Raw genomic sequence first — 41207 nt, forward strand, 5'->3', positions numbered from 1 at the left:
AACGGGCCCGGCGCCACCCCGCCCCCAGCGCGGGAGGCCACGTTCGTGGGCAGGGAAACCGAGCTCGCGGCACTGTGCGCGGCCGCCGGGGACGCCGCCACCGAGGGGATCCGCGTCGCACTCGTCACCGGCGAGGCGGGGCTCGGCAAGTCCTCCCTCCTTGGCCAACTCGGCGCGCGACTCGAGCGGGACGGATGGCTCGTGGCCACCGGGCGCTGCCCCGACGTGGACAGCGCACCGCCCGCATGGGCGTGGGTCGAGGCGCTGCGGAAGGTGGCCGCGAGCGTCCCTCCAGGGGAGTTCGCGGACGCCCTGGCGCCGCTGCTCGCAGACGCCGCGCCGGTGAACGGCGACGCGACGGCCGGGCGGTTCAGACTGCGGCAGGCCGTGTGGAACTGGCTCGCGGCGGCCGCCGCCGGCCGGCCGGTCGCCGTCGTCCTCGACGACCTGCACTGGGCGGACGCGGCCACGCTGGAACTGCTCGGCGGCAGTGTCGGTGTTCAGGCCCCGATCCTGGTCGTCGCGGCATACCGCGCGGACGAGAGCGAACGCCTCACGGAAACGCTCGGCGCCCTGGCCCGCACCGCGCCGCTCCGGCTCGAGCTGCCCGGCCTGAACGGCGAAGACGTGGCGGAACTCGTACGCGCCGAGTGCGAGGCCGACGACGCGACCGTGGCCGGGATCGCCGAGCGGACCGGCGGCAACCCCTTCTATGTACGCGAGAGCGCGCGGCTGCTGACCGGCGAGGGCGCGCTGGTCGCGCTCTCCGAGGTCCCCGAGGGCGTACGGGACGTGCTGCGGCGCCGCCTTGCGAGACTCCCGGAGAGCGGGGTGGCCGTCCTGCGCCTCGCGGCGGTGGCCGGCCGGGAGAGCTCGGTTGATGTGCTCGTGCAGGCGGCCGACACCGACGAGGACGGCGTGCTCGACGCGTTGGATGCGGGCGTCATCGCCGGCTTGCTCGACGAGCCCGGGCCGGGGCTCGTCCGGTTCGTCCACGCACTGGTCAGGGAAACGCTGGTCGCCGACGTCAGCCGGCTGCGGGCCGCCCGGATGCATGCCCGGATCGCGGCTGCCCTGGAGGGCACGGGTGATATCGCGGCGCTCGCCCACCACTATGCGCGCGCCGGGTCACCGAAGGCCGTCGGCTACTGCGTACGGGCCGCGGAACTGGCCGAAGCGCGCTACGCCCACGACGTGGCCGCCGCGCTGCTCGCCGACGCGGTCGCGGCCGCGGGCTCCTGTGCACCGGACGAGCGTGTCGACCTGTTCGGCCGGCTGCTGCGCGCGCAGATCAGGGCCGGGGCCGTCGCCGCTGCCAGGCGCACGCGTGAACAGGCCGTGGAGTACGCCGAGTCGATCGGGCGCGACGACCTGATGATCGCCGCGTTCACCGCCTGGACCGAGCCCACTCCCTGGCAGGCCCGCACATACGGCACGGTCGACCGCCCCGTCGTCGACCGCCTCGGCCGCCTGCTCAAGCGGTCCGGTCTCGACCCCGAGGCGCGCTGCCGCCTCCTCGTCGCGTACGCCAATGAGCTGGTGGGCGAGGACGATCCGACGGTCGTGGCCGCGGCGCGCGAAGCACTCGGCCTCGCCACCGATCCCCGCCTGCGGGCCGCGGCGCTGCTTGTCCTGTCGGACGACACGCGGAGCGAGGAGTATGCCCGGGAGCTGGCGGAGATCGGTGTCGAGCACGATCTGCCCGTCTACCGCGTGACCGGGCTTTTCGGCCTCGCCGCGAACGCCGCCGCGGCCAACGACCCGGCGACCGTGCGCCGTTTGATCGGCGAGACCCTCGACCTCGCCCGCGCCTACCGGATGCCGGAGGCGATCAGCGCCGCCGAGATCGCGCTCGCGGCCCAGGCACTCGTCGAGGGCAGGTTCGCCGACGCCGAGCGCCGCTACGTAGAGGCCGTCGCGCGCATGGAACGCGCGGGATCGGTGCACACCGGCTTCATCGGCCTCGCGCGGGCGACACTCTGGCTGAATGCCGGCACGCTCGGCGACCATCTCGATGAGGTACGGGCGCTCCACGAGGCGCTCGGCCCGATGCTCGCCGACCTGCTCACGCTCTCCCTGCACGCCGCCGGCCGCGTCGACGAGGCACGCCGGACCCGCACGGCCCCGGGGCCGATACGCCACGACTTCTTCTTCACTTTCCTGACGAGCCTGCGCGCCATGGCGATCGTCGCGCTCCATGACCGCGATGCCGCCGAGGAGGTCTACGCGGACCTGCGCCCCCACCGTGAGGGTCCCCCGGCCGGCGCGGAGAGCCTGTCGCTCGGGCTGCGTCCGGTCGCTCACACGCTCGGCGAACTCGCCCTGCTGCTCGGCCGCGACGATGACGCCGCCGCCCACTTCGCCCGGGCCGCCGAGATCGCCGACCGGTGGCACGCCCCTCACTGGTCGGCCGCAGCCCGAACACACCTCGGCCAAGCGGACGACTCCCGCCCTTGACGGGTGGGTCGCCGTCATGGCCGGCTCCACTGCTGCGGCGGTCGGCCCCTACGGGACGCATTCCGGGGTTCGTTGGGGGCGCCCCCAATAGGCTCGAGGTCTGCAGCCTGTGAGTCTTCCGGCATGACCTCCAAACACATGGGCATGCCAAGGCTCTGGCTCATCGCCCCGCTTCTGCTCGTCCTGTACGGCCTGCTGCGACTCGTCGACGGGATGGACGGACAGCATGGGCCCGGGCTCGCCTGGAACCTCGGACATACGCTGTTCTTGCTCGGCTTCGTCCTCTTCGGCGTGGTGACGGTCAGGCTGCGGCAACTCGTCCCCGTCGCCACCGCGCGCAGGCAACTGCTCGCGAACGCGGCCGCGGCAGCCGGGATGTTCGGTGTCGCCTGTTTCCTCTGGGTGATCATCGGTGACCTGTTCGCAGCTGTGGACTCAGCAGCACCTTTGCCCGAACCCCTGGAGATGATCGGCCCACTGGCATTCCAGTTGGGCTGGCTCACCCTGCTGGCCATGCTCGTTGCCGCGACCCCGCGTCTGCTGCCCCTGTGGAGTCCCATGGCGGTCCTCGGGGGCTTCGTACTGTTCGCGGCCAACCTGGATCTTCTGCCGATCGGCGCATTGCTCCTGATGGCCGGGCTGGCACCGGTGGCCCGTATCCCCCTGGCCAAAGCCCGCCACAGCGCCTAGGACAGGCCGCCGAACCTGCGTATGACCATGCCTACGCCGCCCGGGTTACCGGAGCATCTGAGCTCAACCGGCTCGCCTGGCAGACGAGTTCGCTCGCGTCAGCGGTGCGACGTGCGTCCCCGGCGCAGACCGAAGACCCAGGCGGTCAGCAAGCCCGTGGTGGCGATGAATACGGCCGCACCGATCAACAGCGGCCTGTACCCGGAGGATTCACTCGAAGCCGCGGTCGCTTGGGGGGCCGCCTCGGCCGCGACCGGCTTGCTGTCGCCGTCCGCGCCCTTGCCTCCGGCCGCCGGGGCACCGGGTGCACCGGGGGCGGCCTGCGGTGGTGCGGAGTGCTTCTTCGCCGGACGGGAATCCGCCCCGCACCCGCTGAACCCGGCCGCTGTCTCCACCCGTACGCACACGGCGCTGCGTGAGCGCGGCGCGTCGGCGTCGTCGGACGGCGGGACGACTACCGTCGAGTGCAGCGTCACGCTCTGCTGCGCATCGAGCCCCAACTGCCAGACCAGCCACTCCTGGTCGACGAACCCTTCGGGCTCGGACGACACCACCTTCGCGCCGCCCGGAAGCATCTGCACGATCTCGGTTTCGGGGAAGTCCTGCGCGGTGCGGTTGCGGACGACGACTTCGTACGTGACGCGCTCCCCCGCGCGAGCGGCCGGTGACCGCGTCTCGGCGCCGATCGCACGGACCGTCACGGCGAACACGTCGGAGCCCGCTTTGCCGTGCGGGCGCACCTTCACCGTGGGGCCCGCCCCGTGCTGAGCGTGCGGATCCCCCACGGGTTCCTCGTGCTCGTGATCGGAACCGGTTGCGAGTGCCGGGACGGCCGTCACCGCACCGGCCGCCAACGACAACAGACCACACGCCAGCAGACGTCGTACGCGCCGGGAGCCCTTACCCATGTGCCTGACCTCACGGAAGTCGCCAGGCTCCGGCGCACTGTGCCGCGCACAGGCCGGCCCTGGAATCGAACAGATCGAGGTGAATCATCGCCACCGTCCGCCCGCCCACCGCACGCCATCGCCGCGCCTCGGCCACCACCACCGGTATGGCCACCCCCAACCCACACCAATGGCCGATCCCCCGCTGCCGACACCGCACGCCAAACGGATGGCGGTGGCCCTCCGGATCTCGTGATCGCCCGGGTTGTTAGGGTCCTGCCATGACGCGCCTCAAGATCGAAATATCCGTTCCCGACAGTCACGCGGAGGCGGTGATCGACGCGCTCCATGAGGCGGGCGCGGGGCGGGTCGGTGAGTACGCGCGGTGTTCCAGCGTCTGGAAGGTGACCGGCACCTGGCAGGCCCTGCCCGGCTCACAGCCGTACGACGGCGAGGTGGGCGCCGTGCAGCACAGCGAGGAATGCCGGATCGAGTCGGTCTGCGACGTCGAGCAGGCCGCTGCCATCCAGCAGGCCGTCCGTGCGGCCCATCCGTACGAGCAGGCAGTCATCCACTTCCTGCCTCTGTACGAGCCGTAGGCAACCGCCCTCGTACGCAAGGATCGAGGCCGTCCACGTCGCACTCGACCCTTGCGCGGACGACCCGGATCGCCGAAAGCGCCCTCAGCGGGGATGCCACTCGTCGGACCCTGGTGGGGTCGGACCGGTGATCGGTACGTTGAGTCGGATGAAGCGCTTCGAGGAGCACGGCGTACTGGTCACCGGGGCGGCTCGCGGGATCGGCGCGGCCACGGCACGGCGCATCGCCCAGGAGGGCGGGCGGGTGCTGCTGACGGATGTGGACGGGTCGGCGGTCGAGGAGACGGCTCGCGCTCTGCGCGAAAAGGGCGCCGATGCTTGGGCGTTGGCCTGTGATGTGGCATCCCGTACGTCGGTGGAGGCGGCGGTGGCGTACGCCGTGGAACGCCTGGGGGCTCTCGATGTCCTGGTCAACAACGCCGCCTCCTGCGGAACGGACGCGACGCTGTTCGAGGACGAGTCCGATGAGGTCTGGGAGCGCGATCTCGACGTCACGCTCAACGGCGCCTTCCGCTGCGCCCGTGCGGCGCTGCCGCACCTGGCCGCCTCCGGCCGTGGCGCCATCGTGAACATCGGCTCGGTCAACGGCGAGGCGTCCTTCGGGAACCACGGCTACAGCGCGGCCAAGGCGGGGCTCGCCTCCCTGACGCGCACCCTCGCCGATCACGCCGCCCCGCGCGGGGTGCGCGTCAACCTGGTCGCTCCGGGCACGGTGCGCACCGCGGCCTGGGCCGGCCGTGAGCAACAGCTCGACGCCGTACGGGCGTTGTATCCGCTCGGACGGGTCGGGGAGCCCGAGGACATCGCGGCCGCTGTCGCCTTCCTGGCTTCCCAGGACGCCTCCTGGATCACCGGGACGACACTGCGGGTCGACGGCGGAATCCTGGCCGCGCCCACGGCTTTCCGCGAACTGCCGGGCGACTGAGGCAGCCGGCCCGGAGCACCACACGGTGGCGAGTCACCCCTCGATGAGCGCAGCCGCCCGGTCGCCGCGCCGTCGGTTTCACTAGAGTAAGACTCCGGTTATTTGAGCAGGGTCCTGATCAGGTTTTCGGCGGCCCAGTCGGCCCACGCGGCGCCGTCCCATCCCTGATGGCGAGTGAGCAGGCGGTAGTTCTCCGGCGACAGGACCGCCAGGGCCATGTCGGCCGCGCGGACGGCGTTGAGGCCCGGGCGCAGGGCATTCTTGGCCGCCAGCGCGCCGGTGAAGACGGCCAGGACGGTATGGCGCTGGCCGATGTTCGTCTGCCAGAGCTCGGCGATCTGCGGGTCGTCGGCCGCGGCCGAGCGTACGACCTCGAGCAGTGGCTCCACCCGGGCATGGATGTCCGCGGTGGACTCGACGAGGGTGCGCAGCAGTTGTTCAGGTGGCGCGGCCAGGGCTTCGGCGACCCAGGGGCGGTCGAGGGTGGCGACGGGGGCGCCGTCGCCGGCGACCTCGCGGTCCAGGAGCTCTTTGAGGATCGCGCGCTTGGTCTCGAAGGTGAAGTACAGGGTCTGTGCGGCCACTTCGGCCCGGGCCGCGATCGCCTGCATGGTCGTGGCGGTGTAGCCGCGCTCGGTGAACAACTCGCAGGCGGCGGTGAGCATACGAGCCCGGGTCCGGGCGGCTTTGGCGGCACGTACGCCGGAAGCGGGCGGTGTCATCGACGTTCCCCCAAGGGATTGACTGTAGTGACACTCTAGTCCACCATTCGCTGTAGTGGCACTCTAGCGAAGGAGCCGGCTGATGAACCGTCACACGGCAGCATTGGTACTCATCACCGCGGTGGAGCTCATGGTCTTCCTGGACGGCACCATCGTGAACGTTGCCCTGCCGAGCATCGGCGCCCGACTGCAGCTGAGCGAGGCCTCGTTGGCCTGGGTCACCAACGCCTACCTGCTGGCTTTCGGCGGCTGCATGCTGGTCGGCGGCAGGGTCGCCGATGTACTCGGTGCCCGGCGGGTGTTCACGTTCGGGCTGGCCCTTTTCACCGGCGCGTCCGCGCTGGCCGGCCTGGCGGACGACCCGTGGCTGCTGCTGGCGGCACGTGCACTGCAGGGCATCGCGGCGGCGGTCACCGTGCCGGCCCAACTCGCCCTGCTGACCCGGACGTTCACCGATCCGGCCGCCCGCCGCCGGGCCTTCGGTGTCTGGGGTGCGATGGGTGCGGTCGGCGCCGCTCTCGGCACGGCGGCCGGCGGCCTGCTCACCGAGGCGTTCGGCTGGCGGTCGATCTTCCTGATCAACCTGCCCGTCGGGGCTGTCGCGCTGCTGTTCACCGGCAGGTTGCTGCCCGCCGACGAAACCGGCGGGCACCGCTCTGCGAGGCGTCTCGACCTGCCCGGCGCCGTCCTCGGCACCTCAGGTCTGCTGCTGCTCGGTTACGCGATCGGCGCGTTCGCCGACCCGGCCACCCGGATACCGGCCCTTGTCGCTCTGTTCGCCGCGCTGCTGCTGCTTGCCGCCTTCACCGCCGTCCAGGCACGCAGCACGGCCCCGCTGATGCCGCTGCGGCTGCTCGGTGTCCGCCAGGTCAGCGGCTCGGCCGTGGTCAGCGCCCTGGTCGGCGCGGTGCACGTACCGGCGTTCGTGCTGCTCACCCTCTACTTGCAGAACTCCCAGGGCTACAGCCCCGTACAGTCCGGTCTGGCCGTGCTGCCGGTCGCGCTCGCCGCTCTGGTCGCCTCCCGCACCGCCCTGCCCGTCCTGACCGAACGCTTCGGCACCCACAGCCTGCTGTGGGCCGGACTCGCCCTGCAGGCAGCCGCATTGGCCTGGTTCGCGACCGTGCCCGCCACCGTCCACTACGCCAGTGACATCCTGCCCGCCGCCCTGCTGCTCGGAGTGGGGCTGCCCGCCTCGTTCATCGGCGTCACCGCCCCCGCGGTGACCGCGGTGGAACAGGCCGACGCGGGAGTCACCGCCGGCATCGTGAACACGGCCCAGCGCATCGGATCAGGGCTCGGCGTGGCCGCCCTGCTGCTCCTGGCCAGCCACGTCACCGGCACCGCCGGCTACCTCGCCGGACTACGGACAGCGTTCGCCGCCGCGGCCGTTCTCGCCCTCCTCGGATGTCTGCTCGCCCTCGTCCTGCTCCGGCCCGCGCCGACCGCATCCGTACTGCTCGCGCCGCGCACGCCCGTAAGCCGATGACAGCCAGTCCGTAAGCCGATGACAGCCAGGAGGAACGCCATGTCCCCCACCGTCACCATCATCGGGGCCGGCCCCGCAGGCCTGGCCGCCGCCGACGCCCTGCGCCGGCGCGGCATCGACCCCCTTCTCCTCGAGCGTGGCGAGAGCGTCGGCACCTCCTGGCGCCACCGTCACGAGGATCTGCGCCTCAACACCATCCGCTGGACCTCGGGCCTGCCCGGACTGCGCATCCCCCGCCGCTCCGGCCGCTGGGTCGGCCGCGACGACTACATCGCCTACCTCGAACGCTTCGCCCGCCGGGCCCGGTTACGCATCCACCACGGTGTCGAGGTCCTCCGGATCGACGGGGCGCCCGACGGCTGGCGGATCGACACCGGCTCCCGGACCTACCGCAGTCAGCACGTCATCGTCGCCACCGGGCACGAACGTATCCCCAAGGTGCCCCACTGGCCCGGGCAGGAAGACTTCCGGCCGCCGATACGGCACGTCGCCACGGTGCGCCGCGCCGCCGACTTCGCCGGCCGGCGGGTCCTGCTGGTGGGGGCCGGCAATTCCGGCGTGGAGATCGCCGGCCATCTCGTCGACGCCGGTGTCGAACGGCTCTGGGTGTCCGTCCGCACCCCGCCGACGATCCTCCCGCGCCAACTCCACGGCATCCCGTTGCACCCGCTCACCCTCGCCCTGCGCCCACTGCCCGAACGACTCCGCGACCGCATCGCCCGCGCCGTCGCCCGCCACGCCTCAGGCGACCTCTCCCCCTACGGACTGCCCACCCCGGCCCAAGGCCCGTACGAGCGCATGCGCACCAGCGGCGTCACCGTCGCCGTCGACCAGGGTTTCGTCGCTCACCTCACTGCCGGCAGGCTCACCGTCGTCGAAGCCATCGACCGCCTCGACCGCAGCGATGCCGTCCTTCGCGACGGCACACGCCTGCAGCCCGACGTGATCCTCACCGCCACCGGGTATGACCCCGGCCTCACCGGCCTCGTCGGACATCTCGACGCGCTCGACGCCCACGGGCGGCCTCACCGGAGCATGCCCGGCCTGCACTTCATCGGTTACCGGCCCGCTCTCGAAGGCAATCTGCGGCAGCACCCCGCCGAGGCGCGGCGCATCGCCCGGGCCATCACACGCCGCCCCACCGGGCCTCGTATCGCCGTCAGTTGACGAACCGTGCTCAACAGCGCGAGGCGTGGACGGTGCCGTGTGCGCCGCACGTGCGCTGCTCCTCTTCGCGGCCGTGCGGCCGGGGGCAGTGTCCGCTCCGGATACTGCCCCCGGCCGTCCGGTCAGCCGAAGCGCAGGATCCGGGGCGCGAAGGTACTCTCCGGACCGGCGGCGCGGCCGACCGACCACACCGTGCTCGTGCCCGGTACGGGGGCGAGCCGCAGCACCGAGGAGTCGCCCTCCCCCGGCACAGCCGGTTCACTGTGGCCGGTGAACGACTGGCCGTCCCAGGCCAGGAAATCCGGTCCCGGCTCCAGCGGCGGGGAGCTGCCCGGCGGGGCCCACTTCATCGAGTTGGACATCGCGACCCAGCCCAGCCGGCCGGAGTCGGTGGGGGCGAAGGAACTGACCGAGCCGAAGTCCGCGGGCAGCGCCACCCGGCTCCACGTCTGCCCGTCGAAGCGCGTCAGCAAGGGCGGGATCGGGCGGCCGATGGGCCCGCCGATGAAACCTGCCGTACCGCCCGCCCACACCTCGGTCGGGGACACCGCCAGGATGCTGCCCACGCCCGCGCGCGGGCCGCCGTCCACGATCGTCTGCTGCCAGGCCTGTCCGTCCCAGTGCGACACCGCCGCACCGTTCGTGGCGGCGCCGGCGGCCCAGACATCATCGGGCGCCAGGATGTGCAGGCCGTACACGGCACCCGGCGGCACCGGCAGGTCCCGCCACGCACGTCCGTCCCAGCGCAGCAGAGCCTGTCCGGCGTCCCTGCCGCCGATCAGCCAGGTCTCGCCGCCACCGGAGACGACCTTGTCCAGTCGGACACCACGCGGCGCGCGGCTCTCGCGCCAGGTACTGCCGTCGTAGCGCAGCAGGTGCGCGGCGCCTGCGGAGTCACGTCCGACGGCCCATACGGCGTTCGGTGCGGTGCCGGCGACGGAGTGGAGTTCGCCCTGCCAGTCGATGCCGGTCAGGGCCTGGCGCTGCCATGCGGCGCCGTCCCAGCGCAGCACCAGCGGGAAGCCGGGCGCCTGGCGGCCCACCGCGTCGGCGCCCACCGCCCAGGCCCGGTCGGGGCCGAACGCCACGGCCTCGTTCAGCGCGGCCTGGGGGCGTACGTCGGCCGGGACCGGAACGTGCACCCAGGACGACGTATCGGCCGCGGCCGGTGTCATGACGGCCAGGACGGCCATCACGGCGGCGACAACCGCAACGAGTAATCGACGTGCCATGGTCAGCCTCCCAGCCGTTCGCTCATCAGGGTCGGTCTCGAGCCGTAGATCTCGACGGTCCCGAACGCGAGCAGCGAAGCCCCGGCTCGCGCCAGTACACGCGGCTGGACGTCGATCGCGTTCGTACGCTCCGGCCCGTACGAGAACGTGGTGCGGGCGCCGTCCACCCGCGCGTACTTCGACTGGAAGGCGCGCTCGCTGCGCATCGGCAGCCACAGCGCACCGTCCGGGCCGCGCACCATGCCGTAGGTGTAGGTCTCGCCCAGCGGCGGGTAAGTGGTCCGCCACGCGCGCCCGTTGAAGGTCATCAGGAAGGTGCGGGACGCGCCGTCGATGGAGCGCATGCCGCCGAACGTGGCCCGGCCGGACGGTTCGAGCAGAATGTTGTGCACGTTGCCGCCGGCCGGCACCGGTACGGCCACGTCGCGCCAGGCGGTGCCGTCCCAGCGCAGGATCTGGCTGCCCTCGTCGGTGCGGTCCACCATGGCCCAGGCGTCGTCGGCCGCACGCGCCTCGATACCGCTGTAGAACAGCACGCCGTCCGGCGGGGTCTGGGTCGTCCAGCGGGAGCCGTCGTAGTGCAGGACCTTGACGCCGGTCTCGTCCTCGCCGACCACCCAGGCGGCGCCCGGCACCGCGGCGAAGTCCTGGTAGTACCACAGGGTCTGCGGGAGCGGAACGGTGCTCCAACTGCCCGCCGACCAGCGCAGGATCTCGCCTCCCCCGGCACCGCTGTGGAAGATCCACACCTCCTCGCCGACGAACTGGATCCTGCCCAGGTGCCCCGACTCGCCGGCGCCCGGGAACGTGGTGTCACGGCTCCAGGTGCTGCCGTCCCACCGGTAGAGCAACGGCCACAGGTAGCCGTCGGCGGCATGCTCGACCCCGGTGGCCCAGGCGTCGTCCGGCCCGCGGGCGGCGAGATCGGACACGCTCGCCGACCCGGACGGCACCGGCGGTACCGGGAGCGCCTCCCAGCGCGGCGCGGCGGCCACGGGTGGCGCCGAAGGCGCCGTGGCCGCGGCAGTCGGCACCACCGATGAGGCACAAGCGATCACCAAGCACATCAATAACGCACGAAGACCGTTCACCAGCCCTCCCTCAAGTGCGAAAGCCGCTCAGCGTATGGGCCTCCACCACTCGTGAACAGATGCCACATTGACAATCCGGCGCTACGTGGCGCCCGGAAAACCGCGCCGGATTGAGCGAGGTGTGCCGGGGCACAGAGACCCGGACGAGCCCGCGCACGGCGTGCTCGGCCGAGGGGATCCGGGGGCGGTTCATGGGTACGGCGACGACGGTCCCCGAGACACGGGACATGAGAGGGCCCGAACTCTCCGGCGACGAGGCCTACGAGGCACTGCGCCATTACGGCGGCTGGCATCTGCTGCGGGACGCGTTCATACGATTCCGTTACGCGGACGGGTTCAGCCACGCGCGGGCGCTTGCCCTGCAGACGGTCCTGGCCCTGGTCCCGATGGCCATCGTCTTCGTCGGGCTCTCGGCCGTCCTGCACACCGAGAGCATCGGCCGGTTCGCGCAGGAGACCCTGCAGCGCATGCCGCTCGGGACAAGCAGCGAAGTGATCGACGAGGCGCTGGCGCGCAGCCGGCGGACCGCCGACGAGGGGACCCAGGCCGCGCTGTGGCTGGCGCTGGCGTTCTCCCTGCTCAACATCACGACGGCCATGTGTCAGATCGAACGGGGCGCCAACCGCATCTACGGCAACGAACGCGACCGGCCCTTCCACCGGAAGTACCTGCGCGGCCTCGCCATGGCCGCCACCGCCGCCCTGCCGCTCGGCCTGGGCTTCGTCCTCATGGTTGCCGGTGAGGCTCTGGGTGCGGCTGCCTCGGCGGTGTACGGCATCGACGCCTTGACCGGCACCGTATGGAGTGTGGTGCGCTGGCCGCTGGGTCTCGTCCTCGCGCTCATCGCGGCGAGTGTCATCTTCCGGCGCGCCCCGCGCCGGCGCCAACCCGGCTACACCTGGCTGGCGTTCGGCGCCGCCGTGTACCTCGTCCTGTGGACCGCGCTCACCTGGATACTGAGCCGCTATCTCTCCCTCAGCGGCTCGTTCGATGCCGTCTACGGTCCGCTGAGCGCCTTCATGTCCCTGCTGCTGTGGGCCTACCTCACCTCGATCGCCCTCTTTCTGGGCCTGGCCTTCGCCGCTCAACTGGAGGCGGTCCGCGCGCTGCGGCCGGGACCGGTCGAACCCGACCCCGGGGTATGACTCCGAACCGGTTATGCCTCCACCTCAACGGCTGAACGCGTCAAACAGGAAGGGAAAAATGTCCCGTACGCGCCGAAGTGCCCCTAAAACAAGGCCTCGACGCCCCTCCCGGCAGCCGCAGATCCGGCCCGACCGGACGGGAAGTTGGCGAAGGGGGTGCCTGTTCGGGGGTCTGTGCGTGTAGCGTCACCCTCAGCTGTCATGGTTCCGAAGTACCGGTCGCCCGTGAGCGCGAGTTCACGGGCGTTTTGCTGTTCAGAGTCTCGGAGGGCCAGGACGATCACCTCCGGTTCCCGCACCGTGCGGGAACCGATCACGAGTCTCTTGGAGGACTACATGGCTACTGGAACCGTGAAGTGGTTCAACGCGGAAAAGGGCTTCGGCTTCATCGAGCAGGACGGCGGCGGCCCCGACGTCTTCGCCCACTACTCGAACATCAACGCCCAGGGCTTCCGTGAGCTGCAGGAGGGCCAGAAGGTGAACTTCGACATCACCCAGGGCCAGAAGGGCCCGCAGGCGGAGAACATCACTCCCGCCTGAGCCCCACCCGCACAGCGCCCGCCCCAGGCATGCCGCCTGGGGCGGGCGCTGTGCGTCGGGGGCAGATCCGAACCGACCGCCGTCGCCATGTGTCGCGTGCCACAGCGGCATCGGCTTCACGCCGATGATCCGGCCAGGGCACTGGGACCCCTCAGGGTCTCGGCTCCCAACCAGCGCCTGGACCAGAGCGGTTGAAGCCTCGAGTGATCAGTCCGTACGCGCGGCCGCGCCGAGGAGGGCGAGTACGGCATGCAGACCTGCATAGGCCGTCGCGCCGGCCGGTACTTCAACGTGGTGCCGCGGTCCGGGGTCAGGGTCCACCTCGGCCAGGGGACGCCAGCCGTGTTCGCGTGCCGTCGCCGGCGAGGTGAGGGCGAGCAGGAACGCTCCTTCCGCTTGCCCGGCGGCTCCTTCCGCCTGCTCGGCGGCTCCTTCCGCTTGCCCGGCGGCTCCTTCCGCCTGCTCGGCGGCTCCGTCCGAGGGCAGCGACACGGGCTGTGCCGCGACCGCGGCCAGGAGGGCGACGTCCAGATCGCCGGTGGCCAGCAGGCGCTGTGCCACGCGGAGTGCGGCCGAGGCCGAGTCCGGGCCTGCGTCGATGGTCATGGTGGGGCCGTGCAGGTCCAGGTGCGCGGCAATCCGCGAGGCCATGACACCGGGCATCACCCCCGCCTGACTGTCCTCGCTCGGGGCCGGCACCGTGCGCCGCACCTCCCCGGTCCACTCCTCTGCCGCCTGGAGCACGCGAGACGGCATTCCGGCCCGGGCCAGGGCGGCGAGCGTGTCGTCCGCGGAGCAGCGCAGGGCCAGCCGGGCGAGGGCGAGGGGCATCCCGGTGTATGCCGCGATGACACCTGTGCGCTCCCGCAGCCCCTCCCCCAGGGAGCCCCATTCCGCGGTGAGTGCGTTGGCCGACTCGATGGCCATGAGATGGGACGGATCTATCCCGCGCATGGTCCTCGGCGGCATCCGTACGGACTTGAAATCCGGCAGCGGGTACGGACGAGCGAAGTGGGCCGGTGGCGCCTTGCCCGTTCCCCGCAGCCAGGCCTCGACCTCCGGCCGGCTCAGTGCACTCGGGAGCCGACTGCTCCATGCGACGAGCACGGTCGGATCAGCGCTCCGTGGCGGTGACGAGCGCGGGTGCGAGGTCCTGGGCCAGTCGCTCCGCGGTGGTTCCTGGATCAGCAGGTGACCGTTCGTGCCTCCGAAGCCGAAGGCCGAAACACCGACCGTACGCGCCCTGTTCGGGCCTGCGCGGAACGCCAGCGGTGCGACCGGGATGGTCAGTCGGGCGTCGGACACGGCGTCCGGCATAGCCGTGAACTCGTGCTGGGCCGGGATCTCCTCGTGCTGGAGCGCGAGGATCGCGTGGATGAGGGAGACGCCGCCCGCGGCCCAGCCGCTGTGCCCGAGGACCGATTTGTTGCTCGTGCAGACATAGCCGTCGGCGGGTGCGACATCGGAGAGCATCCGCAGTTCGGCCAGGTCCCCTGCGGGAGTGCCGGTGGCGTGCGCGATCACCCAGCCGATGTCCTGCGCGCCCAGGGAGTTGACGGCTCGGGCGCGTTCGACGGCGCGCCTCTGACCGGCCGGGTTCGGCGCGAAGATGGATTTGCCACGGCCGTCCGTGGCCCCGCCGAATCCTGCCAGGAGCGCGAGCACCTCGTCGCCCTCCGCCCGTGCGCGGGAGAGCCGTTTGAGGACCACCGTGGCTGCGCCGTCGCTGAACAGCGTTCCGTCCGCCGCGCGGTCCATGGCCAGTACCCGGCCTGTAGGCGACAGGCCGCGCAGTTTCCCGAAGAAGACGCCGTTGGCCGGTGCCAGGGCGAGCACTCCGCCGCAGTAGGCCACGTCGCAGGCTCCCGAGAGGAGCGCTCTGGTGCCCAGATCGATCGCATGCAGCGCGGAGGAACATGCGGTGTCCACGACCATGAGTTCGGCCGGCTCGGCGACGATCCCTTCCAGGGCGGTACGGACCACTGCCGTCGGAAGCGTCCGGGTGCGGTCGGTGTGCGCATGCCGGTAGTGGGCGGACAGCACTGTGCGGACCATGTCCGCGTCAGGTGAGCCCAGCGCTCGGTGCACGGCCTGGACCACGGATTCGAGCACATGGGACTCGGCCGGGCCGGGGTAGCCACCCGTCCAGGCCCCGATGTACACGCCGGTGCGTGGTGCGCGGTCCGAGCCGCCGGGTGCAGGGCGGGTGGATCGCATGGAATCACGCGCCTGCAGCAGCACATGGCGCAGCCACACGGCGGCCGGCTCGCGCTGGTCGCGGGCCCACTTCGCCAATCCGGCGGAAGGCACGAAGTCATGGAGATAACCCCCGAGCCGGGAGTAGCTGCGGTCGGCTGCGGCAGGGTCGTCCGACCAGTACTGGTCGAGATCGAAACGGGGGCCCGGTTCGACGAACACCGGTTTGGGTGAGTGGAGTTGACGCCACAGCGTCTCCGGGCTGTCTGCGCCCGGCACGACGACACCCATCCCTACCACTGCCACCGGATCCGCGTCCGGCTCCGGGGCCGGATGCTCACCGTGCGCCCGACCCTCGTCGGCGAAACTCATGACGCGAGCCCCACGGCTTCCGCGGCCGGCCAGCGAGCCGGCAGCGCCGCTCCTTGGAGGGACTCGGCGACCTCCGCGGGTGTCCGACGCCGGTCCATCGGGGCCACCGTCGTGACACCCGGCGGCAAGGCCGCTTTGGCCAGCCGGGTGAGCAGCGTGCGTGGTCCGGATTCGACGAAGGCCCGTACCCCGTCCTGGTGCAGGCGCCGAAGCCCGTCGTAGAACCGGACAGGGCGGACGAGGTGGAATGCGGCCAGCAGCCGGACGTCGGACTCGGTGGTGATGGAGCGGCCGAGGGCGGACGAGAACACCGGCGTACGAGGTTCGGTGACCGTCCACTCGGCGGTGCGGCGGGCGAGTTCGTCGGCCACATCGCGCAGCACAGGGTTGTGGAAGGGGTAAGCGGCAGGCACCTCGACGGAGTCGACGCCGAGGGCGCGCGCGAGGCGGGCCGCCCGGGCCAGCGCGTCGGCGGGACCGGACACCACGCAGTCGTCCGGGCCGTTCTCCACGGCCAGCGCCAACGCGGGATCGTCCAGCAGCCCGACCAGATGGGCGGTGCGGCGGCCGTCGAGGGGCATGGCCAGCATGCCGCCGGCCGGCGGTGCCGCCTTACGGAAGGCCGAATCCCGCGTCACGATGAACCGGGTCGCATCCTGGACGGTCAGCGCTCCGCAGGCCGTGAGAGCGGCAAGTTCGCCGAAGCTGTGTCCGGCCAGAACATCGGGCCGCACTCCCGTGGCGCGGATGACGTGGTACGTGGCCAGAGCACCGGCGAACAGCGCCAGGTCGAGCCGGAGCGGATCGTGCTCGACAAGGACGTCCAGCGCGGGCGCACCCGTGTCGGTGAGCAGAAAGGCGACGCCTGACTGCGGATCGGCCTCCGCAGCCTCGTCGATCTCCGCCAACAAGGCGGCCACCTCGGGTACTTCCGGGGCGATGCGGGTGAGGATGCCCGGCAGATAGGCACCTTGCCCGGGGAACAGGAAGGCGGTGCGAGGGGTCATCGGGCGCGTCTCCTTCTGCTCAGGCCGGCGGTCCGGCCGCGTCGGTGACCGGCAGCAGGCCGCGCTCGGCGAGCGGTTGCCGGACGGCGAGTACGGCGTTGACCGCGCGTGGAGTGCCCGCGTAGGCGCCGACGTGCACGAAGGCCTCGACGATCTGGTCCGCGGTGAGCCCGGCGTCGAGCGCGACACCTGTATGCAGGGCGAGTTCGCGCTCGCAACCGCCCAGTGTCGCGAGCACCACCAGCGTCATCAACTCGCGCTGCGCCGTGCTGAACTGCCCCCGCCGGTGCAGGTCGCCGTAGATGTACGTGACGATGTGGCGGCCGAGCGCGGGACTCAGGTCCGCGAGTGCCGCAAGGAAGGTGTCGGTGGGTTCCTTCCCGCCGATGCGGTGGGCCACGTCGAGGGCATCACGGAATTGCTGGTCGTCCATGACATGCTCCTTGCCGATGGGGCAGATGGATGGCCCACTTGCGCAGACGGGCGACGAACGACGCGGAGAGCTCCGGTGCATCGAGTGGACCACGGCGACCTGTTCGGATTCCACGGGCCGCCGCGTCGGGCACGTTGAACCGGTTGAAATCGGATGCACTCATTCCGGAAACTGACTCCAGTCGGCCCTTCCCGATAGCGAACTGCTGGATCCTGAAGGAGTCTTGTCCTGTCAGGCTCCCCGAGGCAGGCAGGACGGGCATCGATGAACGATCCGTTGGTGGCAGCCGAAATCCGGTCCATGGCGTTGAACGTGTTGAACGATCTCGAACCCGTTATCGACTCGGAGCTCTCGGTTGGGCGATCTTGCCCAGGGCATACTCGGCCCGTCCGGCCGACATGTCCGCAGACGGGAGACAGAAATGGTTCGGCGCCGTGCGTCCAATCATCGCTTACGTGAGTTGCTGAACGAAGCCGGGTGGACTCAGGAAGCCTGTGCGCGGGCCGTGAACGCCGCGGGTTCCGAGGTCGGTCTGCGCTACGGCTACGACCGGACCTCGGTCGCGCACTGGCTCGCCGGTTCCCAGCCGAAGGGACCTGTGCCGGAGCTGGTGGCCGAGGCTTTCACCCGACGCCTGGGCCGGACGGTGACGGCGGACGCGCTCGGCTTCGCACACCTGCCGGCACAGCCTGCGCGATACGCGGGGTCGTGGACCGTGGTGCTGTCGGAGTCGGATGCCGTGCCCTACCGGGACATGGAGCAACTGCCCAAATGGCGGGAGCTCGCAGCCCGTTCAGCGACGGCGGAACGGCGCGGGGCTCCCCGCCGGATCGGATCGGCGGAGGTCGCGCTCCTGAGCGACGCGGTGCGGCATTTCGTGCGCGCGATGCAGACCCACGGCGGCAGCTTTACGCGCAGCGCCCTCGCCGACTACCTCGCCCACACCCTCGCGGTGTGGCTGCGGGCGCCCGCGGCACCCGACGTACAACGTGCACTGCGCGAGGTGGGCAGCCATCTGCTGTTCGTCTTCTCGCTGATGCATGCCGACATGGGGGCGCACGGCCGTGCGCAGCACGGCTTCACCACATCGATGGAGCTGGCGAACGAGGCCGGTGACCACGTGTCCTGGGCGATCGGACTGCGCGCCCTCTCCGCCCAGGCCCTCACACTCGGGCATCACGGAACAGCGCTGCAAAGTGCCCTTTCCGCCGTGGACGCGGCGGCCGGCCGCGCCCCGGCGGCGGTGCGTGCGTACGCGTTGTCGCAACTCGCCGTGGCGCGGGCCGCGTTGCACGAGGAGCAAGCCGCGTTCCGAGCGCTCGACCAGGCGGAGTCGCTGCTGGCTGCCGACTGCGAGGACGACGGGCGCCCTTTTCGCTCCTATCCGATGAGTGCGGTCGTGTTCCAGCGTGCCGAGGCGCACCGCCACTTGGGCCGGCTCGCGCCTTCCATCCGAGCCCTGCGGCGCTCGGTGGACGTGCGAGCCCCGCACGACCGGCGCTCCCTGGCCCTGACCCAGGGGCGGCGCGCTCAGCTGCTGTTCCTTTCCGGACAGGTGGAAGAAGCCTGTGCCGCGGGCCGTGCCTTCGTCGACACACGGCAGGGACTGCGCTCCCACGCGGTCGGCGACACCACGCGCGCCCTGCTGCGCGCGCTCTCGCCGCACACGGGACACCGCGCCGTACGCGGGTTGCTGCAGTACGCGGCCGAAGCCTCGCCGTCGCCCGCGGGCACGTCATGGAAATGACCTTGCTGTGGGACAGCGGCGGGCCGCGGGAACGGCGGATCGTGGTGTTCGCCGGGGTCGGCACGGGATCGGTGGACGAGGGGCGGCCCGAGTCGCTCGACCCGCGGGAACGGGCACGGGCCGCCCGCTATGTCCGGCGCGAGCATCGCATCGCTTTCGTGGAACGCCGCACGGCGGTACGTCAGGTGCTCGGCGACCTGCTCGGCGTCTCTCCCCGCAGCGTGCCGCTGCACACCGGTGCGAACGGGCGCCCGCTCCTCGACGGTTGGAGCCTTTCGCTCAGCTCGTGCGGCGCCGTGGCCGCACTGGCGCTGGCCCGCGGGGTGCTGTGCGGAATCGATGTGGAGGCGGTGTTCGAGACCCGCCGAGTTCACGCGATCGCCTCGCTGCTCATGCCCGACGGGGAGATCGCCGAGTGGGACGCGCGGGCCCTGACACGATTGTGGACGGCCAAGGAGGCATACGCGAAAGCGGCGAATGTGACGCTCCTCGACGCCCTGCAACGGGCTCGGGCGGTGGACGGCGTCCGCGCCCTTGTCGCCGACGGAACGCGGTACGCCGTCCATGAACTTCCGTTGTCCGGCCGGTTCCCCGGTCAGCCCGCGCTCTGCGGATCGGTCGTCTGCACATCCACGGCACCGACGCTGTAGATGCGCATGCCCTCGAACGACAGGATGGGCTCTCCGTCCCGGCTCAGCGCGTGATAGCGGCCGGTGGCCCGATCTTCCACCAGACGCACGCCGTCGGGGTGTGCGCGGTGCATATCGAGATCGTTGCCGTGCTGGTAGACCTCCAGCCGGTCCAGACCGACCGGCGCGCTGATCGCCACGTCAGGGGTGCCTGCGGGGCGGAGCATATGGGTGCGGGCCAGGGCGTCGATGAGCAGGGCGGGCAGGACCATCCGGCCGTAGAACCGTGCGTCCGGCGCCGACCGCGGCAGCCACAGACTGCGTCCGCCACCGGGGCTCGAGCGGTGGTCGGTGGTGTTGATGAAGGAGCCACGCAGCGGGATCGGGCTACCGGGTTCGTAGTACGGATCGTGGGCGGGCTCGCCGCCGGCCGCCGCCGGGGGCTCGGCCGGCTCCGGGCCGCTGTCCAGATCCACGTACGCCCGGGTGTGCAGTGCGTCGCGGCGCAGCACGCGCCCGTCCGGTGCCGTGGTCGTCGATGTGATGGTCACCAAGACGGTGGCCGGGCCGGTGAGTTCGGCGCGCACCCGGTGCCGTACCGGGCCGTCGGGCCGCACGCGCACGAACCGGTGGTAGCGGACTTCGCGGAGGACGTCGGGCCTGGCGCCCGGGACGAGACGTCCCGCCGCCTCGGCGAGCAGGGCAAGGACGAGGGTGCCGGGCAGAGTGGGCAGGCCGGTGACCGGATGCTCGGCGACCAGGCGGGCCTGATGGTCGTCGAAGGCGAGCTCCCATTCGACCGCGCCCACTCCGCGCCAGGCCGGGATCCCCAGATAGGCGCCGGGCGGATCGTCGGGGAGCGGCGCCGAAGCGAGCTGCGGCATGAGCGTGGCCATGAACGAGCGCTCCGCGGCGCCGAGCTGGACGACGCCCGGCGGGCATGGTCCGGGTCGGCTCAGCACCTGCCGGAAGTGCTCCGCACCTTGGCCGTCGGTCACGGGCGACAGATGGCCGCGGCGTTTGACGGCATCGCCGACCAGCGCCCGGGTGGCCATCCCGCTCTCGGCCCACATCGTCCAGGCCACGGTGAACTCCTCGCGTTCCGCGTCATGCCGGCCTGCCCTGGCCGCCGATCCGAGCAGGTCGTTGGCCGCCGCGTAGTCGATCTCACCTGGCAGCCCGAGCACTCCGGTGATGGAACCGAAGTTGCACCAGCGCCGCACAGGGACGTCGTCGAAGGCCTCCCGCAGGGCGTGGTAGCCGAGCAGCTTCACATCGCGGATACGGCGGAACACGTCCAGCGGCTTGGTGGTGAAGTCACCCGCCTCGTGCAGTCCGGCCGCGTTGACCAGCAGATCGATCTCCTTGTCCGCCCGGGCGATACGCCGGGCCGCGGCCCGCACTTGCGCCGGATCGGTGATGTCGGTGCGTACGTAGTGCACGGCGTCAGCCCCGCACACGGCCTTGAGCCGGTCGACGGTGCGTGCCGCCTCCCGTGCGGAGGCGAGCCGGTCGAAGCGCCGCACGGCTTCGCGGGGCGTCACCTTTCGCACGGAGCGCAGCTGTTCGGCGATGAAGCCGCGCCGCCTGCTCGCGAACTCCTCGTCCGACTCGCTGCGCATCGCGGGAGTGAGGGCGTCGAGGTCACTGGAGCCGAGCAGCCAGATGTGGCAGCGGTGCCGCGATGCCAGGCGATCGAGGATGCTGGCCGTGATGCCGCGCGCACCGCCGACCGCGACGACGGTGCTGTTCTCGTCGAGCGGTTCGGAGCCGGGCACGGCCTTCGGTCCCGGGCGCAGGGTCTCCGTATGCCGAATGCCGTGGCGTACGAAACTGACCGGGATCTGGGGGCGGTGCCGCGCCGCCTCGCCGATCTGGTCGAGGGCGTCGACGGGTTCGGCATCGGTGGTCAGGACATGCAGCCAGGCTGTGGGCAGATCCCACAGGACGCTCTTGACCATGCCGGTGAACAGCGCGCCGTGGGGATGCGCGACTCCGTGGTGCTGTGCATCGAGCAGACAGACGACGGCGGAACCACCGTGTTCCACCTTCTTCGCGAGCTGCTGCAGGACGAGGAACGTGGCCTCCTGCGCTGCGATCAGAGCCGGCGCGGGCCGCCCGGGCCAGGCGGTACGTGCCGGTGTGGCGAAGACCCGTACATGAGAGGGGTGCCCGGCACGCTCCACCAGCGCGGCGACGGACTCCACGCCGACGTCCAGGCGCAGCTCGTCCGGGGCTCGTTCGTCGGTCACGGCGAGGGTCGCGCCCGCGTCACGCACCGACGGTCCGAGCGCCTCTGCCACGTCGGCGTCGTCCACGATGACCAGGCAGCCGGCCGGCAGCGCGGGCACTTCGGCGCCGTTCGGCTCGGTGGTGGTGTCGACGGGTTCGGCCGTCAGCTCGAACCGCAGGAGGTCCGGACCCGTGCGCGCATCGGAGGCGGCGGGTGAGGTGCCCACGGACTGCGCCTTCTCCTCCGCCGCATCGTCGGGCCGCAGCACCCCGCGCAGCAGCGCGGCCAGGTCGTCGGCTCCCCCGTAGCACAGGGTCTCGTTCCCGAGGCTCCGCCGCGGTGCGTCCGGGAGTGGGGCGAGTACCGGCCAGCCGTGCTCCCGGGCCCGGTCCGCCGTGGTGACGGCGAGCAGGAAGCCGCCTTCGGCCATGCGTTCGTCCGGCTGGTCGAACAGCGCACCGGAGCCGGGCAGCGTATTGCCGTGGGTGCCGAGCACCAGGGCCAACTCGCAGTCGCCGTCCCGCAGGTAGCGCCCGGCGACGTCGACCGCGCCGCGTCCGGAGGCCCGTCCCCGGTCGGTGGCGAAAGCCGGCCCGTGCAGGTCGTGCTGATTGGCGATGCGGCCTGCGATGACATTGGGCAGCAGCCCGGGCAGTGAGTCCTCGCTGACCTTCGCGACGCGTGACATGAGCCGGGTCCGGTGCTCGTGCCACCAGCGCGCGGCTCGGGGCGTGGCGTCCGTGAAGGCACTGTCCAGGGCACTCGCGAAACAGCGTACGGACAACTCCTGGGACAGCCGGGTGGGACCGGCGTGCGCGGCGATGACACAAGTCGACGAGGCGACCGGCTGCCACAGACGTCCGTGCTCGGAGGCGAGACGGTCCACCAGTTGCAGCGCCATCAGCTGGGTGCGGTCCACCGCACGCGCACTGCGCGGTGGCATCCGTACGGCGGAGAAGTCCGGCGCGGGGTAGACCTCCCCGAAGCTGCGGGGATGCCCGGCGACGACGGCGTCCAGCGCGGCCGCCGAGTCGGCCGCGCCCGGGACCAGCGCGCTCCAGCCGACCAGCACCAACGGATCGGCGACAAGGTGCGGGCGGAGGGGACGGCGGGACGGACGGGCTGTCGGGGCGGTGAGCACTTGATGGGCGTTGATCCCGCCGAAGCCGAACGCGGAGACTCCGACCCTTCGCGCCGGCGGCAACGGCCGCTCCTCCTGCGGCACATCGACTCCCGCCGGCAGCCCGTCGGCGCCCGGTGTGGCGTAACGGGCCTGGGCCGGCACCACCGCATGGTGCAGGCCGAGCACGGCGTGCACCACGGAGACCAGCCCGCTGGTCCAGCCGCCGTGTCCGAACACCGACTTGTTCCCCGTGCAGGCCACCACGTCGCCATCATCACCTCCCACCTCGGCGGAAAGGGCGTCGAGTTCGGCCCGGTCCCCGGCCGGCGTCCCGGTGGCGTGACCCACCACCCAGGACACCGCGTCGCCGCCGTCCCGGTAGGCGCGGGACAGGGCAAGACGCTGGCCGCGCGGGTTGGGCGCGTAGATCCCCTTGCCTTTGCCGTCGGACGAGGCACCGAAGCCGTCGAGCACGGCGAGCACGCGGTCGCCGTCCCGTTCGGCATCATCCAGGCGTTTGAGCGCGACGGTGGCGACGGCATCGGAAAACAGGGTCCCGTCGGCCTTCTCGTCGAAGGCCCGGACATCACCGCTGCGGCTCAGCCCGGTGACCTTGGAGAACAGGATCAGATACCGGACGGTGCACAGGGAGAGCCCGGTGGCCAGGGCGATGTCGCTCTCCCCCGCGCGCAGAGCACGGGCGGCCAGGTCGATCGCGTAGAGCCCGGACGAGCATGCCGCGTCGACGGTCACACAGTCGGCCTCTGCCGGTACGAGTCCGGTGAGTGCTCGGCGCAACAGCCGGTCGGGCAGAAACCGCTGCGGCTGCTCGGCGTTGGGCAGCATGCGGGCGAACGCGGTGCGCAGCTCGTGCGGGTCGATCCCCGCCGACTCGGCTTCCTTCTCCAGGAGCCGGCGCAGCGCTCCTTCCTCCAGCTCTCGGGTTCCGTCGGGCCAGCCGGCGAAGTACAGGCCCACTCGGCGCTCCTGGACGGACCGTCCGTGGAGCGCCTGCAGCACGGTATGCCGAAGCCACCGCTCGACCTCGGTGGCCCCCTCGATCTCGGCGGCCCGTGGATGCAGTCGCGGCCGGTCGATCATCCCGGCCAACGAGGTGTACGTGGCATCGTCGGCCGTGGGATCCGTGGAGTGGAAGTGCTCCATCGGATAGCGCCGCTCCTGGCCCGCGAAGACGGGCTCGCCACGCCGGAGCACCTCCCAGAAGGCGTCGGGCGAGTCGGCCTCGGGCAGGAGCAGGCCGGTTCCGACCACGGCGATGGCGGGTGCGGAGTCCTGTCGGGGCGCGGAGTCCTGTAGGGACGCGGAGACCTGTCCGGGCGCGGAGTCCGGTCCGGACGCGGAGTCCGGTCCGGACGCGGCGAGTTCCCGGGTGGTGCTAGCGGGCTCGGGCTCCGCTTTCTTCTCGCTCCGTACGGCAGGTACCTCGGCAGGATCGTCGATGGCCTGAGGTGCGCGTGCGGGCGGCGCATGGAGTGCCGCCCCGCAGGCGAGGCCACCGTCGGCGAGCAGTGTCTGGCCGGTGACGAAGCCCGCCTCGGGGCTCGCCAGGAGCACTACGGCGCGGGCGAGGTCCGTCTCGGTGGGCAGGCGGCCCCACGGGGTCGCGTCGAGGGTGGCCTGCTTCATCCGGTCGGAGTGCGGGAACATATCGCCCACGCGGTTGTCCATCACCTGGCACCCGGCGACGTTCACGCGCACCCCGCGGGGCGCGAACTCCACCGCGAGATACCTGCTCAGGCTCTCCATGGCCGCTTTGGTCGCGCCGACCAGGCCGTAGTGCGGGACGACGTGCCGCGAGCCGTGGCTCGAGACGTTGACCACGCTGCTGCCGGGACGGCGGGCAAGCAGCGGCAGCGCGGCGAGTGAACAGTGCCGTACGGCATGGAGGTTGAGGTCGATCGCGCGCTGCCAGTCCTCCTCCTCCAACTCGGCGAGCGGGACGAACGCACCGCGCGCCGCGTTGTTCACCAGGACGTCGAGCCCGCCGTGCGCACGTTCCACCTGGGCCATCATGCGCGCCACATGGTCCGCCTTGGCGGCGGACGCCTTGATCACTTCGGCGGACAGGCCGCGACCGGCCAGGTCAGCGACCAGATCATGCGCGGCACGTTCACTGTGGAAGCAGTTGACGATGACATGCGCGCCACGCCGCGCGAACTCCTCCGTGATGTACCGGCCGACGCCGCGCGCCCCTCCTGTGACCAGGACGGTACGGCCGGCGAACGGCCCGGGCACCGCGGTCACCGCAGCCCGCCCTCGATGTCGCCGAGCAGCCCGGCCACCCGTTCCAGCGTCGTATACGTGGTCACGCGGAGCGCGGCCTCGGGCTGCGGGAGCCCGTAGCGGTCGAGGGCGCGCGCGAACAGCTCGATCTGCTTGACGGAGTCGACCGCGAGGTCGGCCTCAAGGTCCGCGTCAGGTTCCATGACGTCCAGGGGGTACTCCAACTCCTCCGCGTACAGGGCGCGTAGTTCCTCGATGAGGGTGGCCCGATCCGGCAGGCCGCCCGTCTTCGGCTTCGGCTTCGCGGTCTCCTCCGCCGCCTTGGTCGCAGGCGACTCCGGCTCGTCTTCCACCGCTACGTCGCCGACGGCGTCGGCCACGGCCGAGAGGACCGGTGCGGAGGTGTCCCCCTCCAACGCGGCCCGCAGGCCCGCGAATCCGACGCGCGCCCGCAGCGGCGCGACGCTCAGCACATCCGGCAGGCACTGCGTGACGAGGTCGGCAAGGATCGACTTGGGGCCCGTCTCCACGAAGCGGTCGATCCCGTCGCCGTACAGCGTGGTCACGGTCTGCCGGAAGTCGACGGGCTGGACGAGATGATGGACCACCGCGTCCCGGATCTCGTCGATGTCGCGGTAGTAGCCGCCGCAGGTGGGCGAGTACACGGGCAGCTGCGGCACCGACACCTCCACCTCCGCCACGGCAGGCCTGAACTCCGCCACGACCGGGGCGAGCAGCGGGCTGTGGAAAGGATGGGCCGAGCGCAGACGGAAGTGCCGCAGCCCCAGGGCATCGAGGACGCGGGCGAGAGCATCGAGCTCGTCGTCGGGTCCGGAGACGACAGCCTGGCGGGGCGCGTTGTCGGCGGCGATGCGCGTACGGGCCAGTCCGCAGCCCTCGACCAGCCGGGCGAGCCGCCCTGCGCCCAGCGGCACCGCGAACATCCCGCCCGCCACCGGAGGCGCGGCACGGAACGCCGCGTCACGGGCCGCGAGGAGCCGCGCCCCATCGGCGATCGACAGGGCACCGCCGGCCACCAGTGCGGTCAGTTCGCCGACGCTGTGCCCGAACAGCACGTCCGGCTCCAGGCCGAGCGGACCGGTCAGCACCTTGTACGAGGCCAGGGAGGCAGCGTAGATGGCGAGATGGAGTCGCTCGGGATCGTCCTTGACGAGGGTGTCGACGGCGGGTGCGGAGCGCTCGGTGAGCAGCGGAGACACCGCAGCGGTGCCTGCGGCCGCAGCCGCCTTGTCGACCGCCTCGAGCACCTCCCCCACCAGCTGCGCGGCACGGTCGTCCTGGTGGACGTCCGTCAGGGAGCCGGGTAGATAGGCGCCCTGTCCGGGGAACATCACGGCGGTCTTGGTGCCGGGTGTCTTCGATGACATGGAGTCCTCAGCTTTCGTGAAGTGGCCATACGGGCATTGCCGTTGGGGTCGCGGGCGGGCCGCGAAGGTCATGCCGCCGGAGGTCAGGCCGTGCGGGAGCGCGCGATAGCGGGGCATGCAGTGCGTGGGCGTGCCGCGGGCCTCGGGCAGTGCGCAGGCGCGTAGCGCGCATCAGGCAGTGCGCAGGCGGTGGCGCGCCGCAGGCAGCGTGCAGGCGTTCCGTGCGCCTCAGAAAGCGCGCGGCGGGGCGGCCAGGCGCAGTGAGCAGACGGCGAGCAACCGGGAGTCGCGGGCGTCCTCGATCACGATGTCGGCGACTTCGTCACGGCAGGTGCCTGCGGGGCTCCACGCCTGCAGATGAGTACGGAGCACGGTCTCGGGCTCGGTGTTGGCGACGAAGCACATCCGGACGTCGGTGACGGCGCGCTGGAGGAACTGCCGGTCTCCGCGCCCCAGATGGCGCCAGAGTCCCAGCACGGCGGCATCGGCGACGGAGAAATAGGACGCGAAGTACAGCAGCCCGGCGCCGTTGACGTCGCGGGTCAGATCGACCGGCTGCAGATGGGTCAGGGGCGGGCTGATCGGGACACGACCCTCGGCAGCGGGGTCGCCGACACGACGCAGACGGCGTGCGGCGCGCAGGGCGGCACGCGGCGAGTGACGGGCGGACAGGGTGGGGAGATGCCGGAAGGTGAAGCCCGGCGGACACGAGCGCACGAGCTCCGTGTTCGTGCCGGAACTCCCCCGGGAAATCCAGCTGTTGAAATTCTCCACGTAAATACAGTCCGCTCTGCGCCGCTCGTAAATCTCCTCGGGGTCGAGCGGCCCGTCACCCAGAGGCCTTGTTCCCTGGGAAACCGGGTGAATGCGATGCACGGTGAGCACGGACTGCCCTCCGGCCCCGAACACCTGCGACACCACGTCGAGCCTGTCGCCGAATTGCAGCATTCCGGGGTGCGTGCCGGCCGAGGCCATCACCCGGTAATACGTGAATGCCAGATAGGAGGGCCGCCCGTGGGCATCCCGGGCACGGAAGGCGTCGACGTCGCAGACCTCGCTCACGGTCTCCCACGTCCAGTCGCCGACCCGACCGACGAACAACGCGTTGGGTCCGCTCATCCCGGGCTGGACGGTTTCGGCACGCCGCACCGTGCCCGGAGCGATGCGGCGTGCATGAGTGGCGTAGGGCATACATCAAGAGAAACCCAGAAGCGTTTCTCCTTCAACTGCCTGCGGATTTCGCATTGTTGAACCTGTTGCGCCTCAATGCACCCGTCACCCATGCGCTGTCGGCCACGGAATCGTGAATTCGCGCTGAACCACGGAAGCCGCCCCGTGAGCCGAGGGGAGAAAAGACGACGCGAGGGCGGCACCACTAGGGTGCCGCCCTCGATCCATATCGCAGCTATCCGATCAGGTCGGGCGCGCGGAGCATCTCCGGCGGGATACCCCAGGCGTCGACGAGGTCCTCGGCGATCGGCCGGACCTTGCGGCAGAGGTCGTTCACCTCGCGGCTGATGGCCTTGGAGCGCTGGACGGTCAACCGTCCGTGCTCCATGAACCAGGCCCGGTCCGCTTCGATCGTGGTCAGGGCGAACAGGTCGCACAGCAGTCCCAGCGCCACTTTGTTGTCGCTGTCGGGCATCGCGCGCAGCTTGTCGGCGAACGCCTCGAGCACCAGGCGTTCCATATGGGCGCGGGCCACGGCGATGACGTGGTCCTGGACCCGGGAGAACACCGTGCCCGGGTGCGTCTTCTGGTCCTCGACACCGCGCTTGAGCCGCCGGGCGACACCGGCGAGCATGTGCTCCTCGCGGTAGCGGAGCATGGCGAGCTGGTAGCGGGTGTCGAGCAGGCCCGCCTCCTGGTCCCAGTCGTCGCCGCCCGGCAACAGATCGCGCACCCGCTCGAGGAGTTTGTGGGCCGAGGTCTTCTCGATGACCGTCTCGACGGCGAGACCCGTGACGAACCGGACCATGCCCAGCTGGTCCATGTCCTCGAACTCGCTCGCGTAATGCGTGAGCAGGCCCTTCGCGACGAGCTGCAGCAGCACATGGTTGTCGCCCTCGAAGGTGGTGAAGATGTCGCTGTCGGCCTTGAGGGCGGCGAACCGGTTGACGGCGAGGTAGCCGGCGCCGCCGCACGCCTCACGGCACTCCTGGATGGTGCGCGTGGCGTGCCAGGTGGCGAGCGCCTTGGTGCCGGCGGCCCGCGACTCCAGCTCCCGCCGCGCCTGCTCGTCGTCCTTGATGCCGGAGAAGACCTCGTGCAGCTGGGTGCGGACGACGTCCTGCGCGAAGTGCAGCGCGTACGTGTGCGCGAGGAGCGGGAGCAGTCGGCGCTGGTGCATCCCGTAGTCGAGGAGCAGTTGCTCCCCCGCCTTCGCGTCCGCCTCGAACTGGCGCCTGCGTACCGCGTACTTCGTGGCGATCGCCAGCGCGACCTTGCTCGCGTTGACCGCGCCGCCGCCGACGCTGACCCTGCCTTGGACGAGGGTGCCGAGCATGGTGAAGAAGCGCCGGTTGGGGCTTTCGATCGAGCTGGTGTAGGTGCCCTCGGGGCTGACGTCGGCGAAGCGGTTGAGCAGTGCCTCGCGCGGTACGCGCACCCCGTCGAACCAGATCCGCCCGTTGTCCACGCCGTTGAGACCCATCTTGCGTCCGTCGTCCTCGATGCGGACGCCGGGCGCCACCTCGCCGTCGACCCGGATCGGGACGACGAACGCGTGCACACCCTCGGACCGGCCGCCGTCCAGCTCCAACTGGGCGAAGACGACCGCCAGTCGGGCATGCCGGGCGGCGTTGCCGATGTAGTCCTTGCGCGCCTGGTCATCAGGGGTGGTGATGACGAACTCCTGGCTCTCGGCGTCGTACGTGGCGACCGTGCCCAGCGCCTGGACGTTGGAGCCGTGTCCGGTCTCCGTCATCGCGAAGCAGCCCATGAGCTTCCCGGAGATCACATCCGGCAGATACGCCTTGTGGTGGCGCTCGGTGCCCAGCTGCAGGAGCGCGCCCCCGAAGAGACCGAACTGCACCCCGACCTTCACCAGGACGGACAGATCACCGAACGCGAGCGTCTCGAACGCCGCGATCGAAGCACCGACGTCGCCCCCGCCGCCGTACTCCTCGGGAAAGCCCATCCCCGTCTGCCCGGTCGCCGCCATGGTGACCACCAGCTCGCGCACGCGCTCACGGAACTCGTCGAACCCAAGACTCTCGGCCTCCTCGAGCACGGAGGCGTACGTGACGAGGTTGGCACGGACGAGGGCACGGATCTCGGCGTACTCCCCGTCGAGCACTTCGGTCAGTGCCGGGATGTCGACTTCGGGCTGTACATATCCGTCGGAGGGCGCGGTGGCATTGGTGACCATGGAGCACTGGTACCCGAACGGGAAGTGATCAAGCGGTGGTGTGGGCCTCCTGGAGCAAGGCAGCTTGGGCCGGTGACGCGTGCTCACGCGTCACCGGCTGCGTCGATCTCCGCGGGGCCGACGATCGGGGTTCTTGAGGCGCTCCAAGCTGATCAAGAGCGGCGCCGTGGCGATCGCCGTGAGCAGGATTCCTGCGGGCACGGCGAGTGCGATATGGAGGTGGTCCTGCGTCCAGACAAGGCCAGGCGCGGCGATCGCCGCAGGTATGGCGAGGTAGGGACGGCGAACCAAGTGCCGCATGCCGTCCGTGAACGTCAGCCCCGCCCCTTGGTGTCCATGACCGAACAGTAGCCACGTGCACGGTCCGGCAGGGAGGCCCTGATGTGGCTGGCTCTCAGTGGGTCAGGAGCCAGCCGATGCGGTCATAGGCCAGAACCTGATACGCGATCATGACGGCGAGGAGCCAGCGGCCCGCGCGACGCAGGTCCGCCAGGTAGAGCGCTGCCACCGCGCCGAAGAACACGGCAAGCTCCAGGAGGAGGCGCAAGGGGCCCGGAGTATGAACGTCGCTTTCGCCCGAGCGGGACGGGTCGTCCGGCACGGCGAAAGTGCCCCATGCCCAGCCCACGGCGACGGGCAGCGCGACCACCGCAAGCCACCGCCAGGGGGAGGGGACCTTGCGCCAGGCCCAGACTCCAAAGCAGAACAGCGAGAGCAGTTCGAGGAGGAAGCGGACGGCGTACATGGCGTCGTTGTTCGCCAGCGCCAGCATGTTGATCACCCGGCCACGCCAAGGCGTATGCCAACAAGCATGCGAATGCCTTCCCTTGAACTGCTGATCAGGGCAACGGACGGATGCATCCTTGCTCAACCGTGAACAGCGCACAACGGCCGAGGACCCAAGAACGATTCTGCTGCCGAGAGTCCCCTGGGTTTGCGACTTCGCTATTCCGCGAGGGGTGCGGGGCTGCCAGGATGCCTGCAAGGTTGTGGAAGGGGTTCGGCCTCGTGCCGCGGCATGCCATCCGCCGCGCGGCTGTGCGGTTCGTCGTACGCGGACGGTGCGTGGCGTCGTCGTACGCGGACGGTGCGTGGCGTCGCACGCGGACGGCGCGCGGCGGCAGGCGAACCTGGTCGTACAGGCGGGGAGGGTGGCCGTGTTCATCGGGCGCGATCGGGAACTGGCCGATTTACAGAGCGCATTGAAGGTGCATCGGCTGATCACGCTGACCGGTGTGGCCGGGGTCGGCAAGAGCCGACTTGCCCGGCGGGTGGTGGAGCTCGAACAGACCGCCGGCGGCGGCGAGAGCAGCTGGGCCGATCTCTGGCAGTTACCCGACGAGCGGATGATGGCGGCCCTGGTCGCGGATGCGTGCGGGTTGTCCGACCACACGCCCCGTATGCCGCTGGACGTCATCTGCCAGTGGATCGGCCAGCGGGATCTGCTGATCGTTCTCGACTCCTGTGAGCATGTGCTGCCGGCCTGCCGCCGGCTGATCGAGACACTGCTCGATCAGTGCCCGCACCTGACGATCCTGGCCACCAGCCGGGAGGTGTTCCACCTCGACAGCGAGTACGTCGTGCCGGTCGAGCCGCTGCCGGTGGCGACCGATGCCGCGGAGCTGTTTCTTCAGCGTGCGACTCAGATGGGCGTGTTGCCCGAGCCCGGCGAACTGAACCGGGTGACCGACCTGTGCACGTACCTCGACGGTCTGCCCCTGGCCCTGGAGCTGGCCGCAGGGGCGCTGCGCCACAGCAGTATCGAGGAGCTTCTGCAGCGTCCCCGGAACGATCTCAGCCGCGAGGAAACAGATCAGCTGCACCCCGTCTCGCCGCGCCGGCACGATGTGCTGCGCACCGCGCTGGGGTGGAGTCACGAACTGTGCACGCCCAAGGAACGGCTGCTGTGGGCCCGGCTGTCGATCGTGCTGGGGCATTTCGACGGGACGATGGCCGCGGCGCTGTGTGCCGGCGGCCCGCTGTCCATGCGCGACGTCGAGGTCGCGCTCGCGGGCCTGGCGGACAAGTCGGTGGTCACCCGCCGCGGCGAGCGCTATCTGCTGCTCGACACGGTGCGCGAGTACGGGCGGTTGTGGCTCGAGCAGCTCGGGGAACTGGACTCGATGGCCACGACCCACGCAGCCCATTTCCTCACGCTGGCGCGGGAGGCCGACGCCACCTGGACGAGCGCCGAGCAGACCGGCTGGTACCGCACGATCAAGGACGCCCACCCCGATCTGTGCGCGGCCCTCGACCATCTCCTCGCCCACCGCGTCGACGAGGCGCTCGAGCTTGCCACCCTGACCGGCTTCTACTGGACCTGCTGCGGTCACGCGCACACCGCCCAGCACTATCTCGCCCGCGCCCTGCAGGCCGGAGACAGCGGGCAGCAGGCGCAGATGCGGCAACGGGCCATCTGGGCACTGGGGTTGACTCATCTGCTGCAAGGCAATCACGCCACCGGAACGCACCTGGCCCGCCAGTGCCTGGCGCTGGCCCACAGTGATCGCAACGCGTCCGGGCTGCTGCGCGCCGCCTACCTGCAGGCCATGAGCGATCTGCTGCAGGGCAATGCCCGACAGGCCCTGGACCTCCTGGACGACGCCCTCCAGAACGCACACGGGGAGGACGGCCCCGCCGCACCGTCCGAGCAGGCGGCGATGATGTGCAGAATGCTGCGCCTGTTCGCGCTCACCGGCATCGGCCTCCTCGATCAGAGCCGAGACGCGGCGAGCACGCTGCGAGCCCAGTGCGTGGCCATGGGCGAGCACTGGATCCGGTCCTACACCGACTACCAGCTGTGTGTGATCGCGCTGCGGGAGCAGCACAGCGACGCTGCCCTGGAACACGCCCGCTCGATGCTCAACTCCAAGCAGCAGATAGGCGACACCTTCGGGATCGCCCTGGGATTGGACATGCTGGCCGCGTCGTTCTCCGCCGACGGCGACGGCCGCTCCGCGGCACTGGCATCCGGCGCGGGGCAGCGGCTGTGGGACGCGGTCGGCCACCCCCAGCGCGGCGCACCGGATGTGCAGCCGCTGCGCGAGGCCGGCGAGAGCACCGCACGCCAGCTGGTCGGCGCCGGCACCTACGACACCTACCGCCGCCAAGCCGCTCACGCCGACCCCGCGGCCATGCTCGCCTGGGCGGCCGGCGGGGACGAACCGCTCTAGCCAGACGGGCAGATGCGCCCCCTGCATGCCAGGCGACGCCCCCCTGCATGCCGGGCGATGCCCCCCTGCATGCCAGGGGCATCGCCCGTCCCCATGGCCGGAGACTCGCAAAACAGGGCCGAGACGATAAGCACATCACTCTTCGCGCGCGCCACTCCCCCGGCTCAACGGCCCTTTGCTGAAGAGGATTCGAGGGGGCGCGAGGTAGTGAAAGTCCGCGCATGAATTCGACCGTTTGCGCTCGCGCGCGTATGGGCTTTCCAAGATCGGCCGCTGATAGCTTCCGCCTCGTGATCGATTCGTTTACCGACGTTCCGGGGAACGGGCCCTGCCCCGCGCCCGAACACCCCAGGCACCAGGCCACCGTCCGGCCCGCCTTGTGGCGGCCCGCCGAGGCCGACGACCGCTCCGCACTCAAGGCCCTGCTCGCCTCCGGCGCCGTACGCGAGATGCACGACCGTATCGACGAGCAACTCGTCGAGCTGGCGCGCTGCTTGCGCCCCGGTGACCACCTGGCAGGGCCTGAACTCGACGCCGCAGTGCAGGAGCTGACCGACGGCGTCGAACCGAGCCGCTACGGAACCTGGGCCTGGTACCCGTGGTCCGGGCGGCTGGTGCACGTGCTCCCGCGCAACGAGTTCCGCCGGGTACGCACCGACCGCAACCGCGACAAGATCACGGCCGCCCAGCAGCAGAGCCTGCTCGAGCGGCGGATCGCCGTGATCGGCCTCTCGGTGGGGAACAGCGCGGCACTCACCTGCGCCATGGAAGGCATCGGCGGATCGTTTCGCCTCGCCGACTTCGACACCCTCTCCCTGAGCAACCTCAACCGCCTGCGGGCCGGAGTCCACCATCTGGGCCTGCCCAAGACCGTGTTGTGCGCCCGGCAGATGTACGAGATCGACCCCTACCTCGACATCGAGCTCTGGCACGACGGGCTCACGGAGGACACCATCGAGTCCTTCTTCGGCGACCGGGAGCACCCGCTCGACCTGCTCGTCGAGGAGTGCGACACGCCCTGGGTGAAGACCGCCGCCCGCGAACACGCCCGCAGGCACCGCGTCCCGGTCCTCATGGACGCCAACGACCGGGGCCTGCTCGACGTGGAACGCTTCGACCTCGAGCCGGAGCGGCCGCTGTTCCACGGCCGCGGCGCGGACCTGAGCGCCCGCGACGTACGAGAACTCGATGCCGCGGACACTCTCGCCTACCTGCTGCGCATCTGCGACGAGAGCCGCCTCAGCCCGGCCATGACCGACGCCCTCAACCGTATCGGCGACACCCTTTCCAGCTGGCCCCAGCTCGCCAGCGGCGTCATGCTGGGCGGCGCCCTGGTCACCGACACCGCACGCCGCATCCTGCTCGGCGACCCCGTCGCGTCCGGCCGCTACTACGTGGACCTCGAAACCCTCATCGCCCCCCGCGACGGGGACAACTCCACAGGTCTCCGGCTTCCGACGGCAGGAGCCGCCCGGTGAACCACCTGCCCGAACTGCACGGCGAACACCTGTGGTTGCGCGAACTGCGCGCCACCGACCTGGCGCCCTTCGAACGCATCCACACCCACCGGCTGCTCACCCGCTACCTCGGCATCGACCGCATGGACGCCCGCCAGGCCCAGGACGCCTTCGCCCGGCATCTCGCCCAGCCCTACACCCACCCCCGACGCCGGCACACCCTGGCCGTATGCCCGCCCGGCCAGGACACCATGGTCGGCACCATGGGCCTGCTCGTCGAGGAGTACGGCCGCAACGCCATGCTCACCAGCCTGGTGCTGCTGCCCGACTCCCCCGTCCGCGGCCACGGCCACGAAGCCGGCCGCCTGCTGATGGCCTACGGTTTCGGCCCGTTGGGCCTGCACCGCATCTGGGCCGGACACCGCGCCGATCACACCCGTATGCAGGACGTCATGCTCGCCGCCGGCCTCCACCCCGAGGCCACGCTGCGCCAGCTGTTCCACACCCAGGGGCACTGGCACGACGTCACCACCTACGCGGCTCTGGCGCCCGAGTGGGCCGAACAGGCCACCGCCGCCGAACGGGCCATCCTCCACAGCACCCCCCGTGGAGCCGGCATGCCGGTCGCCGTCGCCCCCACCCGGCCCGCCGCTACAACCAGCTGATCCAAAGGCCGCACGGTGTACCCCGTACCGAAACCGGCCGAACGGATGTCCGCGTGGTGATCGACTGCCTACCCTTGGGGAAACCCGTCCGAAGATGCCACCGCATCCATCGGTACGACCTTGGCACCACGGCGACGCAGGAGGTTGTTCACAGTGGAGCTGAACCCGGAGCCCTCGGACAACACCGGTGAAGTGACAGGGGTGTTCGTCCACCGTCTCACGGAGGACACCTGGTGGTGGTCCGACGAGATGTACCGGCTGCACGGTTATGAACCCGACGCCGTCACACCGAGCAGCCGGCTCCTGCGCAAGCACCAGCATCCGGACGACGTCGACCGAATCGACGCCATACTCGCCGCCGCACGCGAAACCGGCGAGCCGTTCGCCTGCTACCACCGCATCCTCGACGCCGCCGACCGCGATCTCAAGGTCGTGGTCGTCGGTGACGGGCGCCTCGACGACGAGGGGGTCGTCGTGACCCTGCGCGGATTCTTCATCGACGTCACCACCCCGGTCGCCAAGGAGGCCTCCGAGGCCGCCGAACGCGACATCGAGCGCGCGCGAGCCACGCAGGCGACCATCGACCAGGCCCGCGGCATCCTCATGGCGCTGTACGGCATCGATGCCGATCTCGCCTTCCGGGTGCTGCGCCGCCACTCCCAGCACACCAACACCAAGCTGCGCGATCTGGCCGAGATCATCGTCGAGGCCGCACCGAACACGCCGGGCGAACCGCAGGCCGGCCTCCACAAGCGCATCACCCGCGCGCTGTACAAAGCCGGCCAGGACATGTGACCTGGAGTGAGGTGGGCTCGGCCCTACGACCGCGCGCGAAGGGCGGTCAGGGCCCGGTCCGCGTGGACGCCCATGCGGATCTCGCTGCGGATCACCTCGAGGACGCTGCGGTCGGTGCCGATCACGAAGGTGATGCGTTTCGTCGGTACGAGGGAGAACCCGCGGGCGACGCCGAACTTCTCCCGTACGGTGCCGTCGGGATCGGACAGCAGCGGCATACCGAGCGCGTGCCGCTCGGTGAACTCCTGCTGGCGCGCGACGGGGTCGGCACTGATGCCCACGGGCTGTGCGCCGACGGCCGCGAACTCCGCGGCGAGATCGCGGAAGTGGCAGGCTTCCGCCGTGCAGCCGGGTGTGAGGGCCGCGGGATAGAAGAACAGCACCACCGGTCCCTGCGAGAGCAGCTCGCTGAGCGCGCGGGGTGTGCCCGTTTCGTCGGGGAGCGTGAAGTCGTCCACCTTGTCGCCGACTTCGATGCGTGTCTTCATGACGGTGACAAGCCTCTCCTTCGATGATCCCGTCACCTTACTCGAAGGTAATTTCCGACGGCGAGCCGTGAACCGCTACAGCTCGAGGAGGGGTTCCAACTCCCGCATACGGCTGCGGAGTTCCTCGAGCGGCAGCGCCTGTTCGCGGTCCACGACGAGGTAGACGAAGATGCCGCCTTCGCGCAGACGCAGCAGCGGGCGGATGATGTGCACCTCGCGTTCGAGGGTGATCAGGATGTCCTCGACGCTGTCCGGCCGGTAGCCGAGGAGCTCCAGTGTGTACAGCTTCGCGCGCATGACATCGCTGTCGCCGTAGGCGACCTTGTCCATGTCCAGACCGCTGTCGCGATCCGCTGAGCCAAGGACTCTGCGCTGCTGGAAATCAACGACCGCGACGCCGGTGACTCCGGTGATCTCCAGCGCCCTGTCCAGAAAAGCCTCGACCGTGACCATCCATGCATACCTTTCCCGCAAATATCTGTCTCGAGCAGCGAGGGAAGGGACTCCATGGAGGCCCGGATCGCACATTAGCGGAAACAAGTCATCGTCCAACGGCGTCCGCGGATACGGGCGGACGATGAGCGGCAGACAGGGCCTGCCGCTCATCCACCGGCTGGAATTCGCCGGCCGGTCCGCTCAACTCAGCCGGACGGGAAGGCGCTGAACACTGTTGCCGACGAAGGAGGCGTGGCGCGGCAATTCCGACTCCTGGACGGCGAGGTCCAGATCGGGGAAGCGCGTGAAGAGCTGCTCGAGGGCGGTGGTGGCCTCCATACGGGCGAGCGGGGCGCCGAGGCAGTAGTGCGCGCCGTGCCCGAGGGAGAGGTGGCGGTTGGTGCGGTCGCGGTGCACGTCGAACCGGTCGGCGTCGGGGCCGAAGGCCTCAGGGTCGCGGCCCGCGGCGGAGTATCCGGCGAGGACCGGGGTGCCCTGCGGGATGACCGTGCCGTCGAAGGTGAGGTCGCGGGTCGGGTAGCGGAACGGGAAGTAGCTGACCGGGCTGTCCCAGCGCAGGGTTTCCTCGACCGCGTCCGCCCAGTTCGCCCGGCCGGAGGTGATCAGGTCCAGCTGGTCGCGGTGCATGCACAAGGCACGTACGGCATTGGTGATCAGGTTCAGAGTGGTCTCGTGCCCGGCGATGATCATCAGCATGAGCGTGCCGATGAGTTCGGGAGGGCTGAGCCGGCCGCCGTCGTCGTCGCGGGCGGCGATCAGGGCGGAGGTGAGGTCGTCCCCGGGGTTCTCGGCGCGGGCGGCGGCGACCTGGCCGAGGACCTCGATCATCTCCCGGTTCGCCGCCAGGGACTGCTCGGGGCTGATGTCCGTGGCGACGATCTGGTTCGACAGGTGGTGCAGACGGGTGTGGTGTTCCTCGTCCACGCCGAGGAGTTCGCAGATCACGCCCATCGGCAGGGGCAGTGCGAAGTGCGTGCGCAGGTCCGCCACGCCGTCGCCGGCCTCGGCCGCCCGCTCGAGGTTGTCGAGCAGATCCGAGGTCAGCTTCTCGATACGCGGGCGGAGCGCTTCGATACGGCGCGGGGTGAAGGCACGGCTCATCAGCGAGCGAAGGCGCTTGTGATCGGCGCCGTCCGCGGTGGTCATCCCCTGCACGGTGGCGAACGTCTTGAGCGGCCAGCCCTCGGGTATCTGTCCGGCCTGCAGGGCGGCGAAGTGCGCGGCACTCTTGGCCACATCGGGATGGGCCAGGAACTCCTTGAGCGCGTCGTGCCCGAGGACGGCCATGCCCTCCACCTCACCGGGCAGCACCACGGAGGCGACCGCGCCCTGGGCGAGCAGCCGGGCGTTGGCCGCGTGCGGGCAGCCGCCGGCCGGGTCCATGCGGTGCGCGGCAGCGGTCGAGGGCTGGGACGTGCGCTCTGTCTGCGCCGGAGAAGTATCCAACGAGGGGCTCCTGATACTCAGTTGGTGGAGGTGGGACGGGGTACGCGGGACGCCGCTCATCGGGAGGGACCGCTGTGAGCCGCGGGCGTGTGCCGGGGCGGTGTCGTACGCGGATGAGGAGTGCTGAAGCGGACCGGAAGGCCGGCCAGGCCCCGGCTCCACGGGGACTTGACCCACTCGAGTTCGCTCTCGGGGACGGCCAGTTCGAGGTCGGGCAGCCGGTGGCGGATCGTGTCGATGGCGGTTCGGGTGATGAGCCGGGCCGGGTCCTGGGCGGGGCAGGTGTGCGGGCCCGCGCTGAAGGCGAGGTGCGAGCGGTTGCCCACGACGGGCTGTCCGTCGGCGGGCAGGATCTGCGGGTCGGCGTTGGCCGCGGCGAGTCCGAGGATGAGCATGTCGCCCGCGCGTACGGGCTGTCCGCCGAAGGTCATGTCGCGGGTGGCGTAGCGGGCGGGGAAGTTCTGGGTGGGCGGGAAGCGCCACAGGACCAGGTCGAGGGCGTCGTCGACGCTCAGATGTCCGCCGGTGAGCGAGGAGCGGAAGGCGGGGTCGCACAGCAGGATGCGCAGCGAGGTCGCGATCCAGTTGACCGTGGTCTGGTTGCCGGCGACGAACATGACCACGAGGTTGTGCAGCACTTCCTCGTCGGTGAGCTGGGCCGGGTGGTGCAGCAGGGCGGAGGTGATGTCGTCGCCGGGGTGGCGCCGCTTCTCGTCGATCAGCTGGAGCAGGATCTGCGCCATGCGCTTGCTGGCGTCGCCGGAGCGCGCGGTGGCGGAGACCGTGCCGGCGATCGCCTCCACCAGGGCGCGGCCGGTGTGCTGGTCCACACCGAGCAGCTGGATGATCACCTGCATCGGGAGCAGGCGCGCGTAGTGGGCGACGAGGTCGGCTTCGCCGTGTCCCGCGAACGAGGCGATCAGGTTCTCCGCCATGTCGCGGACGCTGCGGCGCAGTTCGTGCCCGTTGATCCCGGCGAGTGCGTCGGCGACCGCGGTACGCATCCGGCGGTGCTGCTGGCCGTCGGTGAACAGCAGCGCTGGGCGCCAGCCGACCATGGGCAGCAGCGGCGAGTCCGCGGGGACCCGTCCTTCGCGCAGCAGCGTCCAGCGGCGCGGATCGTGCGAGAAGTCCTGTTCCTCGCGCGTCAGTTGCAGCAGCTCACGGTGCCCGAGCACCAGCCAGGCGTCGATGCCCGGCGCGATGGCGACCGGAGCGACCGGCCCGTACGTCGCCCGCAGTTGCTCGTAGAGGGCGGGCATCATGTCGCCGTCGAGATCGGGTCCGTACAGCGCGGTCGGTCCGCTCGCGGTGGCGCCGGTGACCGGGCAGCGGGAGCCGTCCGCTGCGGAAGGGGGCGGCTGCGTGCTCATGGTGTCTCCGTGGCAGCAAGGATGAGGTGGCGGATCAGCGCGATGAGGGCCTGGATGGACGAGGTCTGATCGCGTGCGTCGCACAGCACCAAGGGCGTGTCGGGCAGCAGGTCGAGCGCCTTGCGCAGTTCGGCGTCGTGGTGCTGGGGGCTGTCCGGGAAGACGTTCACGGCGACCGCGAACGGCAGACCGAGGTCTTCGAGATGGCCGAGCGCGTCGAAGGACGCGGCGACGTCCCTCGGGTCGATCAGGGCCAGTGCGCCGAGGGCCCCTTTGGCCAGATCACGCCAGGCGGGCAGGAAGCGGTGCTGGCCGGGTGTGCCGAACAGATAGAGCACCAGATCGCCTGCGACGGTGATCCGGCCGAAGTCCAGCGCCACGGTCGTGGTGTCCTTCGTACCGTGCGCCGGGGCGTCGACCCGGGCGCCGGCCTGGGTCATCACGGCCTCGGTGAACAACGGCTTGATCTCCGAGACCGTGCCGATCAAGGTGGTCTTGCCGACCCCGAGGGGGCCGACGATGAGGATCTTCGCGGCGCCCGTGACGCTCTGCGCGACGTACTTGCCGGTGGAATCCGGGGAAGCCTGAGGGCCGGCGGGCGCGGGAGCCTCGGGCCACGGTTCAAAGTCGGCTTTCGAGACCACTGAGAACCTTTCTGAGCATGGTCACATCGGCACGTTCGGCCGGCGGGATGGGCGGGCGCGTCACGATCAGCCCCCACTCCAGGAGATCGGCGAGCAGCACCTGCAGGACCGAGGGCGGCTGTCCGAGGTGGGCGGCCACCTCGGCAACCGACAACAGGCCCTGGCAGTGCGTGAGGATCGCCTGGTGCTCCGGCTGCAGCGCGGCGGGGAAGGCCGCGTCGGTGGCCATGACCAGGGACTCCCAGGACAGTGGGCCGCCCTCGGACTCGGCACGCCCGCCGGTGATCACATAGGGGCGAACGGGAGAGGTTCGTTCCCAAGGACCGTTCGTCATGACGTGGGGGCGGCCTGTTCCCGGGGCTGGGCGCTGAGCTGGGCACCGATCTTCGCCACGAGGAGCTGCATCTGCTGGGCGACAAGGCCCACGTCGGCCTGCGTGTCGGTGGCGACGCCGAGCTGGGCGCCGGCCCCTGCGTGCGTGAACAGGACGAACCCGAGGTCGGACTCGACCATGATCTGCCGGATCCTGGCACCCTCGCCGAAGAGCAGCCCGGCGGTGGAACGGCCGGTCATGGTCATCGCCGCGCTCGCGGCCGACAGCGCCTCCGCCTCGCCGACGCTGAGCGCGGCGACCGGTCCCGACAGGTCCTCGGCGGACGCGTGGCCGAGTCGGAGCCCGTCCTCGGAGACCACGACCGCGTGCCGCACTCCGGGGATCGCGATCAGCGGGTGCAGCATCCATCCCAGGTCGGGAAGTCGAGCGATGGTGCCGGTCACGGCTGGCCTCCGTCAGGTGTATCCATGGTGCTGGGGAAGGGCTGTTCGTCCGCCGTGGGGGCGGGACGGCTGTGCGCGGGGTGCTGCCCGCTGTCCCCGGTCTCGTCGTACGCGGTGGCCGGGGCCCGGCCGCGCAGGGTGCCGGACACCACGCTGGCGATCGAGGCCCGTGCGGCTTCCGGAGTCCACGGCTCGGCCGGTGCGGCGGGGGCGGGTGGCGGCGCCGCGTGGCGGGCCGGCGAACCGG

At 70.8% G+C, this 41207-nt stretch carries 33 protein-coding genes and 1 pseudogene; 15 read left to right on the forward strand and 19 right to left on the reverse strand.

Annotation, left to right across the window (positions count from 1 at the left end):
* Both ABT367_RS23615 and ABT367_RS23620 read left to right on the forward strand, forming a co-directional pair.
* The coding region (locus ABT367_RS23615) for an ATP-binding protein (protein ID WP_352255074.1) at positions 1-2457 on the forward strand (2457 nt) is incomplete at its 5' end.
* A gap of 123 nt (positions 2458-2580) precedes the next feature.
* Complete coding sequence (locus ABT367_RS23620) at positions 2581-3147, forward strand: hypothetical protein (RefSeq protein WP_352255075.1); 567 nt, start codon at positions 2581-2583, stop codon at positions 3145-3147.
* 98 nt (positions 3148-3245) lie between these two features.
* Here ABT367_RS23620 and ABT367_RS23625 read toward each other — a convergent pair whose 3' ends face one another.
* Positions 3246-4055, reverse strand: a complete 810-nt coding sequence (locus tag ABT367_RS23625; RefSeq protein WP_352255076.1) for a hypothetical protein — start codon at positions 4053-4055, stop codon at positions 3246-3248.
* A gap of 260 nt (positions 4056-4315) precedes the next feature.
* Between ABT367_RS23625 and ABT367_RS23630 the strand changes: the two genes are divergently transcribed.
* Positions 4316-4633, forward strand: coding sequence for a hypothetical protein (locus tag ABT367_RS23630; RefSeq protein ID WP_352255077.1), 318 nt, complete (start codon positions 4316-4318; stop codon positions 4631-4633).
* Positions 4634-4781: 148 nt separating this feature from the next.
* Positions 4782-5558, forward strand: coding sequence for an SDR family NAD(P)-dependent oxidoreductase (locus tag ABT367_RS23635; protein ID WP_352255078.1), 777 nt, complete (start codon positions 4782-4784; stop codon positions 5556-5558).
* Positions 5559-5656: 98 nt separating this feature from the next.
* Here ABT367_RS23635 and ABT367_RS23640 read toward each other — a convergent pair whose 3' ends face one another.
* Complete coding sequence (locus ABT367_RS23640; RefSeq protein ID WP_352255079.1) at positions 5657-6223, reverse strand: TetR/AcrR family transcriptional regulator; 567 nt, start codon at positions 6221-6223, stop codon at positions 5657-5659.
* A gap of 139 nt (positions 6224-6362) precedes the next feature.
* Between ABT367_RS23640 and ABT367_RS23645 the strand changes: the two genes are divergently transcribed.
* A complete protein-coding gene (locus ABT367_RS23645) occupies positions 6363-7769 on the forward strand; it encodes an MFS transporter (protein WP_352255080.1) in 1407 nt (468 codons plus the stop codon).
* Positions 7770-7808: 39 nt separating this feature from the next.
* Complete coding sequence (locus ABT367_RS23650; RefSeq protein ID WP_352255081.1) at positions 7809-8936, forward strand: flavin-containing monooxygenase; 1128 nt, start codon at positions 7809-7811, stop codon at positions 8934-8936.
* A 122-nt stretch (positions 8937-9058) separates the two neighbouring features.
* On the opposite strand, the gene ABT367_RS23655 is transcribed toward ABT367_RS23650, so the two are convergent.
* Together ABT367_RS23655 and ABT367_RS23660 are read right to left on the reverse strand one after the other, a co-directional pair.
* On the reverse strand, positions 9059-10168 hold the full coding sequence (locus ABT367_RS23655; protein WP_352255082.1) for a hypothetical protein: 1110 nt from the start codon (positions 10166-10168) through the stop codon (positions 9059-9061).
* A 2-nt stretch (positions 10169-10170) separates the two neighbouring features.
* Entirely contained in the window at positions 10171-11259 is a 1089-nt protein-coding gene (locus tag ABT367_RS23660) for a hypothetical protein (RefSeq protein WP_352255083.1), read from the reverse strand.
* A gap of 191 nt (positions 11260-11450) precedes the next feature.
* Between ABT367_RS23660 and ABT367_RS23665 the strand changes: the two genes are divergently transcribed.
* Together ABT367_RS23665 and ABT367_RS23670 are read left to right on the forward strand one after the other, a co-directional pair.
* The gene (locus ABT367_RS23665) at positions 11451-12404 is read left to right on the forward strand and encodes a YihY/virulence factor BrkB family protein (RefSeq protein ID WP_352255084.1); all 954 of its coding nucleotides are present in this window, start codon (positions 11451-11453) and stop codon (positions 12402-12404) included.
* 336 nt (positions 12405-12740) lie between these two features.
* Positions 12741-12944 (forward strand): cold-shock protein, encoded by a 204-nt coding sequence (locus ABT367_RS23670; RefSeq protein WP_165334051.1) that lies wholly within the window; start codon positions 12741-12743, stop codon positions 12942-12944.
* Between the two features lie 207 nt (positions 12945-13151).
* Here ABT367_RS23670 and ABT367_RS23675 read toward each other — a convergent pair whose 3' ends face one another.
* The 3 genes from ABT367_RS23675 to ABT367_RS23685 are packed head-to-tail and all read right to left on the reverse strand — an operon-like array spanning position 13152 to position 16952.
* Positions 13152-15512 (reverse strand): beta-ketoacyl synthase N-terminal-like domain-containing protein, encoded by a 2361-nt coding sequence (locus ABT367_RS23675; RefSeq protein WP_352255085.1) that lies wholly within the window; start codon positions 15510-15512, stop codon positions 13152-13154.
* Entirely contained in the window at positions 15509-16519 is a 1011-nt protein-coding gene (locus ABT367_RS23680; RefSeq protein WP_352255086.1) for an ACP S-malonyltransferase, read from the reverse strand. Before ABT367_RS23680 ends, ABT367_RS23675 begins: the two co-directional genes overlap by 4 nt.
* Before the next feature lie 19 nt (positions 16520-16538).
* Positions 16539-16952 carry a carboxymuconolactone decarboxylase family protein gene (locus tag ABT367_RS23685; RefSeq protein ID WP_352255087.1) on the reverse strand — a complete coding sequence of 138 codons (414 nt, stop codon included), beginning with the start codon at positions 16950-16952 and terminating at the stop codon, positions 16539-16541.
* A 505-nt stretch (positions 16953-17457) separates the two neighbouring features.
* Between ABT367_RS23685 and ABT367_RS23690 the strand changes: the two genes are divergently transcribed.
* Positions 17458-18699, forward strand: coding sequence for a hypothetical protein (locus ABT367_RS23690; protein ID WP_352255088.1), 1242 nt, complete (start codon positions 17458-17460; stop codon positions 18697-18699).
* A complete protein-coding gene (locus tag ABT367_RS23695) occupies positions 18696-19349 on the forward strand; it encodes a 4'-phosphopantetheinyl transferase family protein (RefSeq protein ID WP_352255089.1) in 654 nt (217 codons plus the stop codon). Before ABT367_RS23690 ends, ABT367_RS23695 begins: the two co-directional genes overlap by 4 nt.
* Here ABT367_RS23695 and ABT367_RS23700 read toward each other — a convergent pair.
* The 5 genes from ABT367_RS23700 to ABT367_RS23720 form a co-directional block, all read right to left on the reverse strand.
* Positions 19295-24949: an SDR family oxidoreductase gene (locus ABT367_RS23700; protein ID WP_352255090.1), complete on the reverse strand. Its 5655-nt coding sequence runs from the start codon at positions 24947-24949 to the stop codon at positions 19295-19297. The two genes, ABT367_RS23695 and ABT367_RS23700, sit on opposite strands and share 55 nt — an antisense overlap.
* Entirely contained in the window at positions 24946-26316 is a 1371-nt protein-coding gene (locus ABT367_RS23705) for an acyltransferase domain-containing protein (protein WP_352255091.1), read from the reverse strand. Before ABT367_RS23705 ends, ABT367_RS23700 begins: the two co-directional genes overlap by 4 nt.
* A 228-nt stretch (positions 26317-26544) precedes the next feature.
* Positions 26545-27507, reverse strand: a complete 963-nt coding sequence (locus ABT367_RS23710; RefSeq protein WP_352255092.1) for an LnmK family bifunctional acyltransferase/decarboxylase — start codon at positions 27505-27507, stop codon at positions 26545-26547.
* Positions 27508-27721: 214 nt separating this feature from the next.
* Entirely contained in the window at positions 27722-29686 is a 1965-nt protein-coding gene (locus tag ABT367_RS23715) for an acyl-CoA dehydrogenase family protein (RefSeq protein ID WP_352255093.1), read from the reverse strand.
* Positions 29687-30080: 394 nt separating this feature from the next.
* Positions 30081-30458, reverse strand: coding sequence for a YrdB family protein (locus ABT367_RS23720; protein ID WP_352255103.1), 378 nt, complete (start codon positions 30456-30458; stop codon positions 30081-30083).
* Positions 30459-30777: 319 nt separating this feature from the next.
* Here ABT367_RS23720 and ABT367_RS23725 point away from each other — a divergent pair, with 319 nt between their 5' ends.
* The 4 genes from ABT367_RS23725 to ABT367_RS23740 all read left to right on the forward strand — a co-directional run bounded on the left by ABT367_RS23725 (position 30778) and on the right by ABT367_RS23740 (position 35776).
* A complete protein-coding gene (locus ABT367_RS23725; RefSeq protein ID WP_352255094.1) occupies positions 30778-32859 on the forward strand; it encodes an ATP-binding protein in 2082 nt (693 codons plus the stop codon).
* 290 nt (positions 32860-33149) lie between these two features.
* A complete protein-coding gene (locus ABT367_RS23730; protein WP_352255095.1) occupies positions 33150-34337 on the forward strand; it encodes a ThiF family adenylyltransferase in 1188 nt (395 codons plus the stop codon).
* Entirely contained in the window at positions 34334-34981 is a 648-nt protein-coding gene (locus tag ABT367_RS23735; protein ID WP_352255096.1) for a GNAT family N-acetyltransferase, read from the forward strand. The genes ABT367_RS23730 and ABT367_RS23735 overlap by 4 nt, the downstream gene beginning before the upstream one ends.
* A 153-nt stretch (positions 34982-35134) precedes the next feature.
* Positions 35135-35776: a PAS and ANTAR domain-containing protein gene (locus tag ABT367_RS23740; protein ID WP_352255097.1), complete on the forward strand. Its 642-nt coding sequence runs from the start codon at positions 35135-35137 to the stop codon at positions 35774-35776.
* 23 nt (positions 35777-35799) lie between these two features.
* Here the strand turns inward: ABT367_RS23740 and ABT367_RS23745 are convergent, their stop codons facing one another.
* The 7 genes from ABT367_RS23745 to ABT367_RS23775 form a co-directional block, all read right to left on the reverse strand.
* The gene (locus ABT367_RS23745) at positions 35800-36264 is read right to left on the reverse strand and encodes a peroxiredoxin (RefSeq protein ID WP_352255098.1); all 465 of its coding nucleotides are present in this window, start codon (positions 36262-36264) and stop codon (positions 35800-35802) included.
* A gap of 75 nt (positions 36265-36339) precedes the next feature.
* On the reverse strand, positions 36340-36717 hold the full coding sequence (locus tag ABT367_RS23750) for a hypothetical protein (RefSeq protein WP_352255099.1): 378 nt from the start codon (positions 36715-36717) through the stop codon (positions 36340-36342).
* Between the two features lie 183 nt (positions 36718-36900).
* Positions 36901-38103, reverse strand: coding sequence for a cytochrome P450 family protein (locus ABT367_RS23755; RefSeq protein WP_352255104.1), 1203 nt, complete (start codon positions 38101-38103; stop codon positions 36901-36903).
* Between the two features lie 119 nt (positions 38104-38222).
* Positions 38223-39539: a cytochrome P450 gene (locus tag ABT367_RS23760; RefSeq protein WP_352255100.1), complete on the reverse strand. Its 1317-nt coding sequence runs from the start codon at positions 39537-39539 to the stop codon at positions 38223-38225.
* Positions 39536-40183, reverse strand: a complete 648-nt coding sequence (locus tag ABT367_RS23765) for a GTP-binding protein (RefSeq protein ID WP_352255101.1) — start codon at positions 40181-40183, stop codon at positions 39536-39538. The genes ABT367_RS23760 and ABT367_RS23765 overlap by 4 nt, the downstream gene beginning before the upstream one ends.
* On the reverse strand, positions 40161-40517 hold the full coding sequence (locus ABT367_RS23770; RefSeq protein ID WP_165337000.1) for a DUF742 domain-containing protein: 357 nt from the start codon (positions 40515-40517) through the stop codon (positions 40161-40163). Before ABT367_RS23770 ends, ABT367_RS23765 begins: the two co-directional genes overlap by 23 nt.
* The gene (locus ABT367_RS23775; protein WP_352255102.1) at positions 40514-40960 is read right to left on the reverse strand and encodes a roadblock/LC7 domain-containing protein; all 447 of its coding nucleotides are present in this window, start codon (positions 40958-40960) and stop codon (positions 40514-40516) included. The genes ABT367_RS23770 and ABT367_RS23775 overlap by 4 nt, the downstream gene beginning before the upstream one ends.
* A 24-nt stretch (positions 40961-40984) precedes the next feature.
* Between ABT367_RS23775 and ABT367_RS41470 the strand changes: the two are divergent.
* Positions 40985-41207 (forward strand): annotated as a pseudogene (locus ABT367_RS41470) (hypothetical protein); the annotation flags it as partial.

The organism is Streptomyces mesophilus (assembly GCF_040300965.1).
In the GTDB taxonomy this organism is placed as follows: Bacteria; Actinomycetota; Actinomycetes; order Streptomycetales; family Streptomycetaceae; genus Streptomyces; species Streptomyces mesophilus_A.

Excerpts from the sequence above, each read along its gene's own strand:
- ABT367_RS23705 (WP_352255091.1), bottom strand. The coding sequence starts at position 26,316 with ATGTCATCGAAGACACCCGGCACCAAGACCGCCGTGATGTTCCCCGGA.
- ABT367_RS23760 (WP_352255100.1), bottom strand. The coding sequence starts at position 39,539 with ATGAGCACGCAGCCGCCCCCTTCCGCAGCGGACGGCTCCCGCTGCCCG.
- ABT367_RS23635 (WP_352255078.1), top strand. The coding sequence starts at position 4,782 with ATGAAGCGCTTCGAGGAGCACGGCGTACTGGTCACCGGGGCGGCTCGC.
- ABT367_RS23625 (WP_352255076.1), bottom strand. The coding sequence starts at position 4,055 with ATGGGTAAGGGCTCCCGGCGCGTACGACGTCTGCTGGCGTGTGGTCTG.
- ABT367_RS23720 (WP_352255103.1), bottom strand. The coding sequence starts at position 30,458 with ATGCTGGCGCTGGCGAACAACGACGCCATGTACGCCGTCCGCTTCCTC.
- ABT367_RS23640 (WP_352255079.1), bottom strand. The coding sequence starts at position 6,223 with ATGCTCACCGCCGCCTGCGAGTTGTTCACCGAGCGCGGCTACACCGCC.
- ABT367_RS23770 (WP_165337000.1), bottom strand. The coding sequence starts at position 40,517 with ATGACGAACGGTCCTTGGGAACGAACCTCTCCCGTTCGCCCCTATGTG.
- ABT367_RS23630 (WP_352255077.1), top strand. The coding sequence starts at position 4,316 with ATGACGCGCCTCAAGATCGAAATATCCGTTCCCGACAGTCACGCGGAG.
- ABT367_RS23710 (WP_352255092.1), bottom strand. The coding sequence starts at position 27,507 with ATGCCCTACGCCACTCATGCACGCCGCATCGCTCCGGGCACGGTGCGG.
- ABT367_RS23695 (WP_352255089.1), top strand. The coding sequence starts at position 18,696 with ATGACCTTGCTGTGGGACAGCGGCGGGCCGCGGGAACGGCGGATCGTG.
- ABT367_RS23645 (WP_352255080.1), top strand. The coding sequence starts at position 6,363 with ATGAACCGTCACACGGCAGCATTGGTACTCATCACCGCGGTGGAGCTC.
- ABT367_RS23680 (WP_352255086.1), bottom strand. The coding sequence starts at position 16,519 with ATGACCCCTCGCACCGCCTTCCTGTTCCCCGGGCAAGGTGCCTATCTG.
- ABT367_RS23685 (WP_352255087.1), bottom strand. The coding sequence starts at position 16,952 with ATGGACGACCAGCAATTCCGTGATGCCCTCGACGTGGCCCACCGCATC.
- ABT367_RS23750 (WP_352255099.1), bottom strand. The coding sequence starts at position 36,717 with ATGGTCACGGTCGAGGCTTTTCTGGACAGGGCGCTGGAGATCACCGGA.
- ABT367_RS23655 (WP_352255082.1), bottom strand. The coding sequence starts at position 10,168 with ATGGCACGTCGATTACTCGTTGCGGTTGTCGCCGCCGTGATGGCCGTC.
- ABT367_RS23675 (WP_352255085.1), bottom strand. The coding sequence starts at position 15,512 with ATGAGTTTCGCCGACGAGGGTCGGGCGCACGGTGAGCATCCGGCCCCG.
- ABT367_RS23715 (WP_352255093.1), bottom strand. The coding sequence starts at position 29,686 with ATGGTCACCAATGCCACCGCGCCCTCCGACGGATATGTACAGCCCGAA.
- ABT367_RS23620 (WP_352255075.1), top strand. The coding sequence starts at position 2,581 with ATGACCTCCAAACACATGGGCATGCCAAGGCTCTGGCTCATCGCCCCG.
- ABT367_RS23665 (WP_352255084.1), top strand. The coding sequence starts at position 11,451 with ATGGGTACGGCGACGACGGTCCCCGAGACACGGGACATGAGAGGGCCC.
- ABT367_RS23755 (WP_352255104.1), bottom strand. The coding sequence starts at position 38,103 with ATGGACCCGGCCGGCGGCTGCCCGCACGCGGCCAACGCCCGGCTGCTC.
- ABT367_RS23650 (WP_352255081.1), top strand. The coding sequence starts at position 7,809 with ATGTCCCCCACCGTCACCATCATCGGGGCCGGCCCCGCAGGCCTGGCC.
- ABT367_RS23745 (WP_352255098.1), bottom strand. The coding sequence starts at position 36,264 with ATGAAGACACGCATCGAAGTCGGCGACAAGGTGGACGACTTCACGCTC.
- ABT367_RS23670 (WP_165334051.1), top strand. The coding sequence starts at position 12,741 with ATGGCTACTGGAACCGTGAAGTGGTTCAACGCGGAAAAGGGCTTCGGC.